General features: G+C 41.3%; 43 protein-coding genes (1 of these 43 running past the window's edge). 38 read left to right on the forward strand and 5 right to left on the reverse strand.

Features of this window, described 5'->3' with window-relative positions:
* The first annotated feature begins 326 nt into the window (after positions 1-326).
* The 10 genes from DXB43_RS11555 (at position 327) to DXB43_RS11600 (ending at position 14,605) form a co-directional block, all read left to right on the forward strand.
* Entirely contained in the window at positions 327-1,202 is an 876-nt protein-coding gene (locus DXB43_RS11555; RefSeq protein ID WP_117699317.1) for a hypothetical protein, read from the forward strand.
* 94 nt (positions 1,203-1,296) lie between these two features.
* Positions 1,297-1,839, forward strand: coding sequence for a DUF3877 family protein (locus tag DXB43_RS11560; protein ID WP_117699316.1), 543 nt, complete (start codon positions 1,297-1,299; stop codon positions 1,837-1,839).
* A gap of 191 nt (positions 1,840-2,030) precedes the next feature.
* Positions 2,031-2,624 carry a ribonuclease H1 domain-containing protein gene (locus DXB43_RS11565; protein ID WP_117947623.1) on the forward strand — a complete coding sequence of 198 codons (594 nt, stop codon included), beginning with the start codon at positions 2,031-2,033 and terminating at the stop codon, positions 2,622-2,624.
* A gap of 44 nt (positions 2,625-2,668) precedes the next feature.
* The gene (locus tag DXB43_RS11570) at positions 2,669-3,679 is read left to right on the forward strand and encodes a LacI family DNA-binding transcriptional regulator (protein ID WP_117947624.1); all 1,011 of its coding nucleotides are present in this window, start codon (positions 2,669-2,671) and stop codon (positions 3,677-3,679) included.
* 1 nt (position 3,680) lies between these two features.
* Positions 3,681-7,109, forward strand: a complete 3,429-nt coding sequence (gene addB, locus DXB43_RS11575) for a helicase-exonuclease AddAB subunit AddB (protein WP_117947625.1) — start codon at positions 3,681-3,683, stop codon at positions 7,107-7,109.
* A 3-nt stretch (positions 7,110-7,112) separates the two neighbouring features.
* Positions 7,113-10,730, forward strand: coding sequence for a helicase-exonuclease AddAB subunit AddA (addA, locus tag DXB43_RS11580; protein WP_117947626.1), 3,618 nt, complete (start codon positions 7,113-7,115; stop codon positions 10,728-10,730).
* A 532-nt stretch (positions 10,731-11,262) separates the two neighbouring features.
* Positions 11,263-11,868, forward strand: coding sequence for a Maf family protein (locus DXB43_RS11585; protein ID WP_242994193.1), 606 nt, complete (start codon positions 11,263-11,265; stop codon positions 11,866-11,868).
* Positions 11,869-11,886: 18 nt separating this feature from the next.
* A complete protein-coding gene (locus DXB43_RS11590) occupies positions 11,887-12,147 on the forward strand; it encodes a glyoxalase (protein ID WP_117947628.1) in 261 nt (86 codons plus the stop codon).
* Between the two features lie 17 nt (positions 12,148-12,164).
* Positions 12,165-13,568, forward strand: a complete 1,404-nt coding sequence (locus DXB43_RS11595) for an NAD(P)/FAD-dependent oxidoreductase (protein WP_117947629.1) — start codon at positions 12,165-12,167, stop codon at positions 13,566-13,568.
* 47 nt (positions 13,569-13,615) lie between these two features.
* Positions 13,616-14,605: a peptidylprolyl isomerase gene (locus DXB43_RS11600; RefSeq protein WP_117947630.1), complete on the forward strand. Its 990-nt coding sequence runs from the start codon at positions 13,616-13,618 to the stop codon at positions 14,603-14,605.
* 98 nt (positions 14,606-14,703) lie between these two features.
* Here DXB43_RS11600 and htpG read toward each other — a convergent pair whose 3' ends face one another.
* The 3 genes from htpG to DXB43_RS11615 all read right to left on the reverse strand — a co-directional run bounded on the left by htpG (position 14,704) and on the right by DXB43_RS11615 (position 22,243).
* Complete coding sequence (gene htpG / locus DXB43_RS11605; protein WP_117947631.1) at positions 14,704-16,815, reverse strand: molecular chaperone HtpG; 2,112 nt, start codon at positions 16,813-16,815, stop codon at positions 14,704-14,706.
* Positions 16,816-17,031: 216 nt separating this feature from the next.
* Positions 17,032-17,988 (reverse strand): glycosyltransferase family 2 protein, encoded by a 957-nt coding sequence (locus tag DXB43_RS11610; RefSeq protein ID WP_117947632.1) that lies wholly within the window; start codon positions 17,986-17,988, stop codon positions 17,032-17,034.
* 7 nt (positions 17,989-17,995) lie between these two features.
* Positions 17,996-22,243 (reverse strand): 2-hydroxyacyl-CoA dehydratase, encoded by a 4,248-nt coding sequence (locus tag DXB43_RS11615; RefSeq protein WP_117840927.1) that lies wholly within the window; start codon positions 22,241-22,243, stop codon positions 17,996-17,998.
* A gap of 250 nt (positions 22,244-22,493) precedes the next feature.
* Here DXB43_RS11615 and DXB43_RS11620 point away from each other — a divergent pair, with 250 nt between their 5' ends.
* The 4 genes from DXB43_RS11620 (at position 22,494) to pdxR (ending at position 27,415) form a co-directional block, all read left to right on the forward strand.
* A complete protein-coding gene (locus DXB43_RS11620) occupies positions 22,494-23,354 on the forward strand; it encodes a hypothetical protein (protein WP_117840928.1) in 861 nt (286 codons plus the stop codon).
* 101 nt (positions 23,355-23,455) lie between these two features.
* The gene (locus DXB43_RS11625) at positions 23,456-25,126 is read left to right on the forward strand and encodes a glutamine--tRNA ligase/YqeY domain fusion protein (RefSeq protein WP_117840929.1); all 1,671 of its coding nucleotides are present in this window, start codon (positions 23,456-23,458) and stop codon (positions 25,124-25,126) included.
* A gap of 15 nt (positions 25,127-25,141) precedes the next feature.
* A complete protein-coding gene (locus DXB43_RS11630) occupies positions 25,142-25,993 on the forward strand; it encodes a DUF2225 domain-containing protein (protein WP_117947633.1) in 852 nt (283 codons plus the stop codon).
* Positions 25,994-26,005: 12 nt separating this feature from the next.
* Positions 26,006-27,415 carry a MocR-like pyridoxine biosynthesis transcription factor PdxR gene (gene pdxR / locus DXB43_RS11635; RefSeq protein WP_117947634.1) on the forward strand — a complete coding sequence of 470 codons (1,410 nt, stop codon included), beginning with the start codon at positions 26,006-26,008 and terminating at the stop codon, positions 27,413-27,415.
* 70 nt (positions 27,416-27,485) lie between these two features.
* Here pdxR and DXB43_RS11640 read toward each other — a convergent pair whose 3' ends face one another.
* On the reverse strand, positions 27,486-28,712 hold the full coding sequence (locus DXB43_RS11640; RefSeq protein ID WP_022243105.1) for an argininosuccinate synthase: 1,227 nt from the start codon (positions 28,710-28,712) through the stop codon (positions 27,486-27,488).
* Between the two features lie 315 nt (positions 28,713-29,027).
* On the opposite strand from DXB43_RS11640, the gene argC reads away from it, so the two are divergent.
* The 12 genes from argC to holA all read left to right on the forward strand — a co-directional run bounded on the left by argC (position 29,028) and on the right by holA (position 42,603).
* Positions 29,028-30,083, forward strand: coding sequence for an N-acetyl-gamma-glutamyl-phosphate reductase (argC, locus tag DXB43_RS11645; RefSeq protein ID WP_117947660.1), 1,056 nt, complete (start codon positions 29,028-29,030; stop codon positions 30,081-30,083).
* Between the two features lie 12 nt (positions 30,084-30,095).
* Positions 30,096-30,557: a GNAT family N-acetyltransferase gene (locus DXB43_RS11650; RefSeq protein WP_117696967.1), complete on the forward strand. Its 462-nt coding sequence runs from the start codon at positions 30,096-30,098 to the stop codon at positions 30,555-30,557.
* 63 nt (positions 30,558-30,620) lie between these two features.
* Positions 30,621-31,844 carry a bifunctional glutamate N-acetyltransferase/amino-acid acetyltransferase ArgJ gene (gene argJ / locus DXB43_RS11655; protein ID WP_117947635.1) on the forward strand — a complete coding sequence of 408 codons (1,224 nt, stop codon included), beginning with the start codon at positions 30,621-30,623 and terminating at the stop codon, positions 31,842-31,844.
* Positions 31,845-31,909: 65 nt separating this feature from the next.
* On the forward strand, positions 31,910-32,809 hold the full coding sequence (gene argB / locus DXB43_RS11660) for an acetylglutamate kinase (protein ID WP_022243101.1): 900 nt from the start codon (positions 31,910-31,912) through the stop codon (positions 32,807-32,809).
* Positions 32,802-33,995 (forward strand): aspartate aminotransferase family protein, encoded by a 1,194-nt coding sequence (locus DXB43_RS11665; RefSeq protein WP_117947636.1) that lies wholly within the window; start codon positions 32,802-32,804, stop codon positions 33,993-33,995. The genes argB and DXB43_RS11665 overlap by 8 nt, the downstream gene beginning before the upstream one ends.
* A gap of 9 nt (positions 33,996-34,004) precedes the next feature.
* On the forward strand, positions 34,005-35,150 hold the full coding sequence (locus DXB43_RS11670; RefSeq protein ID WP_117947637.1) for a hypothetical protein: 1,146 nt from the start codon (positions 34,005-34,007) through the stop codon (positions 35,148-35,150).
* A gap of 106 nt (positions 35,151-35,256) precedes the next feature.
* Positions 35,257-35,832: a ComEA family DNA-binding protein gene (locus DXB43_RS11675; RefSeq protein ID WP_117947638.1), complete on the forward strand. Its 576-nt coding sequence runs from the start codon at positions 35,257-35,259 to the stop codon at positions 35,830-35,832.
* Positions 35,833-35,840: 8 nt separating this feature from the next.
* A complete protein-coding gene (locus tag DXB43_RS11680; protein ID WP_022243097.1) occupies positions 35,841-36,530 on the forward strand; it encodes a response regulator transcription factor in 690 nt (229 codons plus the stop codon).
* A 33-nt stretch (positions 36,531-36,563) separates the two neighbouring features.
* Positions 36,564-38,012 (forward strand): sensor histidine kinase, encoded by a 1,449-nt coding sequence (locus tag DXB43_RS11685; RefSeq protein ID WP_117696977.1) that lies wholly within the window; start codon positions 36,564-36,566, stop codon positions 38,010-38,012.
* A 10-nt stretch (positions 38,013-38,022) separates the two neighbouring features.
* A complete protein-coding gene (locus DXB43_RS11690) occupies positions 38,023-38,985 on the forward strand; it encodes a GerMN domain-containing protein (RefSeq protein WP_117947639.1) in 963 nt (320 codons plus the stop codon).
* A 203-nt stretch (positions 38,986-39,188) separates the two neighbouring features.
* Complete coding sequence (locus DXB43_RS11695) at positions 39,189-41,582, forward strand: DNA internalization-related competence protein ComEC/Rec2 (RefSeq protein WP_278308567.1); 2,394 nt, start codon at positions 39,189-39,191, stop codon at positions 41,580-41,582.
* Positions 41,583-41,625: 43 nt separating this feature from the next.
* Positions 41,626-42,603, forward strand: coding sequence for a DNA polymerase III subunit delta (holA, locus tag DXB43_RS11700; protein WP_022243093.1), 978 nt, complete (start codon positions 41,626-41,628; stop codon positions 42,601-42,603).
* A 73-nt stretch (positions 42,604-42,676) separates the two neighbouring features.
* On the opposite strand, the gene rpsT is transcribed toward holA, so the two are convergent.
* Positions 42,677-42,940 carry a 30S ribosomal protein S20 gene (gene rpsT, locus DXB43_RS11705; RefSeq protein ID WP_022243092.1) on the reverse strand — a complete coding sequence of 88 codons (264 nt, stop codon included), beginning with the start codon at positions 42,938-42,940 and terminating at the stop codon, positions 42,677-42,679.
* 192 nt (positions 42,941-43,132) lie between these two features.
* Here rpsT and gpr point away from each other — a divergent pair, with 192 nt between their 5' ends.
* From gpr to prmA, 12 genes are all read left to right on the forward strand, one after another.
* Positions 43,133-44,080 (forward strand): GPR endopeptidase, encoded by a 948-nt coding sequence (gene gpr, locus DXB43_RS11710; RefSeq protein ID WP_022243091.1) that lies wholly within the window; start codon positions 43,133-43,135, stop codon positions 44,078-44,080.
* 60 nt (positions 44,081-44,140) lie between these two features.
* Positions 44,141-45,454 carry a stage II sporulation protein P gene (locus tag DXB43_RS11715; RefSeq protein WP_243006678.1) on the forward strand — a complete coding sequence of 438 codons (1,314 nt, stop codon included), beginning with the start codon at positions 44,141-44,143 and terminating at the stop codon, positions 45,452-45,454.
* Positions 45,455-45,570: 116 nt separating this feature from the next.
* Positions 45,571-46,905 (forward strand): MBOAT family O-acyltransferase, encoded by a 1,335-nt coding sequence (locus DXB43_RS11720; RefSeq protein WP_117947641.1) that lies wholly within the window; start codon positions 45,571-45,573, stop codon positions 46,903-46,905.
* A 12-nt stretch (positions 46,906-46,917) separates the two neighbouring features.
* Positions 46,918-47,805: a GDSL-type esterase/lipase family protein gene (locus tag DXB43_RS11725; protein WP_117947642.1), complete on the forward strand. Its 888-nt coding sequence runs from the start codon at positions 46,918-46,920 to the stop codon at positions 47,803-47,805.
* 4 nt (positions 47,806-47,809) lie between these two features.
* Positions 47,810-49,621, forward strand: coding sequence for a translation elongation factor 4 (gene lepA, locus DXB43_RS11730; protein WP_022243087.1), 1,812 nt, complete (start codon positions 47,810-47,812; stop codon positions 49,619-49,621).
* 17 nt (positions 49,622-49,638) lie between these two features.
* Positions 49,639-50,826 carry a radical SAM family heme chaperone HemW gene (gene hemW / locus DXB43_RS11735; protein WP_117947643.1) on the forward strand — a complete coding sequence of 396 codons (1,188 nt, stop codon included), beginning with the start codon at positions 49,639-49,641 and terminating at the stop codon, positions 50,824-50,826.
* A gap of 206 nt (positions 50,827-51,032) precedes the next feature.
* Complete coding sequence (hrcA, locus tag DXB43_RS11740; protein WP_117947644.1) at positions 51,033-52,076, forward strand: heat-inducible transcriptional repressor HrcA; 1,044 nt, start codon at positions 51,033-51,035, stop codon at positions 52,074-52,076.
* Between the two features lie 20 nt (positions 52,077-52,096).
* Positions 52,097-52,750: a nucleotide exchange factor GrpE gene (gene grpE, locus DXB43_RS11745; protein WP_022243084.1), complete on the forward strand. Its 654-nt coding sequence runs from the start codon at positions 52,097-52,099 to the stop codon at positions 52,748-52,750.
* Between the two features lie 18 nt (positions 52,751-52,768).
* Positions 52,769-54,649 carry a molecular chaperone DnaK gene (gene dnaK, locus DXB43_RS11750; protein ID WP_117840941.1) on the forward strand — a complete coding sequence of 627 codons (1,881 nt, stop codon included), beginning with the start codon at positions 52,769-52,771 and terminating at the stop codon, positions 54,647-54,649.
* Positions 54,650-54,726: 77 nt separating this feature from the next.
* Positions 54,727-55,905 carry a molecular chaperone DnaJ gene (gene dnaJ, locus DXB43_RS11755; protein ID WP_117947645.1) on the forward strand — a complete coding sequence of 393 codons (1,179 nt, stop codon included), beginning with the start codon at positions 54,727-54,729 and terminating at the stop codon, positions 55,903-55,905.
* Positions 55,906-56,189: 284 nt separating this feature from the next.
* Positions 56,190-56,720 (forward strand): molecular chaperone DnaJ, encoded by a 531-nt coding sequence (locus DXB43_RS11760; RefSeq protein ID WP_242986051.1) that lies wholly within the window; start codon positions 56,190-56,192, stop codon positions 56,718-56,720.
* Between the two features lie 240 nt (positions 56,721-56,960).
* Positions 56,961-57,671, forward strand: partial view of a 50S ribosomal protein L11 methyltransferase gene (gene prmA, locus DXB43_RS11765; protein ID WP_117840942.1) — the 5' portion only. The gene runs 246 nt beyond the window's last position; the window shows 711 of its 957 coding nt (coding positions 1-711); the start codon lies at positions 56,961-56,963; the stop codon falls past the right edge of the window.

Raw genomic sequence — 57,671 nt, forward strand, 5'->3', positions numbered from 1 at the left:
ATGAAGGGAAAGAATCATCTCAATACGATTTTTAAGTTAGCCCAAAATTATTATGGGAATATATTGGAATAATTTATAAAGAATAATATAAAAGTAATACAGGAGAGGTTATTGTGTGCCACCACCAAAAGTTAGGTTTCAAATCTAACGATTGGTGGCTGTTTTTTGCTAAATATAACTACAGAGTATATACCACAATTATCTTTCTATTAACTCCTTGCACTTCCCCTTCATCTACGGTATAATCGTAAAGTCCGTGTGCAACCAATCGCATGCGGGGATAAGAATGAATATATTGTGTTATGGATAGAGTGAAGGAGCAGGAAATGAAGAAGAAAATATGGGCGGCAGCTTTGATTTGCATTGTCGTATTAGGAATGCTGGATGGATGCGGACCAAAGGAGAAAGATACAGACAAGGAAGCAGCAGGAAATACAGAAACAGAAGCAGTGGAAGGGCTCCATGCCACAGAGACGGAGACAGAGGCACAGGGAAATCTTAAGGAAGATACCTGGTATGTTTTATCCGGTATGTATCAGCACAAAATGGAAACCGAAGAGAATACCGCTGTGATAAAAAATGTCAATGTATACAATATGGCAGGAACCATGGATGGTGAGACCTTTGTGCAGGCATCTGATTTTACCAATCATTTAAATCAGGCGGAGTATGAGATAAGCTGGAATCGTACTGAGGCAGACGAAGAAGGAAATACAGTTTATACGGTTACTTTATCTGCAAAGATTCCGTGGAATGGCATACAGACGGATGCAGAAGCTTATATCGAATATGAAGACATCAGCCTCGTGGATGCAACTACCGGAATGGTGTTGCCGCAGCATGTAGCTGCAACAGACAGTTCCATGGCTATGATGGCAGAAGTGGCTTGTGCCGGCACAACATATCAGGTGGCAGCCACAGAAGATACAGAGACAACATTTGGTGACTGGATGGTAGAGGATGGCAGTGAGTATCCGATGGTGACTTACTATGAAATAAAAGAGACTTATAAAGTAACAGCACCGGCAGAATATAAGGGACTGCTGTTCGTATTACAGACACAGCGTACCGCAGAAGAATATGAAAATGGAATTGTAAAGGGTCTTGGAACAGATGAAGCACATACATATGATGGCACAATCAATGATGGAAGTGTGGCAATTGAGTTAGACCGGGATTATGAGTATATCAATGCAGAATAGAAACTGAGCAAAGTGGGCAAAGCTTACTTTGTATCAGCATGAAACAGAATCGTCGAAAGGTGGTTCTGTTTTTCCACGTTTAAAGGAGCATACAATGGATTATAGCAGATTAGAAAAAGGAATTATGGATTTCATACAGGAGGAGCAGGTAAAGCTTGGATACCGGAAAGAAAAAATCCGGTTATATTATCCTTTAAGTTCCTTAAAACATTTCTTAGGAGAAGAAGTGGGTGGAAAATCAACGGAAGAATTGGAAAAAGAATTTTATGAAGCAGCAGGAATACGACTTGGCAGAGTAGAAATCAGCAGAAACAAGGACCGCTTTTGTTTTGTAGTGCCGGAAGAAGGCACGGAATATGTGCATGAAAAAAGAAGTGGAAATTCTTTTATTAAAAAGCTGGTGGCTCTGCTGCAGACACATCCTTGCACCATAGAGGATATCCATAAGCTGTTCTTAGGAACCGGCGAGAAGATACATTTTGAGAAAATTGAGACAGAGGATTTTGACTATTTCATTTATTTTGAAAGCGGAGAGGATTCCTATTATTATTGCTTTAAGGACGAAGGCTGCCATATCATCTATCATCGTTTTATGCCGGAGGATTACCGGGATTTGTTTTCTGACAACATAGAGTAAGCGAGGAAGAAAAAATGCAAAAGAAAATAAGCAGAGTAATTGCAGTATACAATCATTTTTGAGGAAAATATCGTTACGAATCATAAGCTTGTCCTAGCCATTCGAAGGGAAAAATGGTAAAATAGAACTAATGATGTAAGTTAAGAAAAGAAGAAAATTCACAGAAATAAAAAATAGTAAGAGGAAGAAGAATGGCAGCAAAGTTTTATGCAGTCCGAAAAGGAAAGAAACCGGGTATTTATATGAGTTGGGATATGTGTAAGCAGCAGACCGATGGTTTTCCGGGAGCAGAGTTTAAAAGCTTTCCAACAAGGGAAGCGGCAGAAGAATATATCGGTCAGAAGCATCAGACAGTAGAAAAAGAGCCGGAAAATTATGCCTTTGTGGATGGATCTTATAATATTGCAACGAAGGTATACGGATATGGCGGCTTTCTGATGGCAGATGGGAAAAAAGAAGTGCTGCAAGGCTCAGGCTCGGAAGAAGAAATGGCATCCATGCGTAATGTGGCAGGAGAAGTATTAGGAAGCATGGCTGCCATTGAGAAGGCAGTGGAGCTTGGACTGGCAGAGCTTACGATATATTATGACTATATGGGTATTGAAATGTGGGCAACAGGAGCATGGAAACGGAATAAGAAAGGAACCATTGCTTATTATGACTATATTCAGGGCATAAAGGATAAAATTACACTTCATTTTGTAAAAGTAAAAGGGCATTCAGGAGTAGAAGGAAATGAAGAAGCAGACCGGCTGGCAAAAGAGGCAGTCGGAATTGAGCTATAGTATCTGCAGAAGAGTGGATACGGGGATAAAACAGGAGGAAAGAAATGGTTTCATTAAAGGACGTAGCGAAGCGTTGTGGTGTCTCAACGGCAACAGTAAGTAAAGCGTTGAATGGACATAGCGATATTGGAGAGAAGACCAGGATACGGATTAAGGAAGCAGCACAGGAGATGGGGTATTTTCCTAATGCGGCAGCAAGGGCGTTAAAGACGAACCGTTCTTATAACTTAGGAGTACTTTTTAAAGAGGAGGCCGGAAGAGGGCTTACCCATGAATATTTCTCTGGCATCTTAAATGGATTTAAAGAAAAGGCGGAAGAATTAGGCTATGATATCACTTTTATTAATAATGAGCATGTGAATCATAAGATGTCATATCTTGAACACTGCAAATACCGGAATTTTGACGGAGTTGGAATTGTGTGTGCCAGGTTTGATGAACCGGAGGTACAGGAACTTTTGCAGAGTAATATTCCGATTGTTACTGTAGATTATGTATATCACAACTGCACGGTTGTTTCTTCTAATAATGTAAAAGGGATGAATGAACTGGTACGTTATATTTATTCCAAGGGACACCGGAAAATTGCATACATTTATGGGGAAAAACATTCGGCTGTTACCAGAGATCGTCTGACCAGCTTTTTCCAGACAATGGAGAGCTTTAATCTGAATGTTCCGGATGACTACTTAAAGGAAGGAGAATATTTAGATACCAGGCTTGTGGCAAAGGCAACCAGGGAACTTTTAAATCTGCCTGACCCGCCGACCTGTATTCTCTACCCGGATGATACAGCATTAATTGGTGGGATTAATGTAATTGATGAAATGGGACTAAAAGTACCGGATGATATTTCTATTGCAGGTTTTGATGGAACAAAAGTATCCCAGATGATGAGTCCAAAGATTACGACTATACGGCAGAACACCAGAAAGATTGGGGAAGAGGCCGTAAAACGTCTGGTACAGAGAATCGAGCAGCCTAAGACAACGCTGGTGGAGCGTGTGATTATCAATGGAGAACTTTTGGTAGGAGAATCAGTAGGAGGAATCTGATATGGCACTGCAATTTGTGCTGGGCAGTGCTGGGAGCGGAAAGTCAGGCTATGTATTCCGCAAAACAGTCAAAGAAGCTCAGAAGAATTTAAAGAAAAATTATTATGTAGTAGTACCGGAACAGTTCACGATGCAGACGCAGCGTGAACTTGTTCGGTTACAGGAAAAAAACAGTATTATGAATATAGATGTGGTCAGCTTCCAGCGACTGGCATATCGTATTTTCGATGAATTAGGAAAGACGAATATGGCAGTTTTAGAGGAGACCGGGAAAAACCTTGTATTGCGTAAGGTTGCCGAAGAGCGGATGGATGATTTATGCGTCATGCAGGGAAATATGAAAAAGATGGGATATATCAGTGAAGTGAAGTCCCTGATATCAGAGCTGACACAGTATAATATCGATCCGGATACTTTGGAAACATTTATTGAAGAACAGAATATGCCACCGGCATTTTCCTATAAACTGCAGGATATCCTGACCATGTACCGGGGCTTTCGAAGTGCAATTTCCGGGATGTATATTACTGCTGAAGAAGTTTTAGAAGCCTTCTGTGATATGGCAGAGGAATCAAAGCTTTTACAGGATGCCGTGCTGGTTTTCGATGGATTTACCGGATTTACACCGATTCAGAATAACGTGCTATACCGCCTGATGGGAATTGTATCAGATATATATGTGACAGTAACCATTGACCCGGCAGAGGATATTTATTCCTATCATGATATGCAGGAGCTGTTTGCCATGAGTAAGAAGACTGTAGCCAGCCTAATGAAAATGGCGGAAGAGAAGCATTTTGAAGTAACAGAGCCGGTGGTATTAAAGAATCCCAAAGCTGACCGGTTCCGGGAGGCACCGGTACTACGGTTCTTAGAGCAGAATCTGTTCCGTACCAGACATCATAGCTACGAAAAGAAGGATGAGAAAGAAATCAAAGAAGGCATAGAGATTTTATCCCTGCCAAATCCAAGAAGAGAACTGCAGTATGCAGCAGAAGAGATTGCAAGGCTGGTGCATACCGGAGCATACCGCTACCGGGATTTTGCCATTATTTCCGGTGCCATAGAAGAGTATGGAAGCTATGTGCCGCAGATTATGGAGGAGTTTGGCATTCCGTTTTTCTTAGATACAACGAAAAATATTTTACTGCATCCATTTTTGGAATTTGTCCGGTCTCTTTTGCAGGTAATCGAGGACAATTTTTCGGAGGAAGCAATGTTCCGTTATCTGCGCTGTGGATTATCCCAAATCAGTGAGGATGAGATTGACCTGCTGGAAAATTATGTACTGGCAGCAGGCATCCGTGGAAAGAAAAAATGGGAGGCAAGATTTATTTATACCACCCATGAGGTTGCGGAAGAAGATTTAGAAGCTTTAAATGAACTCCGGATCCGTGTAATGGAGCCATTTTCGGAATTGACGGCTGTATTTCATAAAAAAGGTGCTACCGTACGGGAATGCACGACAGCACTCTATCAGTTTATTGTGTCCTTACAGATAGAGCAGCAGTTAAAATACCGGGAGAATCAGTATAAAGAGGCGAAGGACTTAGCCAAGGCAAAGGAATATGCACAGATTTATCGCATTGTAATGGATATTTTGGATAAGATGGCAACGCTTCTGGGTGATGAAGTCATGGACATATCCGAATATGCCAAGGTCTTAGAGGCTGGCTTTGAAGCTGCCAAAGTAGGCGTGATTCCGGGTGGCTATGACTGCGTGATGATTGGTGATATTGAAAGAACCCGTCTTGATGATATAAAAGTATTATTTATCGTGGGAGTCAATGATGGTATTGTGCCAAAATCCGATAATCGTGGCGGCATCATTTCCCAGCTGGAAAGAGAAGAACTTGCAAAAAAACATATGGAACTGGCTCCTACAGCAAGGGAACGTGTCTTTATCCAGCGTTTTTACCTTTATCTTGCAGTGACAAAGCCATCGAAAAAACTTTATCTTACCTATGCAAGGGTAGGCAGTGATGGAAGTGCAAAGCGCCCGTCCTATTTTATTCATATGATAGAGGGACTGTTCCCGGGGTTAAAAGCAGAGCTGATAACGGGAGAACAGGTTGATGAAACACTGGTAACACCGGAGAGCAGCATGGCATTTCTGTTAGAGGGACTGTATCAGGAAGATGCCGGGTGGAATGATGAGAAGGAAGTACTCTGGCAGGCTTTGCTGCACTGGTATGAAGAGGAACCGGCATATCAGGAGCAGGTAAAAGCTATTCTTGATGCAGCAGAGCTTAAATATCATGCAGAGCCAATCAGCCGGGCTGTGGCAAAGGCTCTTTATGGAAATGAGTTAAAGAACAGTGTTACGCGGCTGGAACAGTATGCAGCCTGTGCCTGTGCCCATTTCCTGACTTATGGACTGCGTTTACGGGAACGGGAACTCTTTGAATTCCGTATGGCGGATATGGGAAATATCTATCATCAGGCATTGGAAAATTATAGCCGGTATCTGAAAGAATCATCCTTTAGCTGGTTTGATATTACAGAAGAAGCACAAAAACAGCTTATGGAGCGGGCAATGGAAGAAGCAATTGCTTCCAGTGGAAATGCAGCCATGGCAGATACAGCGGCAAACCGTTATCAGGTAGCAAAGATGAAAAAGATTTTTGCACGGACCATCTGGGCACTGACCAGCCAGATTCGTCAGGGAAAATTTGAACCATCGCAGTTTGAGGTGGGATTTTCCTATGCGGATGATTTAAATGCAGTGAATTTTAAACTCAGTGAAGAAGAGCATATGCGGCTCCAGGGAAGAATTGACCGTATTGATACTTATGAAGACAAAGATAAGTTATATGTAAAGATTATTGATTATAAATCCGGTAATACCGGTTTTGAACTGCTATCTCTGTATCATGGCCTGAAGCTTCAGCTTGTGGTTTATATGAATGCAGCCATGGAATTATTTGCAAAGCAAAATCCGGCAAAAGAGATAGTGCCGGCAGGTATGTTCTACTATCATATTGATGATCCGATGGTGGAAGGAACCGGTAGTGAATCTGAAGAAGAGATTCGAAGAAAGATATTGGAAAATTTACGTCTGGATGGAGTGGTAAATACAGAGGATGATATTTACCGTGCCATGGATGTGGAACTTTCCGGTAAATCCAATGTTCTTCCGATTTCTGTAAATAAGGACGGAACGGTGCGAAAGAGCGATAAGGCTGTGGACAAGGAAGAATTTAGGCTGATTGCGGATTATGCCAGCTATCGGATTGCAGAAGCTGGAAATGCTATTTTAAAGGGAAATACAGAGGTGAATCCGTATCTTTTAAAGAACCGGAGCAGCTGTGATTATTGTCCATATGCTGCGGTCTGTGGATTTGATAAAAAGATTCCGGGATATGAAGTAAGGCGGTTGGAAGAATTATCTTCCGAGGAAATCTATGAACGCATGAAGGAGGTTTTTTAAGAAATGGGAATGACATGGACAAAAGAACAGCAGCAGGTCATTGATTTAAGAAACCGTAATATCTTAGTGTCTGCGGCAGCAGGTTCCGGAAAGACAGCTGTACTGGTAGAGCGAATCAAAGAGCTGGTATTGGATAAGAAGCATCCGGTAGATATTGACCATCTTCTGGTGGTAACCTTCACCAATGCGGCGGCAGCCCAGATGAAAGAGCGTGTAGCAAAAGCCTTGGAAAAGGCATTGCAGGAGAATCCTTCCGATGTGAGATTACAGCAGCAGGCTGCACTGGTGCAGAATGCGCAGATTACTACCATAGACAGTTTCTGCCTTTATGTGCTTCGGAATCATTTTCATGAAATCGGTCTGGAGCCGAATTTCAGGATTGGAGATGAAGGCGAGTTAAAGCTTCTTCGGGAAGATGTAATGACCGGATTGTTTGAACAGTATTATGAAGGAAAACATCCGGGTTTTTTGCATCTCATTTCCTGTTATGGAACCAGTAGAAGTGATGCACCGGTGCGGGATATGATTTTTAAACTTTATTCCTATGCACAGAGTTATCCATGGCCGAAGCAGTGGCTTCGGGAAGCGTTAAGCTGCTATGAGATAAAAACAGAGCAGGAATTAGAACAGGCGCCTTTTATTGAAATGACGGTAGAATATGGGAAGCAGATGGTAAAGGGCTATTTAGAGCAGGCAGAGCATTATCTTGAGCTTTGTCAGGACGCAGACGGTCCTTACATGTATGAGGACGCCTGTGAGCAGGATGTAGAGCTGATGGAGGATCTGCTTTCCTGCAGTACTTATCAGGATTTTTATGAAGAATTAGGAAAATGTAAATTTGCAACATTAGGAAGAGCAAAGGATTATATCGGAAGTCCGGAAAAGCAGGAGCAGGTAAAGGCAGAACGTAAGAAGCTTAAGGATGGAATCGGAAAGTTAAAAAGTGACTGCTTTGCCCTTACTTTTCAGGAAATCTTGGAGCAGCTCACTCTGGTGCAGCCATCAGCAGAAGCGTTAGCTGAAGTGACGGAGCGTTTTATCGATGCTTTCGCAGAAAGAAAGCAGGATAAAAATCTGGTGGATTTCTCAGACCTTGAGCATTTTGCATTAGAGATATTGGTAGAGGAAGAGACCGGGAAACCAACGGAGACTGCAAAGGAATTTCAAAATGCCTATGAAGAAATTATGATTGATGAGTATCAGGACAGCAACTATGTGCAGGAGACGATTCTCCGGGCAATTTCAAGAGAAGTGGTCGGACAGAATAATCTTTTTATGGTAGGAGATGTAAAACAGAGTATTTACCGCTTTCGTCTGGCGAGACCGGAGCTTTTCATGGAAAAGTTTGATACTTATGAGACAACAGATGCACCCTGCCAGCGGATTGATCTGCATAAGAACTTCCGAAGCAGAGACAGCGTGCTTACTTTTACCAATGATATTTTCTATCAGATTATGAAACGGAATCTTGGCGGTGTGGATTATACCGATGAGGCGGCATTGTATTGTGGTGCAGATTATCCGGCGGGCGAGAAAGAGGATGCTTTTGACAGTGAGATTCTTCTTACAACTACACAGGAACTGGAAGAGGGAACAAAACAGCAGATTTCAAAACAGGAACTGGAAGCAAAATTAATTGCAGACCGGATTCGGAAGATGGTAGGCAAAGAAGAGGTGGTAGACGAAGAAACCGGAGAATTCCGGAAAGTCCGCTATGGCGATATTGTAATTTTACTGCGTAGTTTAAGTGAATGGGCGGACCTTTTTGCAGAGGTTTTAAATGCCAATGGAATTCCGGCACATACGGTTTCAAGAACCGGATATTTTTCCACATTAGAAATCAGGACGGTATTAAATTATCTTAGGATATTAGATAATCCAAGACAGGATATTCCACTGGCAGCAGTATTAAAATCCCCAATGGCAGGTCTTTCCGATGAGCAGCTTGCAAGACTCCGGTTACTGGCAGAGGACAAGCCGTATCATCAGTGTGTAAAGATGTTTTTGGAAGCGGAAGAAGAACTGACAGAAAAAGAATCAACAGCGGATGAAGACATGCGGGCAAAATTAAAACGTTTTTCCGAAACATATAAAAAACTTCGTAGACAGACCATGGATATACCAATGCACGAACTGCTGCAAAAGGTATTGAAGGAAACGGGATATGCCAGATATGCATCGGCATTGCCGGCGGGCAGACAGAGACTTGCAAATCTTCATATGCTGTCAGAGAAAGCTATTGCCTATGAGAAAACCAGTTATCGCGGACTTTATCATTTTATAAGATACATTGATGAGCTGCAGAAGTATGATGTGGACTTTGGGGAAGCAGAACTTGTGGGTGAAAATGAAGATGCAGTAAATATAATGAGTATACACAAGAGTAAGGGACTGGAATTTCCGGTCTGCTTTGTCAGTGGAATGGGCAAATCCTTTAATAAGCAGGATAGCCGCAGCAAGATGATTCTGCATCCGAACCTTGGTGTTGGACTTGATATTATAGAGGAAGACCGGCGGATAAAAGTACCTGCATTTTTTAAGAAGGTAATTGCAAGGCAGACAGAATTAGAAAGTCTCGGTGAGGAGCTTCGTGTCTTATATGTGGCATTTACAAGAGCCAAAGAAAAATTGATTATAACGGGCTGCATCAAGGATGAAGAAATGCTGCAGCAGATAAGAGAAATTTATTGCGGAAGTAACCGAAAAGCACTTAATTTTAAGGAGCGGGCAGAAGCAAAGACCTTCCTGGAGTGGATTCTTCCGGCGGCAGCCGCCAGTGGCAGCTGGGACAAGGTTTCCTATGTGACACCATGGAGCATGTTAGAGGACGAGGCGGCGCATCAGATAACAGAGCATGTGTCATTGAGCCAGCGTGTGCAGCAGGCGGAGGAAGTTTCGGATACTCTGTATGAAAAGATAAAGGAACAGTTATCCTATCAGTATCCGCACCCGGATGCCATTCATCTGGTGACAAAATATTCTGTATCGGAATTAAAACACCGGGCAATGAGGGAGCTTGCAGCAAAGGAAGAAGAGGATGTTACACCGAAATTCTTAGAAGAAGTATCTACCCCATATGTCCCGGCATTTATGGAAGGAAAAGCAGAAGTAAATCAGGGAGCACTGCGTGGAACAGCAATGCATCGTCTGATGGAATGCTATGATTTTACGAAAATGCCGGATCGTTCCGATGAATTTGCAGAGAATATAAAAAAGCAGTTGACAGGACTGGTACAAATGGGTAAAGTATCTGAGGATATGCAAAAATTAATCCGTATACCATCCGTGGAATTATTCTTAAAATCGCAGCTTGCACCCCGTATGAAAGCAGCTGCAATGCGGGATGATTTGTTCCGCGAGAAGCCGTTTGTCATGGGAAATCATGAGATGGAAGAAGAGATGGTTTTAATCCAGGGAATCATAGATGTTTTCTGGGTGGAAGAAGATGGAATCGTACTGCTTGATTATAAGACAGACCGGGTAGATAGTGCCACAAGGCTGCGGGATATGTATAAAGAACAGCTGGATTTATATGCAGAAGCGTTAGAACGGATATTTCCGCTTCCGGTGAAGGAGAAGTATCTTTATTCCTTCCGGCTGAATCAGGCAATTGAAGTATAAGGTGTCATAAGTGATGAAGGAGAAAAAGTTTGTATAGGAAAGGCTTTTGTTTGAAGGCATTTGCTTGCCCATTGAAATACCGAAGTTCTAAGGCATATGTTTTCCTTTTTTCTATAAATACAGTCTTTCCAATGTTTGACAGACACATTGCACGGTTCGCTGCCTGCGGATACATGAATAGGCTTGTTAGGGGCACTTAGAATTTCGTCTGCAACCAGGCAACGCTGGTACAGGGATGTACCAGCGAGGCACAGATGAACACGGATGTGAATTTGTGCCGGTTGCCAGACGAAGTTCATATATTAGCCGAAATTCTTAGTGCCCCTTACAGGCGTATGCGGTATCCGCAGACAACGGACAGTGCGACGTGTCAGTCCAAGCAACGGAAAGACAGTTTATCATCAAGGAAAACATACGCCTAAGAACTACTGGTATTTCAATGAAAAAAGCAAATGTTCTCCAAACGAAACCTTTTCCGGTAAACTTTTTCATCCACTCACTTATAATATACTGGAACACAAGGAGAAAAAACGTGAAAATAATTTTAGCATCAGCTTCCCCACGAAGAAAAGAACTCTTAGAGCAGCTTGGACTTACCTTTCTGGTATTTCCGGCACAGGGAGAAGAAAAGCAGGTGGGAGATACGCCTTCTGAGATTGTCATGAATCTGGCAAAGCAGAAAGCGGGAGAGATTTATGAGAAGATGATAGAAGCCAAAGTAGGAGAACAGGACAGTCTGGTAATCGGAGCAGATACCGTCGTGGTAAAGGATGGCAAAGTGCTGGGTAAACCGAAGAACCGGGAGGATGCTTTTACAATGTTAAAGGGACTTTCCGGCAGCACCCATGAAGTCTATACCGGAGTGTCACTTTGGATGCGGGAGGATGGAAAGAAAGTACAATACAGTTTTTATGAATGTACGAAAGTAACCATGTATCCGGTTACAGATGAGGAACTGAACCGCTATATAGATACCGGGGAACCAATGGATAAAGCAGGTGCATATGGAATTCAGGGAAAAGCAGCTGCGTTTATCGAAAAAATCGAAGGTGATTACAATAATGTAGTAGGTCTGCCGATTGCCCGGATTTATCAGGAATTGAAACAATTAGGTATTGATGTATATAAATTTTCATAAAACAGGAGGAAAGAATAAATGGAATATGATGAGGTATGTCTGAATTACTTTTTAAAACATCAGTCACAGTTATTTGATGAAAATGTGGCAGAAAGTTTAGAGGAGGCAGAAGCGTTTTTAGAGGACTGTATGGCAGTTATCTGTGACAGCATCAAAGAAGTAAAACAGTTCTTAGACGAAAGCGGTGCGGATGTATCCGGAATGAGCAATCATGAAATTGAAGAAGCAGAAGAAGTTTTTTCACTGCCGGATGGCAGATATCTGGTTGTGGAAGCATAAGTGAAAGGGGATTTTATATGAATAATAACTATGATGTAATTATTATCGGTGCAGGTCCGTCCGGAATTTTCTGTGCCTATGAATTAAAGGAAAAGAGACCGGATTTAAAGGTTCTCATGATAGAAAAGGGAAGAAGCATTGAGAAACGCCAGTGCCCGAAGCGTAAGACAAAGGTCTGTGTAGGATGTCAGCCGTGTTCGATTACAACAGGATTTGCCGGAGCAGGAGCATTTTCGGATGGTAAATTATCATTATCACCGGATGTAGGTGGCAATCTGCCGGAAATCTTAGGATATGAAGAAGCATTATCCTTAATTAAAGAATCGGATGATATTTATCTGAAATTTGGTGCAGACACCAATGTTTATGGTGTAGATAAGGAAAAAGAAATCCGCGAGATTCGCAGAAAAGCAATCAATGCCAACTTAAAATTAATCGAGTGTCCGATTCGTCATCTTGGAACAGAAGAAGGATATAAGATTTATGCACGTCTGCAGAAGCATTTGTTAGACCTTGGTGTGGAGATTCTCTTTAATACCATGGTAGCGGATATTCTGGTAGAAAACAATGTCGTAACCGGTGCTGTAACAGAAAAGGGAGATACATATTATGCGAAAGAAATCATTTCTGCAGTAGGACGTGAAGGCGCAGACTGGTTCTCACATATCTGTAAGGAAAAAGAGATTGAAACCAAGGTAGGTACGGTTGATATCGGTGTCCGTGTGGAAGTGCGTGATGAGGTTATGGATTTCTTAAATACAAACCTTTATGAAGCAAAACTCGTTTATCATACACCAACCTTTGACGATAAAGTGCGTACTTTCTGCACAAACCCATCCGGTGAAGTAGCAACCGAATATTATGATGACGGACTTGCGGTTGTAAATGGACATGCTTACAAGTCGAAAGATATGAAAACAAATAATACCAACTTTGCATTGCTGGTATCCAAGAACTTTACCAAGCCATTTAAGACTCCGATTGAGTATGGTAAGCAGATTGCACAGCTTTCCAACATGCTTTGTGATGGCAAAATTTTAGTACAGACATTTGGTGACTTTAAGCGGGGCAGAAGAACTACAGAGGAACGCCTGGCGAGAAACAATCTGATTCCAACCTTAAAGGATGCAGTGCCGGGAGATTTATCACTGGTATTTCCACATCGTATTATGGTAGATATCGAAGAAATGTTAGAGGCACTGGATAAGGTTACACCTGGTATTGCCAGTGATGAAACATTACTTTATGGTGTAGAAGTAAAATTCTATTCCAATAAAGTTGTTGTCAGCAAAGATTTTGAAACCAGCATTAAAGGTCTGCGTGCCATCGGTGATGGTGCAAGCGTAACCAGAGGATTACAGCAGGCATCTGCAAACGGAATCAGCGTGGCAAGAAGTATATTAAAGAGTCTTGAAGCATAAAAACATACCAAAGAATTGGTTTTCGAATAAGAAAAGGAAGAAAATTCATGGGACGAAAGAGTAAAATTGCCGCAGTGGTCTTAAGCATTTCCGTATTGCTTGGTGGATGCAGTCTTGGGAAAACTGACATTGTATTTACAACAGGCTTATCTGCTAATGAAGTTTTTAAGATAGAGCATGAAAAGGTATCTTTGGCAGAAGCCAAGGTATATCTTTGTAACTACCAGAATCTATATGGAAATGTCTATGGAATCGATTTGTGGAAACAGCAGTATCAGACCGATGATTTAGAGCAGTATGTGAAGGACGTTACATTATCGGAAATGACCCGGGTAATCTGCATGGACCAGTTGGCAGAGCAGAAGGAAATTACTTTAAGTAAAGAGGAAAAGACCAATCTGAAGCTGGCTGCAAAAGAATATTATGAGTCATTGAATGAAGAGGAAAAAAGTTATATGGATGTCAGTGAGGCAACCATAGAGAAACTCTATGAGAATTATGCACTGGCAAGCAAGGTGTATACATCTTTAACAACCGGTGTCAATGAGGAAGTCAGTGATGATGAGGCAAGGGTCATGGAAGCACAGCAGATTTATGTAAAGGATCAGAACCGTGCAGGAGAGGTGGCATCCAGACTGGCAAATGGAGAGGATTTCCGGACAGTAGCAGCAGATTATAATGAGGCTGTCCAGATTGATATTACCTTTGGAAGAGATGAGATGCCAAAGGAAGTAGAGGATATTGCATTTAACTTAAATGATGATGAAATATCAGGAAACATTGCGACAGAGGATGGTTATTATTTTATCAAGTGCATCAATAAATTCAATCAGGAGCTGACGGATGCAAATAAGGATAAGATTGTTAAAAAACGTGAGAAAGAAGCATTTAATGACGAATATGACGCTTTTGTGGCAGATTTATCTTCAAGCCTCAATGAAAAAGTCTGGGATGAACTGGAACTTAAAACAGACGGAACCATAACCACCAACAGTTTTTTTGAAGTGCTGGATAAGTATTATCAGTTAGAAGAGTAGAACAATAGTAGAAAAAATCTACAGAATCTGCCGCTGGCAACTATAAAAGGGAATCTGATGAAAATCAGATTCCCTTTTGGGTAGTTCTTCTTGAACTTTTATTTTGCCAGCAGCATCATGATATCGTTGCTACGCTGGATGAATTTTGTCATAGCATCTACGGATAATGGCTGGTTGCTTAAAACAGCTAAATCGTAAAGCTGCTGACAGAACATTGGTACATGCTCGGAATCTTTGTGATTTAAGATGTACTGGACCAGAGGATGACTGGTATTTAAGGTCAGTGTCTGGTCTGCCGCAAACATGGAAGTATCCATACCGCCCATGCCATTCATGGCATACATTTTCATCATATCCTGCATACGTCTGCCTTCCTCGGAGAGAGTAATAACAGAAGCAATGTCGGGATTTTTCAGTTTGGCAGCTTTAATCGTAAGCTTATCATTCTTTAAAGTATCTTTGAATACTTTGGACAGTGTTTCTTCAGTCTCTTTAGTCTCTTCAGCATTTTCTTCTTTCAGGGAATCGGTAAGGTCTGCATCGATTCGCATGAATTTGAATTTCTCATTACGCTGCTCTAACTGGCTGATGAAGGAGGTATCGATATTGTGATTTAAGATAACTGCATCCATGCCCTGTTCCTTGAACATCTTGATATACTGTCCCTGCTGAACCGGATCGGTAACATAGTAAATCGGTTTTCTTTCATCCTTTTCGTCTGAGTCAGAAGCAGTATCAGCGGTCTTATCAGCATCAGACGCATTGTCTGAAGCGGTATCTTCAGCCTTTGTATCTTCGGTATTTCCTTCCGTATTTTCTTCTGCTTTTTCGTCTTCTTTCAGAAGCTCCGGAAGAGTAAGGTACTTATCGTCTAAGTTCTTAAAGAGAATGTAATCATTCATCTTGTCACAGAACTTGGTATCTTTTAAGCAGCCGAATTTGATAAATGGGCTGATGTCATCCCAGTATTTTTCGTAGCTTTCCTTTTCGGTCTTGCACATACCGATTAATTTATCTGCAACTTTTTTACTGATGTAATCGGAAATCTTCTTTACAAAGCCATCGTTCTGCAGGGCACTACGGGAAACATTAAGCGGAAGGTCAGGACAGTCAATCACGCCCTTTAAGAGCATTAAGAATTCCGGAATCACTTCCTTAATGTTATCTGCGATAAATACCTGGTTATTATATAATTTAATAGTTCCTTCGATGGAATCGTATTCCGTATTAATCTTCGGGAAGTACAGAATACCTTTTAAGTTAAATGGATAGTCCATATTCAGGTGAATCCAGAATAAAGGCTCTTTATAATCCATAAATACTTTACGGTAGAAAGCTTTGTATTCTTCATCGGTACATTCGCTCGGAGTCTTAGTCCAAAGTGGGTTTGTATCATTTAATGGAACCGGCCGTTTTAAAATCTTAAGCTTTTCGGTCCTTGGAGATACTTCTACGACTTCTTTTTCGCCATTTTCATTTTCTTTTTCTTCAGTTTTTGCTTCTTCAACGATTGTTTCAATGACAGTATCGGTATCTAATTTATCTTCCGGTTTGATGGTCTCATACTGTGGCTCAGCATTTGCTTTGGTCAGATAGATTGGTACCGGCATGAAAGAGCAGTACTTCTCAATGACTTCTCTTGCACGATATTCGTTGGCAAATTCCAAAGCATCTTCATTTAAGAAAAGAGTAATTTTGGTGCCGACTTCGGTACGGTCACTGTCTTTCATATCAAATTCTGTACCGCCATCGCATTCCCAGTGAACAGCAGTAGCACCATCTTTATAAGAAAGGGTATCAATGTGAACCTCATCTGCAACCATGAAAGCGGAATAGAAGCCCAGTCCGAAATGACCGATAATCTGGTCTTCATTGGCTTTATCTTTGTATTTCTCCAGAAAATCGGTAGCACCGGAGAATGCAATCTGGTTGATATATTCTTCTACTTCATCAGCGGTCATTCCAAGACCGTTATCAATGAAGGTAAGGGTTTTATCGTCCGGGTTGACAATAACGTGGATTTCAGGCTTATAATCGGCTGGAAGGGTATATTCTCCCATCATTTCCAGCTTCTTTAATTTGGTAATGGCATCACAGCCATTGGAAATCAGTTCACGATAGAAAATATCATGATCGGAATACATCCATTTCTTTATAATCGGAAAAATGTTATCGCTGCTAATTGATAAATTTCCATGTTTATTACTCATTTAAAACACTCCTTTTCTTTCTCTATATAATTTCTTGTTTTATTTTGTAGTGTCAGACTACAAATCCTAATAGAAATATTATACTTTGCAAATTTAAAAGTCAATAGAAAATTAGCACTCTTTAAAAAAGAGTGCTAACAAAAATCCGCAACACCAGTATTTATTGGACGTTGCGGATTTCTTAAAAGTTTATAAACTTTCTTTTTAATCATTTTTTCATTCAGATTTAACAGCTTTATCTGGGCTTAAATTGCTTTCCTTGCAGATATAAATAGGCCGTTTTTTGACCTCCATATAAGTGCGGGAAAGGTAGGAACCTAAGATTCCGATGCACAGAAGCTGGATACCTCCGATAAAGATAACGATACATGCCATGGACGGCCAGCCGAAAGCGGAGCCACCGAATAAAAGCTGCCTTACAATAATAAAGATAATGGCAAGGAAGGAAATGATACACATAAACATTCCGGTAAAGGATGCAAGCTTCAACGGAGCTGTAGAGAAGGATATCATTCCGTCTAAGGAGTAGCGGACCAGCTGGAAGAAAGACCATTTGGTTTCTCCGGCAATCCGCTCTGTATTTTCAAATTCAATCCATTTGGTACGGAAACCGACCCAGCCAAATAACCCCTTGGAAAAGCGGTTGTATTCATTTAATTCTAACAACGCATCCACAAAAGGACGGTTCATCAACCGGAAATCTCTGGCACCATCTACGATATCTGTATCGGACATTTTGCGGATAAGCTTATAGAACATCCGGGCAAAGAAAGAGCGGACAGGCGGTTCTCCTTTGCGGTTTACCCGTCGTGTGGCAACCGAATCATAGCCTTCTTCCCGGATGGCATGAAGCATCGAAGGAAGCAGGGAAGGCGGATCCTGTAAATCTGCATCCATAATGGCAGTATAATCACTGGTTGAATTTCTCAGACCGGCATAAATAGCCGCTTCTTTTCCAAAATTACGGGAAAAGGAAATATAATATACACTGTTATCGGAAGAAGCAAGCTTCTTTAGGATGGCAAGGGTATTGTCCGTTGAGCCATCATTGATAAACAGCAGCTTAAGAGAAATCTCTGTAAGCTGTTGTCTGATTTTTGAGATCTCTTCGTAAAAATACGGAAGTGCTTCTTCTTCGTTATAGCAGGGTACAATAATCGTCATTGTTTGCATAAAAGAATCAATCCTTTGCAAGGTTCTTGTTGGCAGTAGAGAGCATCAGTTTGATACGGTTCAACTGGTTAACCTCACTGGCACCCGGGTCATAGTCGATAGCCACGATGTTAGAAAGAGGGTACTGGTGACGCAGCTTCTTGATAACACCTTTACCAACCACATGGTTTGGCAGACAGGCAAATGGCTGTGTACATACGATATTATTGGTTCCGGTATGAATCAGCTCTAACATTTCGCCGGTTAAGAACCAGCCTTCACCGGTCTGGTTACCCTGAGATACAATCTCAGAAGCATATTTTGCTAGTGTTTCAATGTGGGCAGGCGGATCAAAGTGTTCACTCTTTTCAAATTCGTCACGGGCAGCGGAACGGAGCCATTCGAAGAATTTGATACCGAGGTTTGAGACTCTTGCGGATTTCCTGCTCATGCCAAGGTGTTCTGCTTTAAAGTTCTGGTTATAGAAGCAGTAGAGCAGGAAGTCGGTAAGGTCAGGAACAACAGCCTCAGCACCTTCTGCCTCTAGTAAGTCTACCAGATAATTATTTGCGGCTGGAAGGAATTTAACCAGAATCTCACCAACGACACCAACTTTAGGTTTCTTAATGTCCTTCATCGGAAGGCGGTCAAAGTCACGGATGATTTCACGGCACATCTTTTTGTATTTCCGGTGGGAGACAAAGCCCTTCCTGGAAATAAATGCAATGACGCGTTCTTTCCATTTCTCATGAAGTGCATTGGCAGAACCAGGTACTTCCTCATAAGGTCTGGTGCGGTAGAGACAGCGCATGAAAATATCGCCAAACTCTAAGGCATAAAGACCATGCTGGATAAGCTGTGGTGTGAACTTAAAGCCAGGGTTTTTCTCTAAGCCGCTTAAGTTGATGGAAATAACCGGAACGTCTTTATAACCGGCTTTTTCCAAGGCACGGCGGATAAATCCGATATAGTTGCTGGCACGACATCCACCACCGGTCTGTGAGATTAAAATTGCAGTCTTTGTCATGTCATATTTTCCGGACATAACAGCACTCATAATCTGACCGACAACCATAAGGGAAGGGTAGCAGGCGTCGTTATTTACATATTTTAATCCCACATCCACAGAGTCGCGGTTATCATTATCAAGTACAACCAGATGATATCCGGCAGCCTGGAAAGCAGGCTCTAAGAGTTCAAAATGAATCGGTGACATCTGCGGACAGAGAATTGTGTAACTGTCACGCATTTCTTCGGTAAATACCACACGGTTAAAGTTAGCAGGAACGATGGTACGTTTTTCCTGACGTTTTTCTTTGACACGGATAGCAGCAAGAAGAGAACGGATACGGATTCTTGCAGCCCCTAAGTTATTTACCTCATCGATTTTCAGGCAGGTATAAATCTTGCCGGATTTGCTTAGAATGTCATTGACGCAGTCTGTTGTAACGGCATCTAATCCACAACCGAAGGAATTCAACTGGATTAAATCAAGATTATCCTGTGTCTTTACAAAGTTTGCTGCAGCATACAGTCTGGAGTGATACATCCACTGATCCATAACGATAAGCGGACGCTCTACTTCATGGAGATGTGCTACGGAATCCTCTGTAAGTACAGCTAGACCATAGGAATTAATCAGTTCCGGAATACCATGGTTGATTTCCGGATCCACATGATATGGACGGCCGGCAAGTACAATACCACGTTTCCCAGTCTCTTTTAAATATGCTAAAGTTTCTTCGCCCTTGCGTTTGATATCCTCTCTGGCATTGGAAAGCTCCTGCCATGCAGTTCTCGCGGCAGCTTTGATTTCTTCTGCCGGAATGGAGAACTCTTCGGTAAAGGTATGTACTAACTGCTCGGTCAGAACGTCAAGGTTGGTAAATGCCATAAACGGATTTAAGAAACGAACCTGACCTGAAGTAATTTCATCTACATTATTCTTGATATTTTCGGCATAGGATGTAACAATCGGGCAGTTGTAGTGATTGTTAGAATCCGGGAATTCATTTCTTTCATAAGGAATACATGGGTAGAAAATGAAATCTACCTGATGCTGAATCAGCCAGGATACATGACCGTGGGCAAGTTTGGCCGGATAACATTCGGACTCGCTTGGAATGGAATCAATACCCAGCTCGTAAATCTTTCTGGTTGACTGTGGAGAGAGTACTACTTCAAATTTTAAAGCTGCAAAGAAGGTTGCCCAGAATGGGTAATTCTCATACATATTTAATACTCTCGGAAGTCCTACGGTTCCGCGGGTGGCTTCTTCTTTCTTCAGTGGAGGATAAGCAAAAAGCCGTTCATTCTTATATTCAAAAAGGTTTGGAATATTTTCTTTATTCTTTTCTTTGCCAAGTCCACGTTCACAACGATTACCGGTAATGTAGGAACGGTTGCCGGAGAAACGGTTGATGGTTAAAAGACAGTGGTTGGTACATCCCTGACAGCGGGTCAGCTTGGTATCAAAGGTCAGTGCATTGATTTCATCAATGGAAAGCATGGAAGTCTGGTAACCTTCCTCATGACGCTCCCTTGCAATTAAAGCAGCACCAAAAGCACCCATGATTCCTGCAATATCAGGTCTTACTGCTTCACAGCCGGAAATTTTTTCAAAGCTCCGGAGTACCGCATCATTGTAGAAGGTTCCACCCTGAACTACGATATGCTCACCTAAATCCTTTGCATCGGAAAGCTTGATAACCTTGAAAAGAGCATTCTTGATAACGGAATAAGCAAGACCGGCGGAAATATCAGCAACACTTGCACCTTCCTTCTGAGCCTGTTTTACCTTGGAATTCATAAATACGGTACAACGGGTTCCAAGGTCAATCGGGTTTTCAGCAAATAAAGCTTCTTTGGCAAAATCCTGCACACTGTAATTTAATGATTTTGCAAAAGTCTCGATAAAGGAACCGCATCCGGAAGAGCAGGCTTCATTTAACTGAACACTGTCAACGGTCTGGTTCTTAATCTTGATGCATTTCATATCCTGACCACCGATGTCTAAGATACAGTCTACATCCGGGTCAAAGAATGCCGCTGCATAGTAGTGGGCAACGGTTTCTACCTCACCGTCATCCAACATAAGGGCAGCTTTTAATAAAGCCTCTCCATAACCGGTGGAGCAGGAGTGTACAATATGTGCATCCGCCGGTAATAAGGAATAGATTTCCTTGATGGATTTGATTGCAGTAGCCAAAGGACTTCCGTTGTTGCTGCTATAGAAAGAATAGAGAAGAGAACCGTCTTCTCCTGCCAGTGCAATTTTGGTTGTGGTGGAACCGGCATCAATTCCAAGATAGCAGTTTCCTTTGTAAGTAGAAAGGTCCGCTGTCTTTACATTGTGTCCGTTATGACGGGCAGTAAAGGCGTCATAGTCAGCCTGGGTTGCAAAAAGAGGCTCCATACGGGCTACTTCAAATTCCATTTTAATATCAGAAGACAATTTGTCTAAAATATCGGATAAATCGTAAGTGACATCTTCTTTATAATTTAATGCAGAACCAATGGCTGCAAACAGATGGGAATTTTCCGGTGCAATAATGTGTTCATCATCCAGTTTTAAGGTACGGATGAAAGCTTCCTTTAATTCAGAAAGGAAGTGTAGTGGTCCACCTAAGAAAGCAACGTGACCACGGATTGGTTTTCCACAGGCAAGACCACTGATGGTCTGGTTTACGACTGCCTGGAAAATAGAAGCAGATAAGTCCTCTCTGGTAGCACCTTCATTAATCAATGGCTGGATATCGGTTTTTGCAAATACACCGCATCGTGCAGCAATCGGATAGATGGCATCATAATTTTTGGCATACTCATTCAGACCGGATGCATCTGTCTGGATCAAAGATGCCATCTGGTCAATAAAGGAACCGGTACCACCGGCACAGATACCATTCATACGCTGCTCCACATTACCACCTTCAAAATAAATAATTTTGGCATCCTCACCACCAAGCTCAATGGCAACGTCAGTCTGTGGCGCATAGTCCTGTAAGGCAGTAGATACGGAAATAACCTCCTGCACAAACGGAATGCCAAGATGTTTGGCAAGGGTAAGTCCGCCGGAACCGGTAATCATCGGTGCCAGCTTTAAATTCCCAAGCTTATCAAATGCCTTTTTTAATAAATCCGTTAAGGTTTCACGGATATTGGCAAAATGTCTTTCATAGTCTGCAAACAGCAGCTCGTTATTTTTTCCAAGAACAGCAATTTTAACGGTTGTGGAACCGATGTCTATTCCCAGTTTGTTAAGATTTTTGTTTTCCATAATAATCACCCTGTATTAGTCTGTTACTTCATATTAATAATGTGTTTCATAAATTCCAAAACAAAATCCATTATACGACAGTATTTTTCAAAAAACAATTCCTAATAAAAGAATTTATGGATTGTTTAGAAATAGTGGTGAATCTGAAATTTTTATGAAGAAGTCCTAGTGTCGTTGACAAATCTTTGGGGATACTTCTATAATAGTAGACAGATTGCAATAAACTAATTTATGAAATATGAGGTGTAATATGAATTTTTTGAATAAAATGGAGCGCAAAATTGGAAAATACGCCATCCCGAATCTGATGATTTATCTGATTGCAGCATATTGCATCGGATTTGTGATTTATACGGTAAATCCGAACTTTATGTTGATGCTGACCTTAAGCCCTTATCACATTCTGCATGGACAGGTGTGGAGACTGATTACCTGGATTCTGATGCCGACAGACACCAGAGTATTCTCACTGCTGATTATGGCGCTTCTTTATTATCAGCTTGGTTCTGCACTGGAACGGAGCTGGGGCACATTCCGTTTTAATGTTTATATTTTCGGCGGAATGTTATTTACCGTAATCGGAGCGTTTATTTTATATGGAATATATGCAGCAGCCGGAACAGGAAGCTTAGAAACAATTTCATTGATTTCAAGCCTTACTTTCACTACGAATTATATCAATCTGACCATATTCCTTGCCTTTGCGGTCATGTATCCGGAAATGCAGATTTTACTGTTCTTTATTATTCCGGTAAAAATGAAGTGGATGGCAGTGGTATATGCAGTACTGATTGCGATTAATCTGATTTTAACCAGCTGGGGCGGAAGAATTGCTATCATTATGTCTATTTTAAATTTCCTGATTTTCTTCCTGTCTACCAGAAATTACAGAAGGGTATCCCCGAAGGAAATTCACCGGAAGCAGGTATTTAAGGCTCAGATGCGGGAGCCGAGGAGAGGCGGCATGGTGACAAAGCATAAATGTGCAGTCTGCGGAAGAACCGAGCTGGATGATCCAAACCTGGAATTCCGTTTCTGCTCCAAGTGCGATGGCAATTACGAATATTGTCAGGATCATCTGTTTACCCATCAGCATATTAAGCACAGCTAGACAACATTTTGACGGAACTCCAAAAATCGTTATTGATTTAGCGGACGTTTGACTTTATAATAGATATATTAGCGAAGAAACGAACCCAGGAGGAAGACAAAATGGAAAACGAAGCTGTCTCCAAGAATTTTATTGAGCAGATTATCGACAAAGATTTAGCAGAAGGACATTGCAAAACGGTGCATACCAGATTTCCACCGGAGCCAAATGGCTATTTGCATATCGGACATGCCAAATCTATTCTTTTAAATTATGGACTTGCACAGGAATATAACGGCTTATTTAATATGCGTTTTGACGATACCAATCCGACCAAAGAGCGAAGCGAATTCGTAGAGTCAATCAAAGAGGATATTAAATGGCTGGGTGCGGATTGGGGCGACAGATTGTTTTTTGCATCCAATTATTTTGATCAGATGTATGAAGCAGCTGTAAAACTGATTAAGAAAGGGAAAGCATATGTTTCTGACTTAAGCGCAGAAGAGATGCGCGAGTACCGCGGAACCTTAAAGGAGCCGGGAAAAGAAGATCCGTCAGCCGGTAGAAGTGTAGAAGAGAACTTAGAACTGTTTGAAGCAATGAAAGATGGCAGGTATGCAGACGGTGAAAAGGTATTGCGTGCCAGAATTGATATGGCTTCTCCAAATATGAATATGCGTGACCCGGTTATTTACCGTGTGGCACATATGACTCATCAGAATACAGGGGATAAATGGTGCATTTATCCGATGTATGATTTTGCACATCCAATCGAGGATGCCATTGAAGGAATCACACATTCTATCTGTACGCTGGAATTCGAAGACCATAGACCTTTATATGACTGGGTTGTCCGTGAGTTAGAGTATGAGAATCCACCAAAGCAGATTGAGTTTGCAAAATTATATCTTACCAATGTGGTAACCGGTAAGCGTTACATTAAGAAGCTGGTAGAGGAACATATTGTAGATGGATGGGATGACCCGCGTCTGGTATCCATTGCCGCTTTGAGAAGAAGAGGCTTTACACCGGAGTCTATTAAAATGTTCGTAGAGCTGTGCGGCGTTTCCAAGGCAAACAGTTCGGTAGATTATGCTATGTTAGAATATTGTATCCGTGAGGATTTGAAATTAAAACGTTCCCGCGTGATGGCAGTATTAGATCCAATTAGGGTTATCATTGACAATTATCCGGAAGACCAGATAGAATACTTTGATGTGGTCAATAATATGGAAAATGAAGCTCTCGGCAGCCGTAAAGTTCCATTTGCAAGAGAACTTTACATTGACAGAGAAGATTTCATGGAAGAACCGCCGAGAAAATATTTCCGTATGTTCCCGGGTAACGAAGTGCGTCTGATGCATGCATATTTTGTGAAATGCAACAGCTTTGTAAAAGACGAGAACGGAAAAGTGACAGAGATTCACTGTACCTATGACCCGGAATCCAGAGGCGGAAACAGCCCGGATGGAAGAAAGGTAAAAGGAACCATTCACTGGGTAGCAGCACCAACCGCAGTGAAAGCAGAAGTAAGATTATACGAGAATATTGTGGACGAAGAGTTGGGCGTATATAACGAAGACGGAAGCCTGAACTTAAATCCGAATTCTCTTACCGTATTAAAAGAGTGCTATGTAGAGCCAGGTCTTGCAGATGCAAAAGGATATGACAGCTTCCAGTTTGTACGACAGGGATATTTCTGTGTAGACGCGAAAGATTCAAAAGAAGATGCACTGGTATTTAACCGCATCGTTTCACTAAAGAGTTCTTATAAACTGCCAGCTCAGCAGTAGAGCGGAGGAATAGATATGAATTTATTTTCTGGATTGGAAAAATTCGGAATAAAGGCAACTGACAGTGCAGACCTTTATGCCGATGAGAAAGTAGCAGAAAAGAAAACAAAAGAAAAAGTAGAAACAGCTGTAGTACAGCCAAAGGAAGAGGATTTCCTTTTAGATAAGACCGTGCGCTGCCCGGTATGTGATAAAGAATTTAAGACGAAAATGGTAAAAGCCGGTAAGGTGAAGCGATTGGAGCCGGATGCAGATTTGAGACCGAGACAGCAGTATGTGGATTCTTTGAAATATGATGTGGCATCCTGCCCGAATTGCGGATATACTTCACTGAATCGTTATTTTGAACATATTACCATGGGTCAGATTAAATTGATTAAGGAACAGATTAGCCGGAATTTTCATCCGCAGGCACCATCTGACGATGCAACATGGGATTATGATAAGGCAATTGAAATGCATAAGTTATCCCTGTTTAATTCGATGGTAAAGAAAGCGAGAACCAGTGAAAAAGCATATAACTGTCTGATTCTTGCATGGTTGCTTCGCACCAAAGCAGAGGAATTAGAGACTGCCGGTAAAAAAGAAGAGGCAGCAGCCTGCAGACAGGAAGAGGAATCTTTCTATAAAGAGGCCTATGATGGCATGATGAAGGCAGTAAGTACAGAGATGTTCCCGATTTGTGGAATGGATCAGAGTACTATGGATTATCTTCTTGCAAATATGGCATTCCATTATAAGCAGTATGATATAACATCAAAATGCTTAAGCCGTGTTTTGAGTTCCGCAAGTGCAAATCGTAAGATTAAGGATAAATCCTTGGAATTAAAAGAAATTATTTTAAAAGAGCTTAAGAAAAACCGATAGGTGGATAACGGGATGAAGGAATTGTGGATTGATTTACAGCCGGATTCTCCACACGCACTTTATGAGCAGATTTACGAATATATTCGTAAGGATATAGCAGACGGTAAGATTTCCCCGGGGGAAAAATTACCGTCTACTCGTTTTATGGCCAAAAATCTGCAAATCAGCAGGAGTACCGTGGAACTGGCATATGAACAGCTTACAGCAGAGGGTTATATTGAACCAAAACCCTGTGCAGGCTATTTTGTATGCGATATCAGCATGCTGTATCAGCTGAGCCGTGGACAGGAAAAGCCAGAAGAGGGAAGACTCATGGAGCGGCAGAAAAAGCAGTATGAAATCAGTTTTTCTCCATATGAGATTGACCGGAAGCATTTTCCCTATGGAATATGGTATCGGATGCATAAGAGTGTAGTGCCGGAGGATAACCCGGATTTATTGCTTTCGGGAAATCCAAAGGGAGAACTGAATCTTAGAACGGCAATCAGCCGCTATCTCTATCAGGCGAGAGGGGTAGTCTGCGATGAAAAACAGATTCTTCTTGGTGCCGGTAATGAGTATCTTCTGTTATTGTTAGCTCAGATTATGGGGCGGGATAAGAAAGTGGCAATGGAGAATTATACTTATTTGCAGGCATATTATACTTTCTGTAATATGGGATATCGGGTGCTGGCAGAAGAAATTGATGAAGATGGAATTTGTATGGAGGCTATCCGGAAAGAAAATCCGGATATGGTTTATGTCATGCCATCCCATCAGTTCCCGTTGGGAAATGTCATGCCGCTGCGAAGAAGGCTGGAACTTTTACAGTGGGCGTCTGAAGGAGAAGAACGTTATATCATAGAAGATGACCACGATAGTGAGTTCCGTTATAAAGGAAAGCCGATTCCGGCTTTGTGGGGAAATGATACCGGAGAGCATGTGATTTATATAGGAACTTTTTCAAAAAGTATTGCACCTTCTCTTCGAATCAGTTTTATGGTACTGCCCCATTCCCTGATGGAGCGGTACCACAGTTCCTGTGGTTTCTATGCCTGTACGGTGCCGCGGAACAGTCAGGAAGTATTGTGCCATTTTATGGAAGAAGGGCATTTTGAACGGCATCTGAACCGTATGCGTAATAACTATAAGAATAAGCATGATACTTTTATGCGTCTTTTAAAGCAGGAAGACTGGGTCTGCCGCATTTACGGTGATAATGCCGGCCTGCATGTATTGGTAGAACTGGATGTGACGTGGAAGGAAGAAGAAGTGGTAGAGCAGGCGAGAGAGCAGCATATTGAAATTCATGGACTGGGTGAATATGTGATTCAAAGGCCAAAGGAAAAGAAAGTTCCGACACTGGTGCTTGGATATGGTAATCTGACAGAAGATGAAATGGAACAGGGTCTTGCTGTATTAAGAGAGATTCTGGATAAATAAAAAAGACATTACATATCGGCGGCTGTCGAATGTAATGCCTTTTTTACATTCTATATTGCGTTAGAAAATTCTATTTCTGGTTATTTTTTTCTAATTCCTGCATTTTCATAGCACGAACTTTTAATGGAAGACCAAACAGTGTGATGAATCCATCTGCATCATGGTGATCATAAAGGTCTCCGGTTGTAAAGCTTGCCAGTGACTCACTGTAGAGAGAGTATGGAGAAGTTGTTCCGGCTTTGATGATGTTTCCTTTGTAGAGCTTGAATTTTACTTCACCGGTTACATATTCCTGGGTAGACTCAACGAATGCCTGAACTGCTTCACGTAAAGGTGTGAACCATTTTCCTTCGTAAACAATCTGAGCCATACGATTGCCCATATCTTTTTTTACATCCATAGTAGCACGGTCTAATACGAGTTCCTCTAACTGACGATGTGCTTCCATCAGGATAGTTCCGCCAGGAGTTTCATATACACCACGGGATTTCATACCAACAACACGGTTTTCTACGATATCGATGATACCAATTCCATGTTTGCCGCCTAAACGGTTTAATTCACGGATGATATCGGAAACTTTCATTTTCTTTCCATTAACAGCAGTAGGAACACCTTTTTCAAAGGTCATGGTTACGTATTCACCCTCATCCGGAGCTTTTTCCGGAGAAACACCAAGAACTAAAAGGTGGTCATAGTTTGGCTCATTTGCAGGATCCTCTAACTCAAGACCTTCGTGGCTGATGTGCCATAAGTTACGGTCACGGCTGTAGCTCTGGTCAGTAGAGAATGGAAGATGAATGCCATGTGCTTTGCAGTATTCAATTTCGGATTCACGGGAATCCATTTTCCATTTGTCATCACGCCAAGGAGCAATAATTTTAATATCAGGAGCAAGTGCTTTGATAGAAAGCTCGAAACGAATCTGGTCATTTCCCTTACCGGTTGCACCGTGGCAGATAGCAACAGCATTTTCTTTTCGTGCAATTTCAACTAATTTCTTGGCAATACCAGGACGAGCCATAGAAGTTCCTAAGAGATATTTGTTCTCATATACGGCATCTGCCTGAACACATGGAACAATATAGTCATCACAGAATTCATCTGTAATATCTTCAATATATAATTTGGTTGCACCGGATAATTTTGCTCTTTCATCAAGACCATCCAGCTCTTCACCCTGTCCGCAGTCAACGCAGCAGCAGATTACTTCATAATCATAATTTTCTTTTAACCATGGGATGATAGCGGTTGTATCAAGTCCACCAGAGTACGCTAAAACAACTTTTTCTTTCATAATAATAGGTATCCTTTCTTCAGATGTTTTTTAACTAGGACTAATATACAACAAAAAAATTAAATACGCAAGCGAAAAAATATACATAATATACTTATAAAAATGCATAATTATATACAAAGGGTACATATTTATGTATAAAAAACGGATAATATATTAATAAAAGAAGACTTATAGAATCACAAATTAACTGAAAAAGCGTGAAAACAGAAAATAATACTTGCATAATGTATAAAACGAATGTATAATTATGCACTGTAAATGGCATGCAGATTTCGTGTGTGCCATAATCTTAAGAAGAAAGAAGATGTAAAAATGATTAAAGCAGGAATTATCGGAGCAACCGGATATGCAGGAGCAGAACTGGTAAGGATTCTTATGAGACATCCTTCCGTAGAGATTAAGTGGTATGGCTCCAGAAGTTATATAGATAAGAAGTATGCAGATGTTTATCGTAATATGTTTGAAATCGTAGAGGATACCTGTCTCGATGATAATATAGAAGAGCTGGCAAAGCAGGTAGATGTTATCTTTACAGCAACACCGCAGGGTTTCCTTGGCTCTGTATTGAATGAGAAGATTTTATCCGAGACAAAGGTAATTGATTTGAGCGCAGATTACCGTATTAAAGATGTGGCTACTTATGAAAAATGGTATAAAATTGAGCATAAGAGTCCACAGTTTATTGAAGAAGCCGTTTACGGACTTTGCGAAATCAATCGTGAAAAGGTGAAAAATGCAAGACTGGTAGCCAACCCGGGATGCTATACCACATGTTCTATTTTAACCGCATATCCGTTGGTAAAAGAGGGACTGATTGATGCCAATACATTGATTGTGGATGCAAAGAGCGGTACTTCCGGTGCAGGACGTGGAGCAAAGGTCAATAATCTGTTCTGTGAAGTAAATGAAAATATGAAGGCATATGGCGTGGCAACCCACAGACACACACCGGAAATTGAAGAACAGTTAGGTTATGCAGCCGGAAAAGAGATTACCATCAGCTTTACACCACATCTTGTTCCGATGAACCGTGGTATCTTAGCAACAGAGTACGCATCACTGGTAAAGAAAGCAGACGGAAGTTATCCATCCAAAGAAGAGATTCGTGCAGCTTATGAAAAATATTATAAGAACGAGAAATTCGTCAGGGTATTAGAGGATGGTGTGTGCCCGGAAACCAAATGGGTAGAAGGAAGCAACTATGTAGATGTGAACTTTGTAGTAGATGAGCGTACCGGAAGAGTGATTATGATGGGTGCGCTGGATAATCTGGTAAAAGGAGCAGCCGGTCAGGCGGTTCAGAATATGAATTTATTATTTGGATTAAAGGAATCGGAAGGTCTCGAACTGGTACCGATGTTCCCGTAAGCAGGAGAGAATATGGCAGAAGCTACATATATATTAAGAACAATGAAAGAAGACGATTTTAATGAAGTCCATGCACTCTGGATGAGTATTCACGGATTTGGTATCCGGAGCATTGATGATTCGGAAGAAAATGTGAAACGTTTTATCCGAAGAAATCCGGACACCAGTATTGTGGCATGTATGGATGGAAAAATCGTAGGAGCTATTCTTTGCGGACAGGATGGAAGAAGAGGATGCTTTTATCATGTATGCGTCCATGAGGATTACCGGAAACATGGTATTGGAAAAGCAATGGCAATGATGGCAATGGAAGCATTGAAAAAAGAGGGCATCAACAAAGTAAATCTGGTGGCATTTACCAGTAATGAGCTGGGCAATGGATTCTGGAAGAATATGGGCTGGACATTCCGGAAGGATATGAATTATTATGAATTTGATTTGAATCCAGAAAATGTAACTGTATTTAATCCATAAATAAATTTGGAAAGCAGACAGCTTAAGATAAAAGACAGAGGAAAGCAGGACAGGAGGCATATTATGAAAAAAGTAGAAGGCGGCGTTACCGCAGCAGAAGGTTTTCAGGCTGCATCCACAGCAGCAGGTATTAAGTATAAAGACAGAACAGATATGGCAATGATTTATTCCACAGAGCCATGTGCAGTTGCCGGAACATTTACCACGAATGTCGTAAAGGCAGCACCGGTAAAATGGGATAAGGACATTGTAAAGAACAGTGCATTTGCACAGGCAGTTGTAGTAAATGCCGGAATTGCCAATGCATGTACCGGAACAGAAGGATTAGGATATTGCAAAGATACCGCAAAGAAAACTTCAGAGTTAATGGATATTCCGGAGGATGCAGTTCTTGTGGCATCCACAGGAGTAATTGGAAAGCAGCTTCCGATTGACCGTATCTGTGCCGGTGTGGAACAGATGAGTAAAAAATTAAGTGGTGATTTAACTAGTGGACATAATGCAGCACTTGCCATTATGACAACAGATACCCATGAGAAAGAGGCTGCAGTGGAGGTAGAGCTTTCCGGTAAGAAGGTTACCATCGGTGGAATGTGTAAAGGCTCTGGCATGATTCATCCGAATATGTGTACCATGTTAAGCTTTATCACAACAGATGCGGCAATTTCAAAAGAAATGTTGCAGGAAGCACTGAGCAGTACCGTAACAGATACTTATAACATGATTTCCGTAGATGGAGATACTTCCACCAACGACACCTGCCTGGTACTGGCAAATGGCCTTGCAGGCAATGAAAAAATCAAAGAGAAGAATGAAGATTACGAAATATTCTGTGAAGCACTTTATTATGTCAATGAAGCACTGGCTAAGATGATGGCAGGAGATGGCGAAGGCGCAACTGCTTTATTTGAAGTAAAAGTAGTGCATGCGGCATCCAAAGAAGATGCGGTTATCTTAAGCAAATCCGTAGTAACATCAAGCCTTACCAAGGCTGCAATCTTTGGACATGATGCTAACTGGGGAAGAATCCTATGTGCATTGGGCTATTCCGGCGTGGAATTTGATCCGGAGCAGGTTGACCTTTACTTTGAAAGTGCAGCCGGCAAGCTGATGATTATCAAAGATGGTGTTGCCGTAGATTATTCCGAGGAAGAGGCAACTAAGATTTTATCTGAAAAAGAAGTAACTGCCATTGCAGATATGAAGATGGGTGAAGCCTGTGCAACAGCATGGGGCTGTGATTTGACCTATGATTATATTAAAATAAATGCAGATTATCGTTCTTAAAAAAGATTTGATTGAAAAAATATATGAAAAAAGATTTTTTAAGAAAAGGAAAGAGGATTGGTCAGATGGAAGAAAACAGTATGCAGGAAATATTGAAAAAAGCTGAGGTATTAATTGAGGCATTGCCATATATCCAGCGTTTCAACCGCAAAATTATCGTAGTAAAATACGGCGGAAGTGCAATGGTAGATGAAGAGTTAAAGCAGAGCGTTATCCAGGATGTAACTCTTTTAAAACTGGTTGGTTTCAAACCGATTATCGTTCATGGTGGCGGTAAGGAAATCAGCAAATGGGTTGCAAAAGCCGGAATGGAGCCGGAATTTATCAATGGACTTCGTAAAACCGATGCACCTACCATGGAAATTGCAGAGATGGTTCTTGGAAAAGTCAATAAATCACTGGTTCAGATGGTAGAAAAGCTTGGCGTGAACGCAGTAGGTATCAGCGGTAAAGATGGTGGACTGCTGAAGGTAAATAAGAAATTATCCAATGGACAGGATATCGGGTATGTGGGTGAAGTTAAGGAAGTAAATCCAAAGATTTTATATGATCTTCTCGAAAAAGATTTCCTGCCGATTATCTGCCCGGTAGGTCTTGATGATAATTATGATACTTACAATATCAATGCAGACGATGCAGCGTGTGCAATTGCCCGTGCCGTACAGGCAGAAAAACTTGCATTTCTTACAGATATTGAAGGTGTATACAAAGATCCGGATGATAAATCTACACTGATTTCCGAACTTAAGATTTCAGATGCACACAAGCTGATTGAAGATGGTTATATTGGCGGCGGAATGCTTCCAAAATTAAATAACTGTATCGATGCCATTGAAAATGGTGTGTCCAGAGTACATATCTTAGATGGTAGAATTGCACATTGTCTGTTACTGGAAATCTTTACAAACCGAGGAATCGGAACAGCAATTTTAGGAGATGCGGAGGAAAAGTTTTATCATGAATAAACAGGAATATATGGATTGTGAAGATAAAGCATTATTACATACTTATAATCGTTTCCCTCTGGTATTAGATCATGGTGAGGGCGTATATCTTTATGATACCGATGGAAAGAAGTATCTTGATTTTGCGGCAGGTATTGCAGTAGAAGCGTTAGGATACAGCAATGAAGCGTATAAGCAGGCATTAAAAGACCAGATTGATAAAATTACACATACTTCAAATCTTTATTATAATGTCCCGATTATGGAAGCTGCAGAGAAATTCTTAAAAGTTTCCAAAATGGACAGGGTTTTCTTCACCAACAGTGGAGCAGAAGCCATTGAGGGAGCAATTAAGGCAGCAAAAAAATATGCCTATACCAGAGATGGTCATGCAGACCATGAGATTATAGCCATGAACCATTCCTTCCATGGAAGAACCCTGGGTGCATTATCTGTAACCGGAAATGCCCATTACAGAGAACCGTTTGAGCCACTCTGCGGTGGTGTGAAATTTGCTGATTTTAATGATGTTGAAAGTGTAAAAGCTCAGGTAACAGAAAAAACATGTGCCATTATCTTTGAAACCGTGCAGGGAGAGGGTGGAATTTATCCGGCAGAGGAATCCTTTATGAAAGAGATTTCAGCACTCTGCAAAGAGAAAGATATTCTTCTTATTTTAGATGAAATCCAGTGTGGAATGGGAAGAACCGGAGAAATGTTTGCATGGCAGCATTATGGAATCAAACCGGATATTATGACCAGTGCCAAGGCATTGGGCTGTGGAGTGCCGGTAGGAGCTTTTGCCATGACAGAACGTGTGGCAGAGAAATCCTTGGCACCGGGTGACCATGGAACCACATATGGAGGTAATCCGTTTGTCGGAGCAGCGGTCAGTAAGGTAATGGACTTATTTGAAGAATTAAAGCTTACAGACCATGTAAAAGAAATCGCAGTTTATCTGGAAAGCGAACTGGATAAGCTGGTAGAAGAATATGATTTTATTACAGCCCGCCGTGGTATGGGACTGATGCAGGGGCTTGTAAGCACAAAACCAGTTGGAACCATCGCAGCAGAAGCATTAAAAGAAGGTTTAATTATTATAACAGCCGGCGCAGATGTAATCCGTATGGTGCCGCCACTTGTGATTGAAAAAGAGCATGTGGATGAAATGATAACGAAACTGAAAAACGTACTGGATCGTATGTAGGCAGGGTATATGAAAAAGAAAACAAAGGAAATCATAGAAACAACAACGCTGGCAGTGGGAGTTATCCTGCTGTCAGCGGCTGCTTTTTACAGCAGCAAAGAAACAGGGAAAACAGAGTTAAAAACAGACAGAAAAGAGCAGATAACATCTGAGCAGGAAACAAAAGAAGCATATGAAGCAGCACAAAAGGAGCTATCCTTTTGGTACAGCGATGCAGACTGCAGGAATTATTTTGAACAGTGTGCAGTGGATTATTATGCCAAAACCGGTATCGCAGTGGGAATCCGTTATGTAGATGAGGAATCTTATCTTGAACAGATTTATGATGCAACGATGACGGAAGAAGACTATCCGGATTTGTATCTTGCCTGGAATGATGCAAAAGACAAGGCGTATTTATATGGTGTTGCAACGGAAGAAGAATACCCATTGTTTTTTGATACACTGGTGATGGTATATCAGAAAGAGAATTTCCTGGAAGCACCGGAGAGTATTTCGGAAATTTTAGACTATGGACAGAATAACCTTTTAGGAGAAGGTGTAGGAAATCTGTTGGAATGGAATGTGGCAGATGGATTTTATGATTATCCATTTGTGGGGACTGAAGTGGAATGGAATGAGACGGACTATACCCTTTTGACGACATATGGAGAAAAATATAATGATGAATTAACTTTCTTTAAAAACCTTTCAGAAACTGTGGGGATTGATACGGATGAAATTGACAGAAATCAGGTGGTGGAGAATTTTAATCAGGGAGCATCTTTGTGTGCAATCATTGATTCTGATGATTTAAATAAGATGACAGCAGAAAATTATGGCGTTTGCGGGCTGCCGATGTTAGACGATACCACACCGATGCAGGGGGTTGCCAGAACGGGGATCCTTTTGGTAAATGAATTTTCGGGGGAAAAAGATATGGCGTCTGATTTTGCTGCTTTTATAGAAAAAGAAGAAGTGGATACCCTGCATGCAATGACTGGTCATATTTCTACAGATGAAGGTGCCAGCAGGGATGAAGCAGAACAGGCAGCTTTTATGCAGTATCAGAACAGCCAGCTGGTACCGGATGCTGCAAATGCAGGTGAGTTCTGGTCAGAATTTACAAGGCAGATGAAGGCATTGTGGAATGGTGGAAGCCTGCCACAGGAATAATTTGAAAATACTACTTGTATAAAGGGCAAATTTTCGTTAAAATAGAAAACAGTAAGCATTAGGGGACTTTCTTGCATAACAGAATTTATGTAAGGGAGTGATACGGATGAAAAAAGTCGGGTTATTAGCTCTGGCTTTATATTGTGGGATTATATATACGGCATGTGGAAAAGAAGATACCGTATATTTTGAGCCGGATACGCAAATGGAGAGTGAAGAGGTTACAGAAGCTGTCTTATGCCCGCCGGCTTCTTGTTATGTATATGTCTGTGGTGAGGTAGTGCACCCGGGAGTATATGAAGTGGAAGATGGAGCCAGAATCTGCGATGTATTAGAACTGGCAGGAGGTTTAAAGGATGCTGCAGCAAAAGAGGCACTCAATCAGGCAGAACCGGTTGTTGACGGACAGATGATAAAGGTGCCGGATCAGGAAACTTACCTTTTGCAGCAGACAGGGAGTGCTGATTCGGCAGCAGAGCCGGAGGATGGCAGAATCAATCTGAATACTGCATCAAAGGAACAGCTTATGACACTTTCCGGAATTGGAGAATCAAAAGCTGAGACAATTATTTCTTACCGGGAAAAGAATGGCGCATTTCAGACCATTGAAGATTTAATGAATATTCCCGGAATTAAAAATGGCGTTTTTGAAAAAATAAAAGATAATATAATGGTTAACTGAGGTGTAAAATGGCAAAAAAAGTTCTGGTTGTGGACGACGAAAAATTAATAGTGAAAGGAATCCGTTTTTCATTGGAACAGGATGGAATGGAAGTAACCTGTGCGTATGATGGTGAAGAGGCACTGCATCTGGCACAGGAGAATAAGTTTGATATGATTTTACTGGATATCATGCTTCCGAAGATGGATGGATTTGAAGTGTGTCAGGCAATCCGGGAGTTTTCTAATATGCCAATCGTCATGCTGACAGCAAAAGGCGATGATATGGATAAAATCTTAGGACTGGAATATGGTGCAGATGATTATATCACCAAGCCGTTTAATATTCTTGAGGTGAAAGCCAGAATCAAAGCAATTATGCGAAGAACTGCTGCCAGTGAACCGAAGGAAGAAAATTCCAAAGTGATAGAGAGCGGCGATTTAAAATTAGACTGTGAGAGCCGCAGACTGTTTGTCCAGGGAAGAGAGATTAATCTGACAGCCAAGGAATTTGACTTGTTAGAGCTTCTTGTTATGAATCCGAATAAGGTATACAGCCGTGAGAATCTGCTGAATCTGGTATGGGGTTATGAATATCCGGGCGATGTCAGAACGGTGGATGTTCATGTGCGTAGACTGCGTGAGAAGATTGAACCGAATCCGAGTGAGCCAAAATATGTGCATACGAAATGGGGTGTAGGTTATTTCTATCAGAAATAACAGCGATATAGCAGAGGATGAAGGTACAGACTTATGAATAGAAAAAAAGGTATTCGCAATTTTTTGAAAAGCATGAAATTCCGGCTGATTTGTCTTTTTATGCTGATTGGTATTTTGACCGGAATTTTAATCCGGACCGGAATTTTAACTGCGTATGAGAAACATGCGGTTTCTAACCGGAGTGTAGATGTAATTGGTCAGGCAAAGATTCTTGCAAACCAGATGGTCTCCACAGATTATATCAATGGAGCGGAGTCGGAAAGCATCACTTCACAGCTGCAGCAGATGTCACGTGTTTATGATGGAAGAATTCTTGTGATAGATTCTTCTTTTCATATTATAAAAGATACTTATGATCTGGATACCGATAAAACAATTATTTCAGAAGAAGTCATAAAGTCATTCCGCGGTGAGGATTCTATGAATTATGATGTGGATAATCATTATGTGGAAATGACGATTCCGCTGACTACAGATAACGTAGAGTCAGGGGAGAAGAGTATTATCGGAGTGCTTCTTATCAGTGTTTCGACAGATAGTATTCTTGCCAATCTGGAATATATGAGAAATGCTGCATTAGTGCTTCAGATTTTCGGGGCAGTTTTTCTGTTTGCAGTCAGCGTATTTTTATCCGTTCGTCTGACAAACCCGTTGAAGAATATGGCATCCTCTATTGCTGAGATTCAGAATGGATATGGAACCAGTGATGGGGAGCTGATGATTAAGGATTATTCTGAAACAGTTCAGATTTCGGAAAAATTTAATAAACTTTATAGCAGAATGAAGATGCTGGATGACTCCAGACAGGAATTTGTGTCCAATGTGTCCCATGAGCTGAAAACACCGCTTACTTCTATGAAGGTACTGGCAGACTCACTGAATGGACAGGAAGATGTTCCGGTAGAACTGTATCGTGAATTTATGTTAGACATTGGAAATGAAATTGAACGTGAAAATAAAATTATTAATGATTTGCTCTCGCTGGTTAAGATGGACAAGTCTGCATCAGATTTGAATATCACGTCAGTTAACATCAATGAGATGCTGGATTTAATTTTAAAGAGATTAAAACCGATTGCGGAAAAACAGCATGTAGATCTGGTGTTGGAAAGTTTCCGGCCTGTTACAGCAGAAATTGATGAGGTAAAGCTGACGCTTGCCATTACCAATCTGGTGGAAAATGCAATCAAATACAATAAGGAAGACGGTTGGGTACATGTGTCCCTGAATGCAGATTATCAGTATTTCTATCTTAAGGTAGAGGATTCCGGCATCGGTATTCCGGAGGATTCCTTAGAGCATATTTATGAAAGATTCTATCGCGTAGACAAGTCCCATTCCAGAGAAATAGGTGGAACCGGACTTGGACTTGCCATTACAAGAAATGCAATATTAATGCACCGTGGTGCAATTAAGGTATTTAGTACAGAGGGTGAGGGAACGCTCTTTACTGTGCGGATTCCGCTGAATTACATTGCCTAGGAGGTCTGGCATGAAGAAAATTGCAGGATGGCTGAGTTTTATCCTTCTGGTATCGCTGTTCACAGGGTGTGGCAGACAGGAGACAGATGACCCGGCGTATTATATTTATTATCTGAATAAAGAAAAAACAAAAGTGGTAGAGCAGCCATATGATTTAAAAGAGGGCAAGACAGAGGACATGATATCCACTCTTTTAGATGCGTTGTGCACCAATACGGATAGCGTGGAGTATCAGAAACCGGTTCCTGGTGATGTTACAATTACAGACTGGTCACTGGAAAGCAATCAGCTGTTTCTTTACTTTAATGATAATTATTCCAAAATGCAGTCTACGGATGAGGTGTTGTGCCGGGCAGCAGTGGTAAAGACACTGGTACAGCTTCCGGATGTAAAATATGTATCTTTTTATGTGGGAGATGCACCGTTGGCAGACAGCCGGGATAATGTAATCGGACTGATGACAGAAGAAAGCTTTGTTGAGAATCCGGGAAAACAGATTAATTCCATTCAGACAACAACATTACATTTATATTATGCAAATGCTGATGGAAACGGACTGGTAGAATGCGAAAAAGAAGTACAGTACAGCAGTAACATTTCCTTGGAAAAACTGATTATGGAGAATCTTTTAAAGGGACCGGATGATAAGAATTTGAAAGCACCACTTCCGGAAGGAACAAATCTTGTCAATGTTACGACAACCAATGGAACCTGCTATGTTACATTAGATGAGGCGTTCCTGAATCAGAATTATGAAATACAGGAGCCAATTGTCATTTATTCTATTGTAGACTCTTTATCGGAGATTTCAACCATCAGTAAGGTGCAGATTTCTGTAAACGGAAAGACCAGCGGTGTTTACCGGGATAGTTTTGCATTAGACCAGCTTTATGAACGGAACCTTGACTATGTGGTAAGTGCAGATGAGAATGAGACGGTATCTACAGAAGCACAAACAGAAGAGACACCTTAGGAGAAGGTCTTAAGAAGAAGTATCTTATAAGTAACATATCTTATAAGCAGCATATTAAGAAGAAACATCTTAGAAAAATATTTAGGAGGGGTTATATCGAAATTATAAAACGCCCCTTATGCTATGGAACGATATTGTTCCTGTGTGGCATTATTGTCTGCCTGTCTGTTCCGACGGTCATAAAAGTTATCCTTATCAGCTTTGTGGCAGGGTGTCAGATGTATCTGCTGTATGCCCTGCGGCAAAGAAAACGGAGGGTATACCGGTTTACAGCAGTACTTGGAATAGGATTTTTTCTGCTGGGAATTGCAAGAATCTGGTATATGCAGCAGCAAAGCTATACCATTGAGACGATTTTAAAAGAGCAGGAGACCAGCCTTTCTGTAGAAACAGATGCTTCCAGAGGCTGGCAGACGGAAAATGAAAAGACAATTTTACAGGGGAAGATAGAGAAAAAAGAACGAAAAAACAATCAGACAAGATTATATCTTAATCATGTTTTCTTACGGATTGGAGATAAAACCTATAAAACCAATTCTGTCCTGGTTCGACTGAAGCAAGAACCATCTGACCAATCGTGTCGTATTGGAACAACCATTGTATTAGAAGGAAATATCCGACAACTGAATCGCGCTGCCAATGATGGTAATTATGATGAATTTCAATATTATCACAGTCTGAATATGGATTATCATTTTGATGCCGAAAGGATTTGTGGCGAATATGGAAGAGAAGATGTACTGGCAGAGAAATTATTCATGATAAAAGAAAAATTAAAAGAAAATTATATAAATAATTTATCGGAAAGAAATGCTGGGATTCTTGGAACAATGCTTTTAGGAGATAAAGAACTTTTGGAAAAGGAGGTTTCAACAGTCTTTCAACAGGCAGGAGCCAGCCATGTGCTGGTAATCAGTGGAATGCATATTTCCTGCATTGGACTGTTCTGTTATGGACTTCTTAGAAAAAAAGGAAATTCTCTTTGTGCCTGTACGGCAGCAGTTGTATTTTTGTTCTGTTATGTGAAAATGACCGGAATGGGAATATCTGCTATCCGGGCATGGATTATGTTTGCACTTCTTATGGCAGCCAAGCTGTCCGGGCGAAGCTATGATAGCAGAACCGCTCTTTCTGTGGCAGTGCTGGTGCTTTTATGGAAAAACCCGTATCTGGTTGAAAATGCAGGACTCCAGTTTTCGGTAGCTGCAATTCTTGGTGTGGTAGTAGTGGCAAAATGTATTGGACAGTTGTTTCCAAGGGAGCAAAAACAGCAAACACAGGAACGGAAAACAGGCGATAAGGCGGCAAATAAAATACGGGAAAAATGGAAACGGCAAATCCGGCAGAACTTTTTAGTTTCGCTTTCCGTTCAACTTACAACACTTCCACTGGTGGCATACTATTATTATGAAGTGCCGGTCTATGCTTTGATTCTGAATCTACTGATAGTTTCCTTGTTAAGCGCAGTTTTAATAAACGGGATAGCTGCAACATTGCTCATGTGTATGGAAAAAATTGTTGTAGGAAGGCTGTTTGCGGGACCGGTAATCATGATGTTGGAATTATTGCTGGACGGAATTTATGTTGGAGTCAGCTGGTGCAGCCGGCTCCCGGGAGCTACGAAGATAGTAGGACAGTGGCCGATACAGCGCATCATATTCTATTATCTGATGCTTGCAGCCACCTGCTTGCTGATAAAAAAACGGACAAAGAAAAGCGGAAACAGAGATGGGAATAGAAATACAAATATACTCCTTAGAAAGTTTCCGATTGTTTTGATTGGAAGCGTGGTGTTACTTCTGGTTCTTCGCCCGGTAAAGAGTAATCATCTTATGGCAGTTCTTGATGTGGGGCAGGGAGATGGCATCTATGTACGACTGGGGGAAGATACCAATCTTTTTCTGGATGGCGGAAGCACTGATGTGTCTAAGGTGGGAACGTATCGGATTTTGCCATTTCTAAAAAGCAATGGAATCACAAAGATAGATTATTGGTTTATAAGCCATTATGACGAAGACCATGTGAACGGATTGTTAGAAGTTCTTGAGACGGAGTATTCTGTTGAAAATATTATATTGCCTGGAAAACAGCCGGATGTAAAGAATTATCAGAGCATATGTGCACTGGCAGAGCGGAGAAACATTCCCATCGTATATATGAAAGAAGGAGATTGCATAAGAAGTGGCGAGGATACCATAAGCTGCCTCCTTCCGGACGGAGAGTATCAGGCAGAGGATGAGAATGGAAAATCCATGATATTGCTCTATCAGACGAAATATATTTCCGGGATATTTACCGGAGATGCCGGAGAAGCAGAAGAAAATTGGCTCTTAGAAAAGCAGCGGTTGTGGAAAGTAGATTTTCTTAAAGTAGGACATCATGGCTCAAAGTATTCCTCGACAGAAAAATTTTTAAAAGCACTTTCGCCGGAACTGGCATTGATTTCCTGTGGGGAAAACAACCGATATGGACACCCTCATCAGGAGACCATAAATCGATTAAAAGAAGCTTCGGCAGAAATTTTTGATACGATGGAAGGCGGTCAGATTTCGCTGGAAGAGGAAAAGGGAAGGATCACAATTCAAAGCTTTCGGTAAGTATGCTTTGATAAAGAAGTAAAAATATAGTATAATATCCTTTATGAAAACAATAGATAATGACATTAAAATGGGACAATTAAAAAACGTATATCTTTTATATGGAACGGAAGACTATCTGAAACGGCAGTATCGTGATAAGCTAAAACATGCACTGGTAGAGCCGGATGATACGATGAATTTTTCAGCATATGAGGGAAAGGATATTAATCCAAAGGAACTGATTGATTTATCGGAGACACTGCCATTCTTTAAAGAAAAGCGTATGATTCTGGTGGAAAACAGTGGCTTCTTTAAAAACAGCTGTGATGACCTGGCAGAATATATGAGCCAGGTGCCGGAATCCACCTGCTTTGTTTTTGTGGAAGAAGAAGTGGATAAGCGTTCCAAATTATTTAAAGCGGCATCCAGGGCTGGAAGTGCCGTAGAATTTGAGACCCCGAAGGAAGATATGCTGATCCGCTGGATACTGGGCAGAATCCAGCGGGAAGGGAAGAAAATTACCCAGTCTGTGATGCAGCTTTTCCTGTCAAAGACCGGTTCCGATATGGAAAATATTGATAAGGAATTAGAAAAGCTTATCTGTTATACATTGGATAAGACAGAGATTTCTGCGGCAGATGTAGAGGCAATCTGTACCGGACAGACGGAAAATAAAATCTTTGAAATGATTGATGCCATCTCTGCCAAGAATCAGAAGAAGGCTTTGGACTTATATTACGATTTACTGGCATTAAAGGAAGCACCCATGCGGATTTTATTCCTGATTGCAAGACAGTTCCAGAATCTGCTTTTGATAAAAAGCATGTCAGCAAAAGGATATCCTGCTGTCAGTATTGCAAAGACTGCAGGGATGCCAAGCTTTGCAGTGCAGAAGAATCTTCGGCAGGCAGGAGCTTTTAAAATAAATCAGTTAAAGGAAGCAATTGAAGACTGCGGACAGGCAGAAGAGGATGTCAAGACGGGAAGAATGGCAGACCAGTTAGCCGTAGAACTTCTGATTGTAAAATACAGTGCATAAAAAAAGAACGTTTCGAATGACGGTACGAAACGTTCTTTTTTATAATCGTTTATAATCTATGCTCTTCCGGCAATTATGCCATTTTGTTCACAGCTTTGTTTAAGCGTGAAATCTTTCTGGAAGAAGTGTTCTTGTGATAAACACCCTTAGTAGCAGCTTTGTTGATTTCAGATGTTGCAGCAACTAATGCAGCAGCAGCAGCCTCTTTATCGTTTGCAGCGATTGCAGCGTCTACTTTCTTAATAGATGTTTTAACTTTTGATCTAATAGCTTTGTTTCTATCAGCTTTGGTCTGATTTACAAGAATTCTTTTCTTAGCAGATTTAATGTTAGCCAACCTGTACACCTCCAATATGATTGTTTTATTGTTTTTGGTTGTTTCATTAAAGCCGGACACGGACGTTCTAATGTAAACATACTATGTTAGTTTATCCCACATATTTGCATCTGTCAATACATATTTGGAGAAAAAATGTAAAAAATAATAAAGAAAATTTATTTGGAAAAATTGTTTACAGGAAGTGAAGCTATGTTTCAGATAAGAACAGACCTCGCATTAGAGACGAGAGAAAAATTTGATGAAGATCATATTGAAGTAAAGGGAGTACGGGTGGATGAGGAGAGAATTTCACCGGAAATCATGATTACAAGAGTGTTCATTGACACAGAAAACGGAGCAAAGGCAATGAAAAAACCGAAGGGAACCTATATTACCATTGAGGCTTCGGACATGATGGAAGAAGATGAGGATTATCACAGAGAAGTGTCCGGGCAGCTGGCAAAAGTGATTGAAACCATGCTGCCGGGGAAAAAAGAAGAACTCAAGATATTGGTAGTGGGTCTTGGTAACCGGGAAGTGACACCGGATGCATTAGGACCTTATGTAGTAGATAATATGATGATTACCAGACACATTATCAAGGAATATGGACAATATGCCTTTGGAAATAAGGCAACGAGCCAGATAAGCGGAATTGTGCCGGGCGTAATGGCACAGACCGGTATGGAATCAGGAGAGATTGTCCGTGGAGTCATTGAAGAGACGAAACCGGATATTGTAATTGTGGTGGATGCACTGGCAGCCCGCAGCGTGAAGCGTCTGAACCGTACCATCCAGATTACGGATACCGGAATCAATCCCGGTTCCGGTGTGGGCAATCACAGGCACGCCATTAATAAAGAAAGCATGGGAATTCCGGTAATTGCCATAGGAATTCCTACCGTAGTAGATGCCGCAACGATAGTTTCGGATACTATGAGTGACTTAATCGGAGCCATGCGGGAGTCAGCGCAGCTAAAAAGTGTGGGAAATGGGCTGGCAGGTCTGGATGAAATTGAAAAGCATGAGCTGGCAAGAGAACTTTTATCTCCACATTTGAATGCAATGTTTGTAACACCAAAAGATATTGATGAAGCGGTAAAAAGGCTGAGCTATACCATATCAGAGGGACTGAATCTGGCATTCTCCCGGTTCTAAAGGGACAGAAGCTGCATAGAATATAGTGTTTGCTATGGCAGAACAGGAGGTGCTGGCAGCATGAGAGTCTATGGGCAAAGATATCAGGGAAAAACGGAACTGGTCAGGAAACGAAAAAAATGGTACAGGCAGTCTGCTATTGCACTTTTTCTGTTGTATGCATTTTTTCTTATGGTGAAAGCGGGAACCGGAAGGGAAACACTGGCAAAACGTTTTTTTTCCTATATACAAAATGAGATATCCATGTCCATGACCAGACAGTATATTCCGACTGTTGCCTATATGGCAGAGGGCAGGCAGGAACAGACACTGAGTGATTTTTTGCTGGAAAAAGTGACAGACCAGATACCACTTATCGGATATGCAGATACCATAAGGACTTATGAAACGACAATTGAGAGCAGCCTTTCAGAAGAAGAGATTGTTGCACTGGAAGGAAAGGATGAAGCGGAAGTAGAGGCCAGACAGATGGCGGAGGCAGCCAGCAGAGAGAATCAGGACTGCATAGTGGCAGAAATGGAGCAGGAAAATACGCAGGCAGGAGCAGATGCGGCAGCAGAAGCGGCAGAGCAGCCGGCAGCCCCGGATAATACAGCAGTCAGTTCTCAGCCGTTGGTGGAGATTCCAAGAGAAAAATTAAATGATTTTGATTATCTGATTCAGAATTTTTATCAGGTGGACAATACAACAACCATCAATAGCAGTCAGTTAAATGCAGAAGAATTGTTAAATATGGATTTAACCATAAAAACGCCGGCAGACCAGCCACAGATTCTGATTTACCATACCCATTCCCAGGAAATGTTTGCAGATTCCGACCCAAATGATGTAATGACGGGCGTTATGGGAACAGGGGAATATCTTACCAGCCTGTTACAGGAAAAATATGGATTTCAGGTCATGCATCATATGGGACAGTATGATGTGGGAGACAGAGATCACGCCTATGCCAATGCGGAGGGGCCCATTGAGCAGCTGTTAGCAGAGAATCCGAGCATAGAAGTGGTAATAGATTTACATCGTGATGCAGTGGATAAGCATATGGTGCGGGAGGTAAACGGGGTGCAGATGGCACCGATTATGTTCTTTAACGGACTGAGCCGGACAAAAGCGCTGGGAGATATTTCTTATCTCAATAATCCAAACCTTACCGGGAATCTTGCTTTTTCCCTGCAGATGCAGATTGCAGCGGCAGAGTATTATCCGAATCTTACCCGCCCGATTTATTTAAAAGGATACCGGTATAATATGCATTTTAAAGAGAAATATCTTTTGATCGAAATGGGTTCCTATACCAACACGCAGGAGGAGGCACGCAATGCCATGGTTCCACTGGCAGACCTTTTGAACAGAGTGTTGCATGGAGAAAATTAGAAAAATATTTCGTAATGAAAATGTAATAACTTTTTCGGAAAAACACATTGAAATCACTTGCATTTCTTATATAATAAAAGAGATGCGTAAAATAAAACGAAAGATATGGAGTTATCATGGAATTTTCAAGCTTAGAATTTTTATTTCGGTTTTTACCGATTTTTCTTATTATATATTATCTGGTACCGGTAAAGTATAAAAATCCGGTACTTTTCTTTGGCAGTCTGGTATTTTATGCCATGGGAAGCTGGAAGGATGCACTTCTTTTACTGTTTTCCATGAGTCTGAACTATATTCTGGTATTACTGATGGATCATATAAGAAGGAAGAGCAGCAGAAATACCATGCTTGTGATTTTGCTTTGCTATAATATCGGATTATTGTGTATATTTAAATATACAAGATTGTCGCTTCCACTTGGAATCAGCTTTTATACTTTTACCATGCTTTCCTATGTGCTGGATGTCTATAAGAAGAAAACAGCAGCGTTGAGGGATTATCTGGAGTATGGAACTTATATCCTTTTGTTCCCAAAGCTGATATCCGGACCGATTGCCCAGTTTGCCGATATGGCAGGGCAGTTAAAGAAACATCCAATCCGTCTGGAGAAAATCGAACATGGTCTGACTCTTTTTATCATAGGATTGGGATATAAAGTAATTATTGCAAATCATCTGGCAATTCTCTGGCGAGATATTCAGGGCATTGGCTTTGAGAGTATTTCCACACCGTTAGCGTGGATGGGAGCATTCGGTTATTCTGCACAGTTATTCTTTGATTTCCAGGGATATTCCCTGATGGCAATCGGAATCGGAGAGATGCTTGGATTTGATTTGCCGAAGAACTTTGACCATCCGTATCGTTCCAGGACAGTGTCTGAGTTTTACCGCCGGTGGCACATTACACTGGGAAGATGGTTCCGTGATTATTTATATATTCCGTTGGGAGGCAACCGGAAGGGAAATGCATGGACATTTTTCAATCTGCTGATTGTCTGGGTTGTAACCGGAATGTGGCATGGTTCTACCATTAATTTTCCATTATGGGGCTTGATTTTATTTGTATTTATTGCGTTGGAACGATTTGTAATCAGAAATTTTTTAGAGAAACATGGATGGCTGGCACACCTTTACATCTGGTTTGTAATCCCTCTGACCTGGGTCGTGTTTGCAATTACGAAGTTATCTGATTTGAAAGTATATTTTGCAAGACTGTTCCCGTTCTTTGGAACCGGAATCGCAGTCAATGCAGGCGATTATCTGAAATACGGCAGAACCTATGGAGTGTTTTTCCTATTGGCATTCGTGGTATCACTTCCTTTTATGGATAAGATATTAAAAAAATGCTGGAAGAAGTGGTGGATGAAAGCAATTTTGTTTGTTGTATTATGGATTTGTATTTATCAGATTGCAAATGGACTGAACAATCCGTTTATGTATTTTAGTTTTTAATGGGAGGCTGCCATGAAGAAATGGAAGAAATGTCCGCTTCTTATTGTTACGGCAATCAGTATGCTGCTGGTAAGCGGTGTCGCCTTAGCCGGAACAAAGGGCGCATATAAAGAATATAATAAGGACTGGCCGAAGGTTCCGGCGGTGGCTGGCATGATGCAGGCATCCAAAGAGGGCATTCTGCCATGGGATAAGGCAGAACCGGAGGAGGATTTGGAAAGCGTATATGCTGACAAAGAGGAGCCGGCAACGGAAGAAGCAACAGAAGCAGTTGCAGATACGGAGGCAGAAGCGGATAAGACTTATACTTTTACCGATGTAACCCAGGATTATTTTGATGATGCAGTATTTATCGGAGATTCCAGAACCGTTGGCTTAAGAGACTATGGCGGCTGGGATAATGCAACTTATTATGCCAGTATCGGACTTACGGTCTATGATATGTTTGATACGCCGATTGTCGAGGAAAACGGCGCGAAGATTACCATTGAAGAAGCATTAAGCAAGCATCAGTTTGGTAAAGTCTATCTGATGATTGGAATCAACGAAATGGGAACCGGTACAGTAGACAGCTTTATGAAAAAATATGAAGAAGCTGTCAATCATATCCGGGAATTACAGCCGGATGCACTGATTTTCTTACAGGGCATTATGTATGTAAAACAGGAAAAGTCAGAAACCGACCCGATTTTTAACAATCCGGCAATCAAAGAACGGAATGACAGAATTGCAATGCTTGCAAATAATCGCGATATATTTTATATTGATGTAAACGAAGTAGTGACTGACGAAACAGGAAATCTGAATCCGGAATATACTTATGATGAGATTCACCTGCTGGGAAAATATTATTCCCTGTGGACGGATTTCCTTTTGAAACATGGAATAAAGAAGGAGTAAATATATGTCAATCGACCAGAGTAAGATTCGTAATTTTTGTATCATTGCCCATATTGACCACGGTAAATCAACCCTTGCAGACCGTATTATCGAAATGACAGGGCTTCTGACCAGCCGCGAAATGCAGGCGCAGGTTTTAGATAATATGGATTTGGAGCGGGAACGTGGAATTACCATTAAGTCCCAGGCAGTCCGTATTATATATCATGCCAAAGATGGAGAAGAATATATTTTCAATCTGATTGATACACCGGGACATGTGGACTTTACCTATGAAGTATCAAGAAGTCTTGCTGCCTGTGACGGTGCAGTGCTGGTAGTAGATGCGGCACAGGGGATTGAGGCACAGACCCTTGCCAATGTATATCTGGCATTAGACCATGATCTGGAAGTGATTCCAGTCATTAATAAAATTGATCTGCCGAGTGCAAGGCCGGAAGAAGTAGTAGAAGAAATTGAAGATGTGATTGGAATTGAGGCACAGGATGCACCACGGATTTCTGCCAAAACAGGGTTGAATGTGGAAGAAGTATTAGAGCAGATTGTGCATAAATTACCGGCACCCAAAGGGGATGCCAAAGCGCCTCTTCAGGCGTTGATTTTTGATTCTGTGTATGATGCTTATAAAGGTGTTATTGTATTCTGCAGAATCCGGGAAGGTTCCGTAAAACCGGGGACAACCATCCGCATGATGGCAACCGGAGCAGAGGCAGATGTAGTAGAAGTAGGATATTTCGGAGCCGGACAGTTCATTCCATGTGATGAGTTAGAAGCCGGAATGGTAGGTTATATTACTGCCAGCCTTAAGAATGTGAAAGAAACCCGTGTGGGTGATACCATAACAGAAGCAAAGCGTCCTTGTGATGCACCATTGCCGGGATATAAGAAAGTTAATCCGATGGTGTACTGTGGATTATATCCAACAGATGGAGCCAAATATCCGGATCTTCGTGACGCTTTGGAAAAATTACAGTTAAATGATGCAGCCTTACAGTTTGAACCGGAGACTTCCATTGCATTGGGCTTTGGTTTCCGCTGTGGTTTCTTGGGACTGCTTCATTTGGAGGTAATTCAGGAGCGGTTAGAGAGAGAATTTAATCTTGATTTAGTAACGACAGCACCAGGCGTTGTATACCGGGTACATAAGACTGATGGTACCATGATAGAATTGACAAACCCATCCAATCTTCCGGATCCATCCGAAATCGAATATATGGAAGAGCCGATGGTTGCAGCAGAAATTATGGTGACATCCGAATATGTAGGTGCCATTATGGATTTGTGCCAGGAACGCCGTGGTATCTATAAGAGTATGGAATATATTGAGCAGACCCGTGCAGTTATTAAATATGACCTTCCGTTAAATGAAATTATTTATGATTTCTTTGATGCATTGAAATCCCGTTCCAAAGGATATGCGTCCTTTGATTATGAGATGAAGGGTTATGAGCAGTCAGAGCTTGTGAAACTGGATATTCTTATTAATAAAGAAGAAGTGGATGCTCTTTCCTTTATTGTATTTAAGGATACCGCCTATGAGCGTGGAAGAAAGATGTGTGAGAAGTTAAAGGAAGAGATTCCGAGACATTTATTTGAAATCCCGATTCAGGCAGCCGTTGGAAGCAAGGTAATTGCCCGTGAGACAGTAAAAGCAATGCGAAAAGATGTGCTGGCAAAATGTTACGGCGGTGACATCAGCCGTAAGCGTAAACTGTTAGAGAAACAGAAGGAAGGTAAGAAACGTATGCGTCAGGTGGGAAATGTAGAGATTCCACAGGAAGCATTTATGAGTGTACTGAAGTTAGATGAGAAATAGATGACAGGAGAACATAGATGGAACTTTATGTGCATATTCCTTTTTGTGTAAGAAAATGTGAATATTGTGATTTCTTATCAGCACCTGCGGACGAGCGGTTACAAAACCGCTACGTGGGTGCTCTTTTGCATGAAATCAGATATTACGGACAGACAATGGGACGTCCGGTTCTTTCTACTATATATATAGGGGGCGGAACACCGTCTCTTTTAGCACCGGAATATATCGCACTTCTTTTAAAACAGATTCAGGTAAGCTTTGAGGTGGAAGCAGATGCAGAGACTACCATAGAATGTAATCCCGGAACTTTAAATGAGGAAAAACTTCTTACCTATAAAGAAGCAGGCATTAACCGTCTCAGCATAGGGTTACAGTCTGCCTTTGATGATGAATTAAAGATATTAGGAAGAATCCATACTTACCGGCAGTTCTTGGAGAATTATGAATGTGCCAGAAGATGTGGATTTGAAAATATCAACGTTGATTTGATGAGTGCCCTGCCTTATCAGAGTACGGAGAAATTTGTCACCAGCTTAAAGCGTGTCATAGCATTAAAACCGGAGCATATTTCAGCCTATTCCCTGATTATCGAAAAGGGAACACCATTTTATGAAAAATACAAATTCGAGGCAGTGCTCCGGGAAGCCGGAAAGCCGACAGAGCATCTGCCATCTGAAGAGACGGAGTATGAAATTTATAAAAAGACTCAGGAGATTCTTGCAGAGGCAGGTTATGGGCATTATGAAGTATCCAATTATGCAAAGCAGGGGAAAGAGGCAAGGCATAATATCGGATACTGGAAGCGGGTACCGTATCTTGGGGTAGGACTTGGGGCAGCTTCCCTGATTGGAGAAGTACGCTACAGTAATATAAGAGAGATTGAAGCGTATATCAAAGCATGTGGTAATATTTCGGCGAAGGAAATAGATGGAGTACCGGCATTGAATCTCCATGAGAGTGCAGATGCAATCAGCCGCCATGCCCAGATGGAAGAATTCATGTTTTTAGGCCTGCGTATGTTAAAGGGAGTTACAAGAACAGAATTCAAAGAGACTTTTGGCGTGGAAATAGAAGCAGTATATGGCGAAGTCTTAAACCAGCTTCAGGAAGAGGACTTAATCGAGAAAAAAGCCGGTGTAATAAAGCTCAGCGACCACGGCATGGACATCAGTAACTATGTACTCGCCCAGTTTTTACTGGATTAAGTAGTGCGGTGTTGAACAGCATTGAATCAGAACAAATCTAAAGAAACTATAAAATTATAAAATGCTGTTGACAAAAAAAAAGAATGGTGCTATCTTAAGTACATAGAAATTAGCACTCTTTCAAGTTGAGTGCTAACAACAAAGAAAAAGCAGTACAAAAAGCTTTTTCAAATACCTATAAAAGTTTCATTTTCAGGAGAACGTGAATGAACGAGAACGAATTAGATGAAAGAAAAACAAAAATCTTAAATGCAATCATTCGCAACTATCTGGAAACAGGTGAGCCGGTTGGTTCAAGAACCATTTCCAAGTATACGGATTTGAACTTAAGTTCCGCAACAATCCGGAATGAGATGTCGGACTTGGAAGAGATGGGATATATTTTGCAGCCACATACATCGGCAGGAAGAATTCCATCCGATAAGGGATATCGCTTCTATGTAGATAATCTGATTGCAGAGAAGGACAAAGAAGTATCCGATATGAAAGAGTTCGTAATTGAACATACGGAGAAGATGGAACAGGTATTGCAGCAGGTGGCAAAGCTGTTGGCAAACAACACGAATTACACCACCATGATAACAGCACCGCAGTATCACCACAACAGCCTGAAGTTCATCCAGTTATCCAATGTGGATGATGAACATATTCTGGCGGTTGTCGTATTGGAAGGCAATCTTGTGAAAAATAAGATGATTCCGATAGAAGAGCCGATAGACAATGAGCATATGTTAAAACTTAACATGCTTTTGAATACACATTTAAATGGATTGTCATTAGATCAGATTAATCTGGGCACCATAGCAGTGTTGAAAGAGAAAGCCGGTATCCATTCCAAAGTCATCAGTGATGTACTGGATGCAGTAGCAGAAGCAATCAGCGAAGACGAGGATTTGGAGATATATACCAGCGGTGCAACGAATATCTTAAAATATCCGGAGTTATCGGATTCGCAGAAAGCAGGAGAGCTTTTAAATGCGTTAGAAGAGAAGAAACAGTTAGTAAGTCTGGTGACGGATAACCTCAGCAATGAGGAGAACGGCATACAGGTTTATATAGGAGATGAATCTCCAATTCAGACCATGAAGGACTGCAGTGTGGTAACAGCTACCTATGAACTTGGTAAAGGCGTGAAGGGAACGATAGGTATTATCGGACCGAAGCGTATGGATTATGAGAACGTCATGGATAATCTGAAAAATTTGAAATCACAACTAGAAGGCATATTTGATAAGCCGAAGAAAGAATAGCATAGAAAGGTGGTAAGGAAGTGGCAGAAGAAAAGAAAGAAGAAGTGCTTGAGGAAGTATTAGAAGACTTAGAAGCAGAGGATGCAAAAAAACAGGAAGAAGCACAGAATACCGCCTCAGAAGAAAAAGAAGTTGAGGCAGAAGAAAAAACGGAAGATACCGAATCTGAACCGGAAGAAATAGAGAAAGAAGATGAGGAGAAAAAGAAAGGTATCTTTAAAAAGAAAGACAAGAAAGATAAGAAGGACGAACAGATTGAAGATTTAACCGACCGGCTGAAACGTCAGATGGCAGAATTTGAAAACTTCCGTAAGAGAACGGAAAAGGAAAAGAGCCAGATGTATGACATGGGAGCCAGTGCAATCTTAGAGAAAATCCTTCCAGTTATCGACAATTTTGAAAGAGGGCTTGCAGCTGTACCGGAAGAAGACAAAAACAATGGCTTCGTAGAAGGTATGGATAAGATTTATAAGCAGATGATGACAGTGCTGACAGAAGTTGGTGTAACACCGATTGAAGCAGCCGGTCAGGAGTTTGACCCGAATCTCCATAATGCAGTAATGCATGTGGAAGATGAAGAACTCGGTGAGAATGTAGTAGCCGAGGAGTTACAGAAAGGTTACAAGTACAAAGAAAATGTAATCAGACATAGCATGGTAAAAGTAGCGAATTAAGCATAGGAGGATAAGAACATGAGTAAAATTATTGGTATTGATTTAGGAACAACAAACAGTTGTGTGGCAGTTATGGAAGGTGGAAAACCTACCGTTATAGCAAACCAGGAAGGTGCAAGAACAACACCATCTATCGTAGCATTTACAAAAACAGGTGAGCGTCTGATTGGTGAACCAGCAAAACGTCAGGCAGTAACCAACGCAGAGAAAACAATCTCTTCCATTAAGAGACATATGGGAACCGATTACAAAGTAAGCATTGATGACAAACAGTATTCTCCACAGCAGATTTCTGCAATGATTTTACAGAAATTAAAAGCTGATGCAGAAGGATATTTAGGAGAAAAAGTATCAGAAGCAGTTATTACTGTACCGGCATACTTCAATGACGCACAGCGTCAGGCAACCAAGGATGCAGGTAAGATTGCAGGACTTGATGTAAAACGTATCATCAACGAGCCGACAGCAGCAGCACTTGCTTATGGACTGGACAACGAAAAAGAACAGAAAATTATGGTATACGACTTAGGTGGTGGTACATTTGATGTATCTATCATTGAAATCGGTGACGGAGTCATCGAAGTATTATCTACAAATGGTGATACCAGATTAGGTGGAGATGATTTCGATAACAAGATTACACAGTGGATGATTGACGAATTCAAGAAAGCAGAAGGCGTTGACTTATCTACCGATAAGATGGCTCTTCAGAGATTAAAAGAAGCTGCAGAGAAAGCTAAGAAAGAGTTGTCTTCTGCAACAACAACCAATATCAACCTGCCTTTCATTACTGCAACAGCAGAAGGACCAAAGCACTTTGATATGAACTTGACAAGAGCAAAATTCGATGAGTTGACACATGACTTAGTAGAAAAAACAGCAATCCCGGTACAGAACGCTATGAAGGATGCGGGCGTAACCAATGCAGACTTAGGCCAGGTATTATTGGTTGGTGGTTCTACACGTATCCCGGCTGTTCAGGATAAAGTAAGACAGTTAACAGGCAAAGAGCCAAGTAAATCCTTAAACCCGGATGAGTGTGTAGCACTTGGTGCTTGTATCCAGGGTGGTAAATTAGCAGGAGATGCCGGCGCAGGTGATATCCTTCTTCTGGATGTTACTCCATTGTCACTGTCTATCGAGACCATGGGTGGAGTTGCAACAAGACTGATTGAGAGAAATACAACAATTCCTACAAGAAAGAGCCAGATTTTCTCAACAGCAGCAGATAATCAGACAGCAGTAGATATCAACGTAGTACAGGGTGAGCGTCAGTTCGCAAGAGATAACAAATCCCTTGGACAGTTCCGTCTGGATGGTATCCCACCAGCACGTCGTGGAGTTCCTCAGATTGAAGTTACTTTCGATATCGATGCAAACGGTATTGTAAATGTATCTGCAAAAGACTTAGGAACCGGAAAAGAACAGCATATTACAATTACTGCCGGATCTAACATGTCTGATGCAGATATCGATAAAGCAGTAAAAGAAGCAGCTGAATTTGAAGCACAGGACAAGAAGAGAAAAGAAGCAATCGACACCAGAAATGATGCAGATGCCTTCGTATTCCAGACACAGCAGGCATTAGACCAGGTTGGAAATAACCTTGATGCGGCAGATAAATCTGCAGTAGAGGCTGACTTAAATGCACTGAAAGCTTTAGTAGATGCAAATCCACAGGCTGAAAACATGACAGATGATCAGGTTGCTGAGATGAAAGCAGCAAAAGAGAAACTGATGGAAAGTGCACAGAAAGTATTTGCTAAGATGTATGAGAACGCTCAGGCAGCTCAGGGAGCCGCTGGTGCAGGTCCTGATATGGGAGCAGGTGCAGCCGGTGGAGCAGCTGCAGGTTCCGCAGATGATGATGTGGTAGATGCTGATTACAAAGAAGTATAATTCTACAGATAAAAAGCAGTAGAAAGGGTTGGCAGTTTTACTGTCAACCCTTACAAACGGTAAAGAGGGAATAGATTATGGCAGAACAGAAAAGAGACTATTACGAGGTCTTAGGCGTTGATAAAAACGCAGATGACGCAGCAATAAAAAAAGCATATCGTGTCCTTGCCAAAAAATATCATCCGGATATGAACCCGGGGGATAAAGAAGCAGAAAAGAAATTTAAGGAAGCATCTGAAGCATATGCAGTACTGAGCGACCCGGAGAAGAGAAAACAGTATGACCAGTTTGGCCATGCAGCCTTTGATGGAGGTGCCGGCGGAGCAGGCGGATTTGATTTCTCAGGTATGGATATGGGAGACATTTTTGGAAGCTTTGGAGACATTTTCGGAGATTTCTTTGGCGGCGGAAGACGCAGCAGCAGCAGCAACGGACCGATGAAGGGAGCCAATGTACGTGCCAGTGTCAGAATTACATTTGAAGAGGCAGCATTTGGCTGTGAGAAAGAAATTGATTTAGTATTAAAGGATGAATGTAAGACCTGTCATGGTACAGGAGCGAAGCCGGGAACCAGTCCGGAGACCTGTAGCAAATGTCAGGGAAAAGGAAAAGTGGTATATACCCAGCAGTCCTTATTTGGTATGGTACAGAATGTACAGACCTGTCCGGAATGTAACGGAAGCGGTAAAATTGTTCGTGACAAATGTCCGGACTGTCGTGGAACCGGCTACATTGCCAGCAAGAAGAAGATTAAGGTCAGCATTCCTGCCGGAATTGATAACGGTCAGAGTGTAAGAATCCGTGAAAAAGGTGAGCCGGGTGTAAATGGCGGACCAAGAGGAGATCTTCTGGTAGAAGTAGTAGTATCCCGCCATCCAATCCTTCAGAGACAGGGCATGGATGTATATTCAACAGCACCAATCAGTTTTGCACAGGCAGCACTGGGTGGAGAAGTAAGAATTACAACCATCGACGGCGATGTGGTCTACGAAGTAAAACCTGGTACACAGACCGACACCAGAATCCGTCTGAGAGGAAAAGGAATCCCATCCCTGCGTAACAAGGCAGTCCGTGGTGACCAGTATGTTACACTTGTGGTTCAGGTTCCGACCGGATTAAATGAAGCTGCAAAAGAGGCGCTGCGCCAGTTTGATGCAGAGACCGGTAATTCATTAAAGACACAGAATGGTGCGGCAGGCACGAAAAAGAAAAAGGGATTTATGGGAAAAATTAAAGAGTCCTTCGATGATTTATAAAAATGATAAAGCTGTTTCCTGAAAAATGGAGGCAGCTTTTTTTACGCGAGTAGCGAGAAAAATCGCATGCTTGCATGCAGATTTGGCGAGCACCGCGATAACTCGAGAAACTCGCAAAGCGTGTTTCTCGTAGTTGAGTATTGTGATAACTCGGGAAAACTGCAAAAGTGAGTTTCTCGTTGTTGCATTTTGTGACAACATATTGTATACTGTTTCTGATTCATAAGTTTTTTGTAACCATATGTTGATTTAGGCAACCGTTTATGAGACAAGGAGAGAGATTTATGAAGCAGCATAACAGCGCTGTGATTAAGAAGGATGCAGCACAGTTTGATAAATGGTGTTTTCAGCAGACTGTGGAACTGGAACATACAAGGAGAGAACTGGAAAATTCCAAACGCGAGATGGAACACCATCAGAGGGAGTTAGAACGTCAGAAGCGGAAATTCGAGATGGAGAAGAATCTTGAACAGGAGCGGATGAAGCGGGAACAGCATCTTTTTGACATGAAGTGGAAAATATTAGAAAGTGAACTTCAGAAACTTGCTGCCGAAAAGCAGAAAATGGAGCGTCAGAGAGACTTTTACAGCAGAGTACATGAATTTGAACAGGAGAATAGAAACCAATCATCCAATGTGGTGAAGGGAGAAATGTTCTTTATGGGCGTGGGCAATGAAAAATCATTGCGGAAGCGTTATAAGGATTTGATTAAAATATATCATCCGGATAATCTCAATGGAGACACCGGTACGATTCAGGAAATTAACCGGGAATATCAGGTACTGATGCAGAAACTGGAAGTAAAATATCAGTAATAAGATTGCAATAATAGCACAGCAATGACATAGCAATAAACAGGAAAATCAGCGGGCAGAAGAAATATGTTCCGCTGTTTTTGTGTTACCAGACATGCATAGGCGTCGCTATGTATCTAAAGAAGCTGTCTGCTGGTTGCCGTTGATTCCCTTACAGTTGCGAAAAATAAAAAGCTATGTTAAGATTAAAATGTTTGCTTTTTATAATAGAAGGTTAAGATAAGAACAGGAGCAGAAACTATGAAATGGGATAAATATACAATAGATACAACAACAGAAGCTGAGGATTTTATCAGCATGATGTTATCAGAAAATGGCATTGAAGGAATTGAAATCGAAGATAATGTACCATTGACGAAAGAAGAAACAGGAGAAATGTTTATTGATTTTCCGCCGGAGCTTCCACCAGACGAAGGAAAAAGCAAAGTCAGCTTTTATTTAGAGGCAGGCGAAGACCATACCGAGACTTTAAAGGCAGTCCGCATTGGTTTAGAGCAGTTAAGAAGCATGGTAGAAATCGGAAGCGGAGATATTACCTCCAGCCAGACCGAGGATATTGACTGGATTAATAACTGGAAACAGTTTTTTCAGTCTTTTTATATCGATGATATTTTAATCAAACCAACCTGGGAACCATTAAAGGAAGAGGATAAAAATAAATTCTTAATCGAGATTGACCCGGGTATTTCTTTTGGAACCGGAAAGCATGAGACAACACAGCTTTGTATCCGCCAGATTCGTAAATATTTAAAAGAGGGCGAGCGTGTTCTGGATGTAGGATGCGGCAGCGGAATCTTATCCATTGCAGCATTAAAGCTTGGTGCAGGCAGCGTAGTGGGTACGGATGTGGATGGAGATTGTATCACATCAACTCATGAAAATATGACAGTCAATCATCTGGCAGAAAATTCAGGTGAATTTTATGTTGGAAACCTGATTGACGATAAAGCA

The organism is Roseburia sp. OM04-10BH (assembly GCF_003462605.1).
GTDB lineage: Bacteria > Bacillota > Clostridia > Lachnospirales > Lachnospiraceae > Roseburia_C > Roseburia_C amylophila.

What these genes read in the sequence shown, in the direction of transcription:
- DXB43_RS11555 (WP_117699317.1), top strand. Translation starts at nt 327, where the DNA reads ATGAAGAAGAAAATATGGGCGGCAGCTTTGATTTGCATTGTCGTATTA.
- DXB43_RS11560 (WP_117699316.1), top strand. Translation starts at nt 1,297, where the DNA reads ATGGATTATAGCAGATTAGAAAAAGGAATTATGGATTTCATACAGGAG.
- DXB43_RS11565 (WP_117947623.1), top strand. Translation starts at nt 2,031, where the DNA reads ATGGCAGCAAAGTTTTATGCAGTCCGAAAAGGAAAGAAACCGGGTATT.
- DXB43_RS11570 (WP_117947624.1), top strand. Translation starts at nt 2,669, where the DNA reads ATGGTTTCATTAAAGGACGTAGCGAAGCGTTGTGGTGTCTCAACGGCA.
- addB (WP_117947625.1), top strand. Translation starts at nt 3,681, where the DNA reads ATGGCACTGCAATTTGTGCTGGGCAGTGCTGGGAGCGGAAAGTCAGGC.
- addA (WP_117947626.1), top strand. Translation starts at nt 7,113, where the DNA reads ATGGGAATGACATGGACAAAAGAACAGCAGCAGGTCATTGATTTAAGA.
- DXB43_RS11590 (WP_117947628.1), top strand. Translation starts at nt 11,887, where the DNA reads ATGGAATATGATGAGGTATGTCTGAATTACTTTTTAAAACATCAGTCA.
- DXB43_RS11595 (WP_117947629.1), top strand. Translation starts at nt 12,165, where the DNA reads ATGAATAATAACTATGATGTAATTATTATCGGTGCAGGTCCGTCCGGA.
- DXB43_RS11600 (WP_117947630.1), top strand. Translation starts at nt 13,616, where the DNA reads ATGGGACGAAAGAGTAAAATTGCCGCAGTGGTCTTAAGCATTTCCGTA.
- htpG (WP_117947631.1), bottom strand. Translation starts at nt 16,815, where the DNA reads ATGAGTAATAAACATGGAAATTTATCAATTAGCAGCGATAACATTTTT.
- DXB43_RS11610 (WP_117947632.1), bottom strand. Translation starts at nt 17,988, where the DNA reads ATGCAAACAATGACGATTATTGTACCCTGCTATAACGAAGAAGAAGCA.
- DXB43_RS11615 (WP_117840927.1), bottom strand. Translation starts at nt 22,243, where the DNA reads ATGGAAAACAAAAATCTTAACAAACTGGGAATAGACATCGGTTCCACA.
- DXB43_RS11620 (WP_117840928.1), top strand. Translation starts at nt 22,494, where the DNA reads ATGAATTTTTTGAATAAAATGGAGCGCAAAATTGGAAAATACGCCATC.
- DXB43_RS11625 (WP_117840929.1), top strand. Translation starts at nt 23,456, where the DNA reads ATGGAAAACGAAGCTGTCTCCAAGAATTTTATTGAGCAGATTATCGAC.
- DXB43_RS11630 (WP_117947633.1), top strand. Translation starts at nt 25,142, where the DNA reads ATGAATTTATTTTCTGGATTGGAAAAATTCGGAATAAAGGCAACTGAC.
- pdxR (WP_117947634.1), top strand. Translation starts at nt 26,006, where the DNA reads ATGAAGGAATTGTGGATTGATTTACAGCCGGATTCTCCACACGCACTT.
- DXB43_RS11640 (WP_022243105.1), bottom strand. Translation starts at nt 28,712, where the DNA reads ATGAAAGAAAAAGTTGTTTTAGCGTACTCTGGTGGACTTGATACAACC.
- argC (WP_117947660.1), top strand. Translation starts at nt 29,028, where the DNA reads ATGATTAAAGCAGGAATTATCGGAGCAACCGGATATGCAGGAGCAGAA.
- DXB43_RS11650 (WP_117696967.1), top strand. Translation starts at nt 30,096, where the DNA reads ATGGCAGAAGCTACATATATATTAAGAACAATGAAAGAAGACGATTTT.
- argJ (WP_117947635.1), top strand. Translation starts at nt 30,621, where the DNA reads ATGAAAAAAGTAGAAGGCGGCGTTACCGCAGCAGAAGGTTTTCAGGCT.
- argB (WP_022243101.1), top strand. Translation starts at nt 31,910, where the DNA reads ATGGAAGAAAACAGTATGCAGGAAATATTGAAAAAAGCTGAGGTATTA.
- DXB43_RS11665 (WP_117947636.1), top strand. Translation starts at nt 32,802, where the DNA reads ATGAATAAACAGGAATATATGGATTGTGAAGATAAAGCATTATTACAT.
- DXB43_RS11670 (WP_117947637.1), top strand. Translation starts at nt 34,005, where the DNA reads ATGAAAAAGAAAACAAAGGAAATCATAGAAACAACAACGCTGGCAGTG.
- DXB43_RS11675 (WP_117947638.1), top strand. Translation starts at nt 35,257, where the DNA reads ATGAAAAAAGTCGGGTTATTAGCTCTGGCTTTATATTGTGGGATTATA.
- DXB43_RS11680 (WP_022243097.1), top strand. Translation starts at nt 35,841, where the DNA reads ATGGCAAAAAAAGTTCTGGTTGTGGACGACGAAAAATTAATAGTGAAA.
- DXB43_RS11685 (WP_117696977.1), top strand. Translation starts at nt 36,564, where the DNA reads ATGAATAGAAAAAAAGGTATTCGCAATTTTTTGAAAAGCATGAAATTC.
- DXB43_RS11690 (WP_117947639.1), top strand. Translation starts at nt 38,023, where the DNA reads ATGAAGAAAATTGCAGGATGGCTGAGTTTTATCCTTCTGGTATCGCTG.
- holA (WP_022243093.1), top strand. Translation starts at nt 41,626, where the DNA reads ATGAAAACAATAGATAATGACATTAAAATGGGACAATTAAAAAACGTA.
- gpr (WP_022243091.1), top strand. Translation starts at nt 43,133, where the DNA reads ATGTTTCAGATAAGAACAGACCTCGCATTAGAGACGAGAGAAAAATTT.
- DXB43_RS11715 (WP_243006678.1), top strand. Translation starts at nt 44,141, where the DNA reads ATGAGAGTCTATGGGCAAAGATATCAGGGAAAAACGGAACTGGTCAGG.
- DXB43_RS11720 (WP_117947641.1), top strand. Translation starts at nt 45,571, where the DNA reads ATGGAATTTTCAAGCTTAGAATTTTTATTTCGGTTTTTACCGATTTTT.
- DXB43_RS11725 (WP_117947642.1), top strand. Translation starts at nt 46,918, where the DNA reads ATGAAGAAATGGAAGAAATGTCCGCTTCTTATTGTTACGGCAATCAGT.
- lepA (WP_022243087.1), top strand. Translation starts at nt 47,810, where the DNA reads ATGTCAATCGACCAGAGTAAGATTCGTAATTTTTGTATCATTGCCCAT.
- hemW (WP_117947643.1), top strand. Translation starts at nt 49,639, where the DNA reads ATGGAACTTTATGTGCATATTCCTTTTTGTGTAAGAAAATGTGAATAT.
- hrcA (WP_117947644.1), top strand. Translation starts at nt 51,033, where the DNA reads ATGAACGAGAACGAATTAGATGAAAGAAAAACAAAAATCTTAAATGCA.
- dnaK (WP_117840941.1), top strand. Translation starts at nt 52,769, where the DNA reads ATGAGTAAAATTATTGGTATTGATTTAGGAACAACAAACAGTTGTGTG.
- dnaJ (WP_117947645.1), top strand. Translation starts at nt 54,727, where the DNA reads ATGGCAGAACAGAAAAGAGACTATTACGAGGTCTTAGGCGTTGATAAA.
- DXB43_RS11760 (WP_242986051.1), top strand. Translation starts at nt 56,190, where the DNA reads ATGAAGCAGCATAACAGCGCTGTGATTAAGAAGGATGCAGCACAGTTT.